This is a genomic window from Aquimarina latercula DSM 2041 (genome assembly GCF_000430645.1).
Lineage (GTDB): Bacteria > Bacteroidota > Bacteroidia > Flavobacteriales > Flavobacteriaceae > Aquimarina > Aquimarina latercula.
The window spans coordinates 1-57,671 of the sequence record NZ_AUMK01000017.1 but is presented as its reverse complement, the minus strand read 5'-3'; the positions used below and the strand labels follow the sequence as shown (position 1 = coordinate 57,671).

Below are 57,671 nucleotides of genomic sequence, written 5' to 3'. Positions count from 1 at the left end.
TTGAAATATTAAAAGGGGCTTCTGCTGCAGCAATTTATGGAACGAGAGCAAATGCTGGGGTAGTAATTATTACTACTAAAAAAGGAAAAGGCGGAAAAACTAAAATTAGATTTAGTCAGGATACAGGGATCAATGTTATACAAAACAGATTAGGATTGCGCCCTTGGACAGCTACAAGTGTATTTGATGCATTTTTTACACCTAATCCTGATGATCCAGAGGCTGAAGCAAGGTCAAGAGCTGCGGCTGAAGCAGAAGTTGCTGCTTTTAATAATGCTATTCAGAACGGTGGATTAATTGATTATGAAGATGAAATTTATGGAAATGTAGGTTTTATTTCTGAAACAAAATTAAGTGCCAGTGGAGGGAATGATAAAACTAGATTTTATATAGGTGGTTCTTACCGTGATGAAGAAGGGATTATCCAAAAGACAGGTTTTGATAGATTTTCTATTCGAAGTAATATAGATCATAAAATCTCGGACATTTTCGATGTTTCTTTATCCTCTAACTATGTAAGAAGTAATTCTAGTAGAAGTTTTACAGGAAATGAAAATGAAGGAGGATTAAGTTTTGGGTATACATTAGCATTTACAAGACCTTGGAATAATTTATTTCCAGATGCTGATGGGAACTATCCTAATAACCCAAACTATCCTGGGAATCCAATATTTGTAAGAGATCAAGCTAAGAACGAAGATTCTAATAATAGATTTATACAAGGTGTAAAATTTACTACTAAACTATTGAACAAAGAGAAAGATAAGGTAAGGTTTGTAGTAAATGGAGGTATCGACTATCTGGCAAATGAAACATATGTATATGTACCAGAGACCCATCAAGCTCAAGTAGGTAATCAAGAAGGTTTTGTCGCTGAGGGAAGAAACAATTTTACTCAATTTAATTTGTTAACTTTTGCCGTATGGGATCATACTGCACTCAATGGTGATTTGGGTCTTACTACACAAGGAGGAGTTAGTTATTTAGAACAACAAGCTAACTTAGTGAATAGTAGAGGTTCTAATTTATTTGGAGGGCAAACAAGTGTAGATCAATCGGTAAATCAGGTGATTGACCAGACTAGATCAAACCAAAAGGATTTTGGATATTTTGCTCAGATAGAAGGTAACTATAAAGATCAAATAATTGCTACTTTGGGGTATCGTTTAGATAAATCCACATTAAATGGAGATCAAAACAAGTTATATGGTTTTCCTAAAGCTTCTCTTGCTATTAATATAGCAAATTTCGAATTTTGGAATGTTGAAGGTATCAATCAATTAAAAGTAAGAAGTGCTTATGGAGAAACGGGCTCATCTGCAGCTTTTGGTTCTATATACACAAGATTGAACCCAAGTAATATTGGAGGCAATGGTGGTCTTAGTGTAGGAACAAGAGGAGATACGGATATTGAACCAGAAACTTCGGCAGAATTTGAAGTAGGTATGGATCTTGGAATATTAGATAGTAGAGTCTCTTTAGAAGCATCATATTATAATAGAAAAGTTAGTGATTTGATATTATCTAGAAATGTACCAGCCTCCTCTGGCTTCACTACAGAAACCACTAATCTTGCCGACTTAGTGAATCAAGGACTTGAATTGGCAGTACGAGGAGATGTTTGGAGAGGTAATAATTTCTATTGGAATACTGGAATTCAGTTTTATTTTAACAGATCCGAAGTGACTCGTTTAGATGTGCCTGCATTCGCGCAACCAGGAGCTGGATTTGGAACAGGTTTAGGTACGTTTTTTATAGAAGAAGGACAACCAGTTACACAGATTGTAGGAAATATAGATCCTGATGGAGATGGACCGATAGAAGGAAGTTTGCAGCAAGTAGGAAATGTAGAGCCTGATTTTCAAATGGCTTTTAACAATCAATTCACTTTATTCAAACAATTGGATATTTCCTTTTTATTACAATGGAAGCAAGGAGGAGAAAACCTAAACTTATCCAGGTTTCTTACTGATCTAGGACAAACTTCTCCAGATTTGGAAACTCCAGAAGGACAAGCTCGACTTGGAACGGCAGCCAATGCCGAACGTTTTATAGAAGATGCAGGATATGTGAGATTAAGAGAGGCAGCGATTTATTATAGATTTCCTACCAATATTGTAGAAGGACTTTTTGGAGAAGTAGTAGAGGGTGTAAAATTAGGAGTATCAGGAAGGAACATATTTACTATTACAGATTATAGTAGTTATGATCCAGAGGTATCTGTAAATGGAGGAGCAGGTTTATCCAGTGGTATAGAGGTAACACCGTTTCCTAGTTCTCAACAATTTTACTTTCACCTAAATGTTAATTTTTAAAATAAGCAATAATGAATAATAGAATAATAATGAAAACGAAATATCATCTGGTGCTTGTTTTACTTTTTATGGTAACAGTATCATGTTCTTTTGATGAAGACATTGACCCTAATGGACCAAGTCTTGAAGGGGTAGAATCTAATGCTTCCTTACGACAACTTAATGAATTAGCAATTGGAATTCAGGCTAGTTCTAGAGATGGTCATGGTATAGAAACGACGGCCAGTGGTACATTGGCAAGAGAATTATACTTATTTGACGCAGATCCTAGAAACACAGGAGATTTGTTGGGAAAAAATGGAATTCAATTAGATAATAATTCATTTTATAGTACCGCTCAATTTACTGGAAGCTATAGATGTATTAAAAATGCAAATGTACTATTAGCCGCTTTAGATAATACACAGGCTATAGAGGAAATGGATAAAAATGGATATCGAGGTTTTGCTAAAACTTATATTGCATATGAGCTTATTCAGGTTTTGAAATCCTATGGTACAGCAAGAATTGATGTAGCAGATCCGGATAATCTTGGTCCTTTTTTAGAATTTGATGCCGCACTTGTAGAAATTAGAAACTTGTTAGACGAAGCTGAAAATGATTTAAGTGGATTTACATCTTTAGATCAATTTTTATTTCCTATTTCAGGTTTTGGTAATTTAATAGATGCATCGGGTGAGATGGGAGATGATGTACGTGATGATAATAGTCAAATTACTATTGATGAATTCATTTTATTTAATAGAGCTGTTGCCGCCCTTGCTGCAGTATATGCAGGAGATGGAACTAGTGCTCTTTCAGAATTGTCAAACTCTTATTTTGATCTTATGGGAAGTTTAACCAATGGGCCTAAATATGTTTTTGGATTGGGAGCTGGAGATCTACCTAATGGTGTTTTTCGTTCACCTTCAACATCCGCTGAGGAACCAAATAATGCGGATCAGATTATTGTTCACGATAGTTGGATAAATGATGCTGAAGCAGGTGATACACGAGTAGCATCTAAAGCAGCGGTTAGACCAATGCCAAGTGCTCAGGATGGACTCAATGGAACACATGAAACGAGATTATATGCATCGAATGTAACACCAATTGACATTCTAAGAAATGAAGAATTAATTTTAATATATGCAGAAGCGAGTATATTAGCAAGTAATTTACAAGATGCAGAGGACGCATTGAATGTAATTCGTAATGCAGCCGGTTTAGTAGATTATGCTGGTGCTCAAACATCAGGAGATCTAACAACGGAACTTTTAAATCAAAGACGTTATTCTTTATGGGCAGAGAATCATAGAATGTTTGATTTAAAAAGATATGGATTGTCTAATACGTTACCTATTGATAGAGCAGGAGATCAAGTATTTAATGTTTTACCAATACCTTTGTCAGAAAATCAATAATCATTTTATATTATTTTGAAATTAGAAACGCCGCAAATCTGCGGCGTTTTTTGTATAATTAAGTTTCACTTATGTTGTAGATGGTATAGGAATTTCACCACCCTCATCATCTTCAAGATCTGGTTCTTCAGTGATTATTGTTTTAGCATCTCTTTTTTTACTAAACCAAACCTTTATCTTGTGTACCATAAAGAACAAACAGGGTACTATAATTAGAGTAAGGAAGGTAGCTATAATTAATCCATAAATAACAGCCCAAGCTAAAGGTCCCCAGAAAATCACATTATCACCACCGATATAAATCTTAGGGTCAAAATTGGCAAATAATGAGAAGAAATCAATATTAAATCCAACAGCTAAAGGAATCAGACCTAATACCGTTGTAATCGCAGTAAGAATTACAGGTCTAAGACGAGCTCTTCCTCCCTTTACGATCAGTTTCATTACCTCATCATTATCAAGATGCTCATTTTCTGGAATATTGAGTTCTACTTTCTTACGATCAATCAATAATTGGGTATAATCAAGAAGTACCACCCCATTATTTACTACAATCCCTGCCAGAGATATGATTCCCATCATGGTCATCATAATTACGAATGCTGCCCCAGTGATTAGAATTCCTCCAAATACTCCAATAAAGCTTAAGAAAATTGCAATCATAATAATTGTAGGTTTTGAAATAGAGCTAAATTGGAAAATAAGGATTAACATAATAAGTCCTAATCCCGCAAAAAAGGCACCCATTAAAAACTCCATTTGTTTATTCTGTTCTTCAATCTGACCCGTATAGTTAATTTTAACACTGTTTGGTTTACCTGTAAAACTTGCCATCTCAGTTTCTATTTGTGCTACGATAGCACCGGCATCAGTATAACCAGGTTGTAATCCAGAATATACAGTAACCACTCTCTTAGTATCACGATGTTTTATAGCACTAAAAGAAGAAGTATTCTTCTTAGAAGCTACTGCAGAAACAGGAATTTCTTTGAGTCTACCAGTTGCTTGATCTCTAAACGTAATATTTTGATTAAATAGAGCGCTGGTATTATAGCGATCATTTTTATCAAAGCGTACATAGATATCATAATCTTCTCCTTCTTTTTTGTAAACACCAGCTTTTTCACCAAAAATAGAACGACGCAATTGATTACCAACCTGACCAGCTGCTACACCTAATTCACCAGCTTTTTGTCTATCAACAGCTACTTGCATAGCTGGTTTCCCTTTATTAACATCTATTTTTAATTCTTCGATACCAGGAATATTTTTTTCATTGATAAAGTTTCTCATACGTTCTGCAACGTTAATCAACTCATCATAATTTTTTCCTTCGATTTCGATATTGATTGGATATCCAGCAGGGGGGCCTACTGCATCTTTTTCAACAGAAATAGCAATACCAGGATAAATTCCTTTTAATGCTTTTTGTACTTTAAATCGTAATTCTTCAGAATCTTTTCCTTTTCTGAATTTAAACTCTCTCATAGCGGCAATGATCTTACCACGATGCGGCATTTCTGCACTACTACCACCATCTGTTTGAGGATTTCCGGCACCTTCCCCTACTTGGGACACCGCAGCTTCTACCAAAAAGTTGTGATCTTCACCTTCGATATATTCTTGATCATTTATGATGGCATATACACGATTCTCAATTTCTTTAGTGATTTTATTTGTTTTTTCGATATCCGTTCCTTGTGGATATTCTATATATACAATGATTTGATTTGGGGTGTTATCAGGGAAGAATTCTACTTTAGTTCGTTGACTTCCAATCGAAGCACCAAATGCACCAAATACTACAAAAAGTAGTAAGAATGTTCCAATTATAAAAGCATAAGTTCTCCATCCTCTTAACGCAAATGAAAGAAAGCGTTGATAAGTGTTTTCTAACCAAGTTAAAATTTTGGTTTGGAAAAAAGTAGCCATTCTTTTTAAAAGGTACTTATAAATCCAGAACATGATCGCGGTAAATATCATTAAAGTACCAAGTCCTCTTGCTGGACCGCCAACAATCATTATAAATATTCCAAACCCACCAAGAATTAAACTTAGGCGTATCAATTGTTTTACTGTTAATTCTTTTTCACCAATGTCCATGAATCTAGAAACTAACATGGAGTTAAAAAAGATAGCTACAAATAATGACGAACCTAATACGACCGATAATGTAATTGGAAAATATATCATAAACTGTCCCATGACACCTGGCCACATACCTAGAGGAACAAAGGCAGCAACTGTTGTTAGTGTAGAAACAATAATAGGAAATGCAATCTCGCCAATTCCTTTTTTGGCTGCTTCGATACGAGACATGCCTTCTTCTTCCATTAAGCGGTATACATTTTCTACTACTACAATACCGTTATCTACGAGCATTCCTAATCCCATAATTAATGCAAAAAGAATCATGGTATTCATAGTATATCCTAATAATGATAAAATCATAAAGGATATAAACATTGACATGGGTATTGCAAATCCAACAAACAAGGCATTTCTAAACCCTAAGAAAAACATTAATACACCCACAACCAGAATAATTCCAAAGATGATATTGTTTACAAGATCATCCACTTGATTAATGGTTTTAGTAGATTGATCATTAGCTATACTAATATTTAGATCTGTAGGGAATACATTTTCTTCGGCGTCTGCTACGATTACTTTAATTTGGTCTGCAGCTTCTACCATATTCTTTCCAGAACGTTTTTTAACCTCTAGCATTACTACATTATCTCCAAATTCTCTAGCATAGGTAGTTTTGTCTTCTTCTTTAAAAGTAACTTTTGCAATATCTCTAAGATATACAGCTCCGTCTTGAGATTTTACTACAAAATTATCCAGTTCTGAAGGTTGATCTATCTCACCTAGAATTCTGATTGTTCTTCGTTGTCCGCTAGTGATCATATTTCCGGCAGACATAGTGACATTTCCGTTTCTAATGGTATTAATGACATCATCAAAACTTACTTTAGCAGCCATCATTTTATAAATATCAACAGCTACTTCTACTTCCTTTTCTTGGGCGCCTCTTATGTCAACACCTTTGATCTCTTTTAGATCTTCAATTTCATCCTCTAGATATTCTCCAAATTGTTTTAACTTATCTACTGGATAATCACCAGTTATATTGATATTCATGATTGGAGTTTCTTCTGAGATACTCAAATCAAAAACATTTGGTTCTACCTTGGCTCCATTAAAAGTTGGCCAGTCTTCGTTAGATTTTTCAGAGTCTACCTCATCTTTTACCTTTTGTTTTGCTTCTGCAACAGTAAATTTTTCTTCGAACTCTACTGTTATAATTCCATAATCCTCCTGAGATGTAGATACTATCTCTACAACTCCACCAAGGTTCTTTAATTTATCTTCTAAAGGATCAACGATAAGTCTTTCTATATCTTCAGAGGTATTTCCTGGGTATGGAACGCTAATGTAAATTTTGGTTTCATTAATTTCTGGGAAATTCTCTCTTGGCATAGAAAAATATGCCGATAATCCAAGAATGAAGAAAATCGCCATCATTACATAAATGGTAGTTGGGTTGTCTATGGCCCAAGACGATAATCTAAATTCTTTATCTACTTTTTTCTTATTTACTTCCATAAGATATTAGTTTATAATTTCTACTTTCTGACCATCTTTAACACTTCTAGCTCCTTCACTTATGATATCATCTCCATTAGTGATTCCTTCTAGGATTTCTATATAGTCTCCTTGAGTTTTCCCAGTTTTTACGATTGTACGTTTTGCTTCTGCTATATTTTTAGCATCTTTTCCGGAAGTTACATATGCATACTGATCACCTTCAGAATTTTCTGAAATAATACTTTGGGGTATCAAGATTGCCTTTTCGCTAGTATAATCATTGATTTTTACTTTAGCGGTAAGGTTGGGTTTAATAATCCCGTCCTTATTTGGTACTGATACTTCTACAGTAAATGAACGATTATTAGGATTTATATAATTACCTACTTGTCTGATTTTTGTATCTATAGTTGTTCCCAATATTGGAAAATGAACTTTTGCTTCTTTTCCTTTCACAATACTAGAAATATATGTTTCCGGAACTTCGATCTCAATATACATATCGTTTAAGTTAACGATACGAATTAATTCTGTTTGTCCAGGAGCAACAACACTTCCTTGTTCTGCGATAACATCATCAACGATTCCAGAAAATGGAGCGGTCACTACGGATCTAGCCAATTGTCGTTTCATCTGATCAACTCCGTTTTTAGAAGACTCATAAGTTGTTTTTGCTTGTAAGTATTGAATTTCGGAACCTATTTTTTGTTCCCATAATTTTTTCTGGCGCTCATAAGTAGTTTTAGCTAATTCTGCCTGCACTTCCATTTGAGCCACTTGTTGACTAAGACCACCATCATCAATTCTAGCCAACGTCTGACCTTTAGAAACACGTTGTCCTTCTTTCACAAATACTTTTAGAAGTGTTCCAGAAGTTTCTGGATATAGAACAATATTCTTTTTTGTTTCTACACTTCCTTGTAATTCTAAATAGTGATTAAATAAAGTATCTTTTGCTTGTATTGTAGTAACCAAAGGAAGTTTTTTGATACTGTCTAAGGACGCTATAGCTTCATCTAATTGCTTTAGCTTGTCAGCTATAGCTTGTTGTTCTGCTACGATTTCACTTCGTTTTGCTCTGATCGCGGTTAGATCGCCATTTTCTATTACTTTTTCAATAGATTTTCCATCTTTTTGACCACAAGAAGCAAAAAGAAGAAATACAGAGAATATGGTAAGTATTTTTTTCATGAGTATGTCTAGTTATTAGGTGTATTTTGAATTGATTCTAGTTTGGCTTTATTGTTTATAATAGTAAGCATTGCTTGTAACACTTCTTGTTGTACACTGTACAATTGTAATTGTGCTTGTCTTAACTCAAAACTGGATGCCAATCCTTCGGTATATTTGATTTGGTTTTTATTTTCTATTCTTTCTGCTAAGGCAAGATTTTGCTTAGAGGTTTCATATGTTTCTAGAGAAAGTTGATAATCACTTACTGTAGAATTGTATTGTAATTGAATTTGTTGTTGTACTTCTGTAAAAGATGTATTTGCTTGTTCAAAAGCGATTCTTGCTTGTTGTGTCCTTGCACTTCTTCCTAAAGAACTGAAAATTGGAATATTAAGACTTACTCCTAATATTGAGGATTGAAACCAGCGTTGTTCGTTCTCTAAGAATGTAAAAGAATTACTATTGGCTTGGGTTCCATAATTTACAAAAGCGGATAATGTAGGCAAGGCTTTACTTTTTTCTAATTTTAGTTCCAATCTTCTTTGCTCTGTTAATAAATATCCTAATCTATAATCAACATTATTTTCTATGACAAAAGGTTTTAATCCAACAGATGTATCTACATTTTTAATAGTTAAAGTATCAAGGTTGTCGGACAAAACAGTATTAGAATCAACATCTACTCCAATAGTGAGGTTGAACATTTGTAATGCTATTTTAGATAATCGTTGTGCATTATTTAGTTGATTAGTAATCTGTAGTAATGTGATTTGTAATTGTTCTACATCTTCTTCTTCTGCTAAACCATTTTCGAAAATCTTTTTTCGTTCTTCATAATTCTTTTCTAAAGCAGTTTTATTATTCTCAAGTATTTTTACACTTTCATTTGATACCAAAACACTACCGTAGGCATTAATAACACTTTCGCGAACATTAAGTTGCGTTTTTTCTTGAGAATCATTAGTGTACTGCAAGAAACTTTTAGCAGCCTCTAAACCAACAAGATAAGATCCGTCAAAAAGTAATTGAGATAATGTAGCACTTGCAGTTAGTTGTTGTTTAGTTCCAAAAACTACTGGTATAAAACCTTCAAGTGGGTCGGGAGAACCATTAGCGGTTAAGTCAAAGAATTCTTCAACGGTATTAATAGTACTTTCTCTACTGTCAAAAGCTGATGCTGGTAACAAAGAAACTGGTTGCTTTAATTGATTTTGATAATCAATCGCAGCATTAATTTGTGGTAAACCGGTTGCTGTGGTTTCCCATTTTTGCTTTAAAGCTTTAGCTACATCTCGTCTAGCATTGATAGACTGATAACTATTTTCTAATGCAAATTCAATTGCTTCATCCAATGTAAATGAATATTGTGAAGAAACGGGTGTTTCTTGTGCAAAAGAAATTGTTGTAAATAAGCTAAAGAAACATATCGACCAAAGGTTGTTTCTCATAATTTATGGTTGTTTTAATAGGTTGTCTAAAATTTTTAATCCTTTTTCTGTGGCGATACCACGTACATGATATTCTAAATAATCTGTCATTAATTTTGATACTGGAAATCGTTGGATAGGAAACATTTCTTGATCCTTTATTCCTGTCATTCCCATAAAGTATAATCTTGAAATAGTTTCAGTATCGATATTTTCTCTAAAAACTCCTGTTTTTATACCTCTTTCCAAATTTTCTATAACGCATTCTTGCATTGTGTCAAATTGTCTAATTTTTAGACTACTGTGAATTTTTGGATAATATTTTTGAAGCTGATATTGAGGGGATGTCTTTTCACCTTTAAGGTGATGCATTACAAATGCCTTAATGGCGTATAATTCTTCTATGGGTTCTTTGTTTTCTTCTAAAATAGCGTCGATTCCATCGCTAACATTACAGAATAAATGATCTGTAGTAGCCTCGACTAGCTTTGTTTTATTCTGAAAATGTGCGTAAATCGTTTTCTTAGAAATTCCCATTTCCGAAGCAAGGTCATCCATTGTAACACTCTTAAAGCCAAGGTTTAAGAACATGTCATTTGCTTTTTCAATTATTTTTTCCTTCATCTAGGGTTTAAAATGTACATGAGGAAACTTTAAAAACATTAAAAGTTTCCTAAGTTTCACAATTTTTTAACAATGAAATAACTTGAACCGTCACAATGCAGGGTTGAACTGTTTTAATTATGCTTTTCTTTTTTGAATAAAACGAAAAAGGCTGTCTAATTTGGACAGTCTATCTTATAAATTACAAAATCTTAATTTATTACTTTAGATTTAGTTGATGTATAGTAGTGTTTATTTTATAGTTTTTAGGGGGATCTTTCATATGCTCCGAAGCTATTATTAGGTTTTGTGCTTTTACAAGTATTAGATATTGTTAATATTATGGTGTAGACAAAGGTTTTAGAATTATTTTTTTTATGATTAAGACTGTTTTAGGTTAATTTTAAAGAATTACTATCATGGATTTTATAGGTGTCCGAAGACTTTTAGTTTCAATAAAATAGCATATGTTTATTTTGACTAGAGATAAGGTTTTTAACTAAACAGATTTTTAATTTTTATTTTACCTTAGCGCAAAAAAATAGTGGTGAATAGCATTTCAGATTATCAAGAATATTTTTTAGATTATTTATCAAAGAATACTATAGACAAGGAACCCAAAAATCTATATGAGCCTATTTCCTATATCCTTACACTTGGAGGGAAAAGATTAAGACCAGTTTTGGTGTTGATGACATCTGAAATTTTTGGTGGATCCTACGAAAAAGCCCTTGATGCGGCACTAGCCATTGAAGTTTTTCATAATTTTTCTTTAGTCCATGATGATATTATGGATGATGCCCCGCTAAGAAGAGGGAAAGAGACTGTTCATGAAAAATGGGATATTAATACAGGGATTCTTTCGGGAGATGCTATGTTGATTAATGCCTATCAACTTTTTGAAAATTATGAAGGAGATACTTTTAAGCAATTAGCACAATTGTTTACTAAAACTGCAATTGAAGTTTGTGAAGGGCAGCAGTACGACATTGATTTTGAAACAAGAGATGATGTTACAATTCCAGAATATCTAAAAATGATTGAGTATAAAACTGCGGTACTGGTTGCTGCAGCGATGCAAATGGGTGCAATTATAGCAGATGCCTCAGGTGCTTGTAAATCTGCTATTTATGATTTTGGGAGGTTGCTTGGTTTGGCTTTTCAGTTGCAAGATGATTATTTAGACGCTTTTGGTGATCCTGCTACTTTTGGAAAGCAAGTAGGTGGAGATATTATCGAGAATAAAAAAACCTTTTTGTTACTTAAAGCAATGGAGAATGCAGATGATAATGTGAAAAAGCAATTAGAAGGACTTTTTTCTTTAAACCCAGAAGATCCATCGGAGAAAATACAAACTGTTAAGAGTATTTTTGAAACTACTGGAGCAAAAGAAAAAACAAGAATAGAAATAGAGAAGTATACAGAAAAAGCTTTTGAAGTTTTAAATAATTTATCGATTTCGCAGGATAAAAAGAAAATTTTACAAATTTTTGGAGAACAATTGATGAATAGAAATGTATAAAAAAAACCTGATTTATAATTAAATCAGGTTACGCTTAGTTGAGGCAAAAAAACTGCGTATTAATATTAATAAAAGTAGTTGTAGGTTACTACGATATTAACTTCTTTTGTTTTTTATAATTTTTACTGAGTTAAAATTAAAATCAGTATTAGCGATAAAGTTTTCTCCTGTTTTCACATTCATGAATTTCCATTGATATCCTTGTTCGGTCTCTTTTACATCTGACCTAGCTATAGAAGAAATTGGTACGCCTAAATAATTCTGAATTATACTATTAATTTTACGGTTAATTTCTTTGGATGCATAATTTATGCTAGCTTCGTTTTTACGAGCTTTTTCTGGTGCGGATGTTACGGTATTTGTTTCTTTTAATGTTTCTTTAGAACTAGAGCAACTAATAATGGAAAACCCTAAAAGAGCAATGAGTAATTTTGTTTTCATAATGAGTTTGTTTAATAATTCAAAATTACTGGTTAAACATAGTAAAATTGTGTTTTAAGCATAAAATTAAAATGTAATATTGGTTGATTTGTTGATTTTTTCGATTAAAAACAGTTATTAAGAAAAAAAGCTAATCTGTTGTAACCTAATTGTAAGTAGTTGTTGTTATGAAAATATTTCCACTTGTATTATTATTGTTTTTCCTAAGTGTTTCAAATGGACAGGAAAGTTTTGATGATGTTAATGATTCCTATGAAACCTTTTTAAAAAGAATTACAGCAAAGGATACTTTAATAAAAAATAGAACAAAATATTATAAATGTTCGGAGGATTTATCAGGAAGAATAGAGCTTTATTATTTGAATGATAAATTGAGATTGATGACTCATGTTTATAAGCAAGGTTTTGGTAATGATACGTTTTTAGAAAATTATTTTATAGATGAAGATAAATTAAAGTTGAAGACTTCAATTTCTGAAATCATGTATATGAATACACTTTATAAAGAAAGTAGTCAGGGAGTGTCCTCTACAACTGCAGAAAAAGTAATTGAAGTTACAGAACAAAGGATGTACTTTGAAAATAAAGAGAATTCAGGCTGTTTCGAAAGAAAGCATAGCGAAAAACTTGTTGATTGGGATCATGAATACTTTAATACCCTTGTATTTAAAAAAGGTATTTGTATTGAAGATACCGCTGAAGTAAGCTATAAATATAAACTTTTAAGAAAAGCAGAACAGAAACTACAGAGTTATTCAAACAGAAAACGACAATGTATTTTTCATATCTGGTAGAATACAATAATATCTTTTAAAAATCAGATACTTGAGTATTAGGTTTCTTCTTGTTCTTTGTTATTTTAACAGACTCAAATTTAAGATCAGTAGATCCTATAAAACTTTTACCGTTTCTTACATTCATAAATTTCCAGTGATATCCAGAATTAGTAAGAGTAATTGGTGATATGGCAATAGAAGATATTGAAATCCCGAGATGTTTCTCGATAATTGTATTAATTTTTCCTTGTATTTTAGGATCGTTTACTTCGGTTACTCCTTTTTTTTCTTTTTTTACGTAATAAGGATTGTTGTTAGGATCGAATTTTGTCGTTACCGTTTTTTTGTTGCTAGAACACGAAGATACTGCTATCGCAATGGATAGCATTAGTAAGTAGTTTTTCATTTTATTTTGGGGTTTTAATCGTAATTGATATTAAAAGTAGAAAAAATACAAGAAAACTATGGCGCTTCCGCTATATATTAGATAACCGGTATTTTTTTCTAGATAAAAAACGTATTTTTTTCTGTAGTATTGTGGTTTTTAGAAAAATACTCTCACGAAAGGAGCATAAGCGCTGGCATAAATACTTTTGTTGTCATCGTATAAAACATCATATCGTAAACCAACACTAACAAATCCTACTCTATAGCCTGCACCTATAAATAAAGCGGGATACCAATAATTATCATTTATATTGGGTCCTTCAATTTCAAAACTTCTACTTACTCCCATTTGTTCAAACTCAGCAGATAATTGTAATGAAGGAAAAGGATTGTAAAGAGTAATAATGCTAGCACCATAATTTGTTGCCGTAAAATTACGAGAATCAGTATATCCAAAATTAAGACCAAAACCCATACTGAATTGATTATTAAAATCATAGACAGCAGAAGGAGCTAGGATTCCGTTAAAAGTATCGTTTGTAAACCCAATACCTATGTTACCTCCAATCCTCACTCGAGACCAAAAATTGTCTTCCTGAGAATAACATTGTTGTAAGGAAAATAACATTGCGGATACTAAGAGTATGATTTTGATTTTATGAATAAGAAACACTTTCATTGTTAAAATGGTAAAAAAATGTTACAATAAATATATATAATTCCATACTCAATATACTGTAATTATTGTATTTTTGTGATGTTTTATAATAAAAAGACGGTTGAATACTTACATATGGATAAATATTCATTTTTGAATGCGGCTAATACCGCATTTTTTGCAGATTTATACGATCAATATTTGCAAAGCCCAGATAGTGTAGAACCTAGTTGGAGAGCATTTTTTCAAGGATTTGATTTTGGATTAGAAAGTGCAGATGGCTCTGGGGAAACAATTTATATAGAAAAAGATTCGGGAGATACTGCTGTAGCTGTTCCCGAAAATCTTCAAAAAGAATTTCAGGTTGTGCGTCTTATCGATGCCTACAGAACCAGAGGTCATTTGTTTACCAAAACAAATCCAGTAAGAGAAAGAAGAAAGTATCATCCTTCTCTTGCTCTAGAGAATTTTGGTTTAAGTCAAGGGGATCTTAATACAGTGTTCAATGCCGGAGAGATTATTGGAGTTGGACCTAATACATTAAGTAATATAATTGTTCATTTAGAGCAAATATATTGTGATGCTATAGGTATCGAATACGTGTATATTAGAAATCCTGAAGAGAGGCAGTGGATACAAGATCGTGTAAATTTTAATACCAATAGGACTAAATTTTCTACTGATCAGAAAAAACATATTCTTAAGAAACTAAATCAAGCAGTATCTTTTGAGAGCTTTTTACATACTAAATATGTAGGTCAAAAGCGTTTTTCTCTAGAAGGAGGAGAGTCTTTAATACCTGCATTAGATGCTTTAGTAGAAAAAGCGGCTGGTATGGGAGTAAAAGAGTTTGTTATGGGGATGGCACATCGTGGTCGTCTTAGTACATTGACCAATATTTTTGGAAAAAGCCCAAAAGATATATTTAGCGAGTTTGATGGTAAAGATTATGAAGAGGCTGTTTTTGATGGAGATGTAAAGTATCATTTAGGATGGACTTCTAAACGAAAAACAGATTCGGGTAAGGCAATTAACATGAATATTGCCCCTAATCCATCTCACTTAGAAACTGTAGGAGCGGTAGTAGAAGGAATTACTAGAGCTAAACAGGATAAGTATTATAAAGATAATATATCACAGGTTTTACCAATTGTTGTTCATGGAGATGCAGCTATTGCTGGACAAGGTTTGGTGTATGAAATTGTCCAAATGGCACAATTAGATGGTTATAAGACAGGTGGAACTATTCATATTGTCGTAAACAACCAAATAGGTTTTACTACGAATTACTTAGATGCACGTTCATCTACGTATTGTACAGATGTTGGTAAAGTAACCTTGTCTCCTGTACTTCACGTAAATGCTGATGATGCCGAGGCTGTTGTGCATGCAACAAATTTTGCGCTTGATTTTAGAATGAATTTCGGACGTGATGTATTTATAGATTTGCTAGGCTATAGAAAATACGGTCATAACGAGGGTGATGAGCCTCGTTTTACACAACCTAAGTTATATAAGGCAATAGCTAAACATAAAAATCCTAGAGATATTTATGCAGCGAAATTAATTTCTGAAGGAATTATAAATCAGGATCATGTTTCGGATCTTGAAAAAGAATATAAAGCATCTCTAGAAGAAGAGCTAGAAGATTCTCGAAAACAAGAAAAGACAGTAATCACTCCTTTTATGCAAGATGAGTGGGCTGGATTTACAAGAGTTCAAGAGGATGAGATGATGGAAGTTGTGGATACCACATATTCTAAAGAAGCACTAACTGAGATTGCAGAGATTATTACTAAATTACCGTCGGATAAGAAATTCCTTCGTAAAATAGAGCGTTTAATTGATCAACGACATAAAATGTTTTTTGAGAAAGATCAGTTGGATTGGGCTATGGGAGAATTACTAGCATATGGATCACTGCTCAAAGAAGGGTATGATGTTAGAATGAGTGGACAAGATGTCGAGAGAGGAACTTTTTCTCACAGACATGCTGTTGTAAAGGTTGAGGATAGTGAAGAGGAAGTATTGCTATTGAATAACCTAAAAGGAGAACAAGGAGATTTTTATATCTATAATTCTTTGCTTTCAGAATATGGCGTTGTTGGGTTTGATTACGGATACGCTATGGCTAGTCCAAAATCCTTGGCAATTTGGGAAGCTCAATTTGGAGATTTTAGTAATGGAGCGCAGATTATGATTGATCAGTATATTTCTTCTGCAGAGGATAAATGGAAGCTTCAGAATGGATTAGTAATGTTATTACCACATGGATATGAAGGACAAGGAGCAGAACATTCTTCTGCGAGAATGGAACGTTACCTTCAATTATGTGCTAAAGATAATATGTTTGTAGCAGATGTTACTACACCAGCCAATATGTTTCATTTGTTAAGAAGACAAATGAAAGCTACATATCGAAAACCTTTAATCATTTTTACTCCAAAAAGTTTATTACGTCATCCTAAAGTAGTTTCTTCTGTAGAAGAATTTGCTAATGGAAGTTTTCAAACTGTAATAGATGATCCAGTAGCTAAGGCAAAAGATACTAAAACATTGGTTTTCTGTACAGGTAAGTTTTATTATGACTTATTAGAAGAAAAAGAAAAATTGGATAGGAATGATGTTGCTTTGGTGAGATTAGAGCAGTTATTTCCACTTCCAGCAAAGGAAATGGATACATTAATTAAAAAATACAAGGCTACCGATGTTGTTTGGGCTCAAGAAGAACCACGTAATATGGGTGCGCTAAGTCATATTTTAATGCATTATGATGATGCCAGTTCATTTAGATTTGCAAGTAGAAGGCCTTACGGGGCACCTGCGGCGGGTAGTGCTACTAGATCTAAAAGAAGACATCAAGAAGTAATCGATTTTGTTTTTGATAAAACAAAGGATAATCAAAGAAGAAAAAGAAAATAGTAAAGTAACTATAAATAGAAATATTTTCGCGAAAGCGATATAAAGTATAAATTTAGAATTATGGCTTTAGAAATGAAAGTCCCTTCTCCGGGAGAATCCATTACAGAAGTAGAAATAGCTCAATGGCTTGTAGAAGATGGTGATTATGTGGAAAAAGATCAAGCAATAGCAGAGGTAGATAGTGATAAAGCAACGTTAGAGCTTCCTGCAGAAGCTAGTGGTATTATTACACTAAAAGCAGAAGAAGGAGACGCTGTAGCTGTTGGTGAAGTTGTGTGTCTTATTGACACAGATGCAGCTAAACCAGAAGGAGGTTCTTCTGCATCTAAAGAAACTTCAAAAACGGAAGAAAAAAAGGAAGAGGCACCAGTACCTGCGAAAACAGAAGCTCCAGCTAAAACAGAAACATATGCAACTGGAACTGCTTCGCCAGCTGCTAAAAAGGTGTTAGCTGAAAAAGGAATTGATGCTTCTCAAGTAAAAGGAACTGGGCGCGATGGACGTATTACCAAAGCAGATGCAGTTGATGCAAAACCATCAATGGGTACTCCAGGACCTGGAAGTAGAGGAGAATCACGTAAAAAATTATCTATGCTACGTCGTAAGGTAGCGGAGAGATTAGTTTCTGTGAAGAATGAAACTGCGATGTTGACTACTTTTAACGAAGTGGATATGCAGCCGATATTTGATTTAAGAAAACAATATAAAGAAACATTCAAAAGCAAGCATGGAGTTAGTCTTGGGTTTATGTCATTTTTTACATTAGCTTGTGTAAGAGCTCTAAAAATGTATCCAGCCGTTAATTCGATGATTGAAGGTAAAGAGATGATTTCTTATGATTTTCAAGATATCAGTATTGCCGTTTCTGGACCAAAAGGATTGATGGTTCCGGTAATTAGAAATGCTGAAAACTTAAGCTTTAGAGGAGTTGAGTCTGAGGTTAAAAGGTTGGCAATTAGAGCTCGTGAAGGTCAGATAACGGTAGATGAGATGACAGGAGGAACTTTTACAATTACTAATGGAGGAGTTTTTGGTAGTATGTTATCTACTCCGATCATAAACCCACCGCAGAGTGCTATTTTAGGAATGCACAATATTGTAGAAAGACCAATTGTAAGAGACGGACAAATAGTTGTAGCACCGATTATGTATGTGGCATTGTCTTACGATCATAGAATTATTGATGGTAAAGAATCTGTTGGGTTTTTGGTAGCTGTTAAGGAGGCATTAGAAAATCCTGAAGAATTATTAATGGATAATAATATAAATAAAGCCCTTGAACTTTAGTCGAAGGTTTTCTTACTAAAAAGATAAAATCACCCTATTTAATTATTAAAATTAAATAGGGTGATTTTTTAGTTAGAGTTTGTATTAAAATTGTTTTACTTCTTTGCAATTTTAGTTGTATAACTTTGGTTTTTAGTAGTTACTTTAACTAAATAGAGTCCTGTAGTAAGGTTACTTATATCTATGCTGGAAGAAGTAGTGTTTATTTTTTTTGACAAGACTTTTTTACCTCGAAGCGAGTAGATTTCGATATTCGAGGATGCTATGTCTGTTGGGAATTTTATATTTAAAATGCTACTTGAAGGATTTGGGAAAATCTTGACAGAACTTATGTTCTCTTCTAGCTCATTTATAGATAATGTAGCTGATTCTTTTTGATAGAAATCTAAAGCGTGCATTGCATAGACTAGAGGGGCGTTCCAATTAATAGTAATTTCATTGGTAGAATATGAACACCAGTGGTCTACATATTTTGAAGCTGGCAAATTAGAAGGGAAATTAATTCCAGAACCTGTGCAATCACCTGTGTCTGGGTTGTTTTCATTTTGCGGTCCTCCTACAATCATCCCAGGAATAGGAGCAGAAATACCGTCAGCATCAGATATTCTGTGGTGAGGTTCGAATACTTGTGTATCTCCAAATCCAGTTACATAAGAGTATCCAGTTCCGTTTCTACCAAAAATATAGTCCATCGCTGTATAAGCAGCGTCTAAATAAGACTCATCTTGAGTCAACTCATATGCTCTGATCAGTAAGATTAATTGATTTCCTACTGCTCCATTACTACCCCAAGAATAGTCGTTAGTAGACATTGTAGTTTTCATTGGAGAAGTATTAACCTGATTCTTTAACTGATCAGCTGTGCTTATTAAAGTGCTATTGGCTGCAGTAACGTTAATTGAACTTGCTAAACTGGTAGTGTATTGAGCGATTGAAATTAGTGCAAGAGGATCACTATATGGCCAGCTTGGAGTTCCCCCTCCAATAGAACTTACATCAATGTCATCTCGATAGGTATTTTCTCTAGTTGTAATAAATAGTTCTACTGCTGCCCATTGAAATTCATCGGTAACATTCGTATCTCCGTATTCTCCGGTAGAAATATCGGAAACAGGTGTTCCGTTCCCTTGGCTATAATAAATAGCAGGATTAGCTTTTGCCCAAGAATAGGCATCTTTTGCTGCTTGTTCTAATTGTGCACTAAATCCAGGTCTTACGCTTTCGTAATCAGAAAATATTCTTGATGCCATTGCGGTTACAGCAGCAAAATTTAAAGCTGCTGCAGTTGATTTTTGTACAACAAATCTTTCTAAATTATATGCGGCAGGCATAACTCTTCCAGAGAAGTTTTTAGCAGTTAATTTATGGTATACTCCACCATCATTCGGGTCTTGCATGTCTAACATCCAATCTAAATTCCATAAAACTTCATCTAAGATATCAGGTAAATCTCCGCCTTGTTCAGGAATATTATATTGTAAGCTTTGCCATTCCGTTTTATAATGTTCATATGCAGCTAATAAGGTATATGTACTAATTCCACTATTTACTATGTATTTGTTGTAATCTCCTGCGTCATACCATCCTTTTGGCGCAGATATTACAGTCCCCTCTGGTCGTGCAGACGTTGCTGCTGATGAATGCACACGAACGACATCATCTGGAGTTCCTGCTGGTCTTGCATAAATACCTGCGTGGGTTGACTCTAATGCCGTAGAAGAACGGTTGTAATAATAGTACTTAAAAGCTTCTTCTCTAAGTTCCGCATATCCATCTATACTTACATTAAAGGTAATTTCTTCAGTATCTATTAGAAAACGATATGTTCCTTCGGTGTCCACTTCAGAAATATCTACATTCACAATATGTTCTCCAGAATCACTCCATAAAGATGATGCTCCTGTCGTTCCAGATAATACTGTATTATTTGAGCTATCTAGTATGGTGTATGCTTGATTGCTAAAACTACTTTGAGCTACAACACTAATGGTTTTATTTCTGCCTGCTATATAAGATACTTGATTGTAGCGAACTTCATATGCAGATGGTGGAGGGGGTGTTTCTAAAGGTTCTCCAAAAGAAATCCAATCAATTTCAATAGTTCCTGAGTATCCTCCTTCTGCAGCATTTACAAAAAATTGAACAAAAGCTATTTTAGATGGATCTACGGGACAAGGAGCTGTAGCTTGTGTGCAATCAGAACCTCCATAACCTCCATCCTGTAAATTAGAAGAATAGTCTAGTTCGTAAATAGTGAACTCATTAGCTATTCTGACGGACAATGGGCTTAAATTAGATACAAAACCATCTTCATCTTGGATATCAATTCTTAAATCCGGATTCGAACTACCCATTACTTTAATATATAGTTTGGTTTGGTTTGATATATTTATTGATATATCAGAACCATTGTTGTGTAGTATATATTTAAATGGGCTAAAAGCTCCTGCTGTACCATTAGCATTGATTGATAAATTATCATTAGATAATGATACGGCATATGCAGAAGTAGGCTCTACACTTAATATGTTTTCGTCAAAATTATCACTATAGATAATTTGACTATTGCCTACAAAAGCAATTAAGAATGAAAGGGCGATGGTAAACAGAATTCTTTGTTTCATTGGGACAATTTTTTTGAATTTTAAGGGTTATTTTTCATGTTTTGACTTGAGAAATTAATGAGATATTGTATTTAAAAGAAGTTAAGTTATTGTGGAGTTGTTTAAAAGATAAAATTTAAAAAGTCACGAAAACTTTGTGCTCAATTTTAAGTAACTTTTTCTTTCTATAGATTTTGTGATATGTGTTACCAACCTATTTAAAGCTTCATTTAATTATTTAATTCATTAATTTCTCAAGTCAATTATTAAAGATAACGCAGAATAGTGGTATTGTATTTATATCGCAATCTTTACATTTTATGAACACGATGTTTTGAATGATGATGAAGATGTAAAAACTCTTCTAAACACCTAGCTTATAGGTGATGTTTTGAAAAATATTAAAGGTGTAAAAAACCTGTATTATAGATATTTTATATAGAGGAACGAATGTCATTTACTAGTAAAAAAATGCAAATCATCCATTTTTCAAAAAAAACATTACAGTACCATTTTAGAATAAGGTATAATAGTTTTATAACCTTTATTAGAAAAATAATTCATATCAGAAATAGTTCCAGTAGCTAGGACAAAATCTCCACCCCATCCACCAAGGCTTTTTATACTTCCCGAATAATCCGAAAATAAGGTAGATTTTACGGTAGGCGTTTTAATAATTTTAGATATTGTTTGTTCGTGTAAATCAATAAGGTCACAAAATTCTTCTAACGAGGAGCAATCAATTAGTGAATTGGTAATTTCTTTAATTTTTTCCGAAGCTACATCAAAATCCTTAAGCGGCAAAGACTGATAGTGTTTGATGGATTGTTTGCTATCTTGTTTTTGATTAAGATAAACAAAAAACAAATGATCTTTAAAAATAGGATCAAATTCTGCAATGCTAATTACAGGAGTATCTTCTTTTCGGATATATAAGATTGGTGTAGTGTGTTGTGCGCTAGCAATATCATAACCGCTTCCTCCAAAGCTTTTTTTTAATAATGTAAAAGCATTGACATCTGCCCATTGAGCAATATTATTTATAAGTGTTGAAGAAGAGCCTAATCCCCACTTGCGATTAAACTCTAAATGGGTTTTTACGTAATACCCTTTTTCGCCAGAAAGAAAATCAGGATTTAGTTCCTGAGCTACTTTCAGTATTTCTAAAAGTGTTTCGGAAATGCCTAAACCTTCTTCGTCTGTTAAAAAACTGGTGTTAGATGAATTAGCTTCAGAAATTGCTAAAGGGAGTTTAATAATCGTTTCGAACCAGCAATCATCATCTTTATCAAAGCTTTTCCAAGAAATATGATCAGAATCATTTTCTTCAACTTTTAACCATTGTCCAAGTTTTGTTGGTAATGCTAGTGCTTTGATGCCATCAAGAACAAGGTATTCTGAAGTTAGGAGAAGTTTGCCGTGACTATAAAATGATTTTTTCAACATATAATTTTGTCTTAACCAGAAACAAATTTACTTTATTACTGCATTTAATAAATAAGAATACTCTAAATATATTAGTTATTAACTTATGTTGAATACAGCTTTTCGTAATTGAAGAGAAAACCTAAAAACTACTTAAGTAACCATAGCCAACCAGTTCGGTAGGATTTTTAATAAGTGTAGAAGTGCTATTAGTTAATAGATATATATCATCTGATATGTCAAGAATATGACGATACATATGATCTGTTAGGATGATAATTTTATTTTTCTTTTCTTTCTTAATAAGTCTTATAAAAATCTCTATATATAGAGGCGCAATATTTGAAAAAGGTTCATCTAATAATGCTATTTCTCCTGGACTCATTAACATAAGATATGTTTCTATAACTCTTTTTTCACCTCCCGAAAGATCATATATTTTTGGGTTTTGATACTTTTGAAATGGTTCGAATATGATCGTAAAAGATTCCCAGCTGAGGTTAAATAAACTAAAAACTTTTTCGAGAGAAATATTTTTTGGAATTGTATCTTTTTGGGATAAATATTTTACTTTTCCTGAAAGATAGAGAGGTCTGGCTTTGTTCTTTTTGTTAATACGAATCAATTTGTTTTGAGGTTTTAGATGCCCAAATATTATCTTTAGCAAGCTACTCTTTCCTGAGCCATTTCTTCCAAGTATTCCTGTAACTCTTCCTTTTTCAGCTTTAACATATACTCCATTTAGAATGAATTTATTGTTATATGATAATTCTACGTTGTCAATTTCTAGGATCATCTTATGAAATATTGAAATGAGTAAAAAGTCATAACAGAAGCTATACTATCAAATAAAAATCCAAACAAAAAAAGATGTAAATTATGTAGTCCTAGGTTTTCATAAAAGAAGAAACGATCAGTAAACGAAACCTCCATATTTGTATAAGAGACTAATTTATGCCAAATTTTTAGTCCTAAGAAATACACAAACTTTATTAAAATTATAAAAGCGAGCGTTGTGTTTTTTTCTTTAAATAAAAGTAAAAGTGTAACAAAGGTGAGGACGTAAAAATGCTTTTTATAGAATGAGAAAAGTAGATATAGTTTTGTCTGCATAGTTAAAATCAGAAACGCAATTTAGATGAATGACTTTAGTTGTTGACCAAACCAAAATCCAAATACGAGTTTTAATAATAAACGGTATAATTACCCTAGTATGACAAACTATTCCAAAATAAGAAAAGTAGAAGTAGGTTTAATTTCGTAGTTTTTCGATTTGTAGTACTACCTCACTATGTGTTACGGTATTAGTTTTAAAATGCTCAACTAATTTTTCTTTTTCATCATTAGTGGCTTGAAACTGATTGAGGATATTCATTAAATGCATTTTCATATGGCCTTGTTGGATCCCGGTAGTAATAAGGGAATTGATGGCAGCAAAATTTTGAGCAAGTCCTGCTACTGCGGTAATTTCCATAAGTTTTTTTGCATTGGGACTTCCAAGTAAACTTAAGGCGAGTTTTACTAGTGGATGCAATGTAGTTAAACCTCCAACTGTACCAAGAGCTAAAGGGATTTGTATTGAAAAATGAAATACATTATTTTCAATTTTAGCCGCTGTTAGACTAGAATATTTACCATCTTTAGAAGCATATGCATGAGCTCCCGCTTCAATAGCTCTAAAATCATTTCCTGTTGCTAATACAACCGCATCAATACCATTCATGATCCCTTTATTATGAGTAACAGCCCTGTATGGTTCTATTTTTGCAATTTGTACAGCTCTTACAAATTTCTGAGCATACTGTAAAGAGGTTAAGTTGTTTATACTTGGTAAATCATCAATGGAGCAAGAAACAGAAGCTTTAACTATGCATTCTGGGACATAATTAGAAAGTATGCTCATGATAATTTCTATCTTTTTTTCAGCTTCAGAAAATTCGTTATAGGTAGTGGCTGCATTGGTTAGGAAATCAGCAAACTGCTCTAAACAAGAGTTTATAAAATTTGCTCCCATGGCATCAACAGTACTAAAAGTACAATGAAGTTGATAGTAGTTTTCTAGTTTTGATGATTTATCTCTAAGCTCAATATCTATAATTCCGCCACCTCGTTTTTCCATGTTTTTAGTAATATGGGAAGCTGAGGAAATAAGATCAGACTTGATATTTTTAAAGAATCTTCTTAGCTTTTCATTGTCTCCAGAAAATGTAAAATGTACCTGTCCGACTTTTGTAGTAGATAATACTTCGGCATTAAAACCACCTCTACTTTGCCAAAATTTAGCTGCTTTGCTTGCTGCAGCAACTACAGAACTTTCTTCTATAGCCATTGGAATAGTAAAACGTTCATTATTAATTAAAAAATTTGGAGCTACAGAAAAAGGTAAATAATAATTGGATATAGTATTCTCCGTAAACTCATCGTGCAACTGCTGAAGTTTTTCATCAGAATTCCAATAAGTTTTAATAATATCGATGGTGTTTGTGTCATTATTAAAATGATGTTTAACCAACCAATTTATTTTTTCGTCTTTAGAAAGCTTAGAAAAGCCAGAAACTACTGGAGCCATATTGTTTTTTTACTATAAGGGGTCAAAGATACTATTCTGTTTTGTTTCAAACGATTTTTATGAATTCATAAATACAATATCCCGTTATTTTAAAAGTATATTATTCTATCTATTCACAAGGTTTTATTAATGATATGCTAATAAATATTCGTTTCTCGCATTCCATTTTATGGTATTTAACGTCAATTGTTGTATTTTTCACGGATTTTTTAGTATTCTTGGCGCTAACATTTTTTTATTGAAATTAAGATATGAAGATTACCCGATTGTTTTTTGGAATAGCATTTTTTATAAGTTTTGTTACTATAGCGCAAGACAAAGCATTTATATTAGAAGAAATATGGGGAGGAGCATTTACAACTGAAAGGTTACAATCCTTGCATTCCATGAATAATGGTACGCAATATTCGGTTTTAGAAAGAGATAATACTTCTGGTGAAACTTCTATCGAAGTTTATGACTATGCCACTGGAGAAAAGGCAAATACATTAATCAAATCCTCTTTTATAGACGACCTGAAGTTTTTTCAAGGGTATGAATTTAGTAAAGATGAGAAGAGAGTTTTACTTGCAAGTGAGTTAGAACAAATCTATCGTCGTTCGTCAAGAGGAATTTATCATTTGTTTGATGTGGCTTCCAATAGTAGTTTTAAGATTAGTGACAGTAAAATACAATCACCTGCGTTATCGCCTGATGGAAATAAGATAGCATATGTATTAGATAATAATATATATGTCCTAAATTTTGTTACCGGAGAAGAGATTCAGTTAACAGATGATGGAAAAAAGAATGAAGTTATCAATGGTATTACCGATTGGGTATATGAAGAGGAATTTGCATTTGTAAGAGCATTTGATTGGAGTTCTGATAGTAATAAGGTAGCATTTATAAGATTTGACGAAAAAGAGGTTCCAGAATTTTCAATGGATGTATACGGTGCAGAATTATATCAAAAACAAGATGTATTTAAATACCCTAAAGCTGGAGAAAAAAATGCTAAAGTTTCATTACACATAGCCGATTTAGGAAGTATGTCTTTAGATAAAGTGAAATTAGGAGAGTATAAAGATTTTTATATACCAAGAATTAAATGGTCTACAAATCCAGATATTTTGAGTGTACAAGTATTAAACAGGCATCAAAATAATCTGGATTTAATTTTTGTAGATGCGAAAACGAAAACTCCAAAAATTGTGCTTAACGAGAAGGATGAAGCGTATATTGATGTTACCGATAATCTTACCTTTTTAGAAGATAATAGTTTCATTTGGACTAGCGAAAAGGATGGGTACAATCATATTTACCATTATAAAGAATCAGGAGAATTGATTAATCAAATTACTAGTGGTTCTTGGGAAGTAACAGATTATTATGGATACGATGCAAAAAATAAAAGTATTTTTTATCAAAGTGTAGAAAACAAGAATATCAATAGAGATATCTATTCAATTGGTTTAGATGGAAAAAACAAGAAGAGATTAAGTACTAAAGAAGGGACTAATGAAGCAGATTTTAGCGCAGATTTTAGTCAATACATCAATTATTTCTCAAATACATCTACTCCTTTTGAATTTACTTTAAATAATGCTGCGGATGGAGCAGTAATTCGTGAGATTAAAAACAATCAAGCATTAAAAGATAAACTTGCAGAATATGATGTAAGACCAAAAGAATTTTCTACGATAGATATTAACGGCGAAACATTAAATATGTGGACAATCAAGCCAAAGGATTTTGATCCTGCTAAGAAGTATCCACTGTTTATGTATCAATACTCTGGACCAGGATCTCAATCAGTTAGTAATTCTTGGAATAGGAGTAATGATTATTGGTATATGATGTTAGCACAGCAAGGATATATTGTTGTTTGTGTAGATGGAAGAGGAACAGGGTTTAAAGGAGCTAAATTTAAGAAAGTTACACAAAATGATTTAGGTAATCTAGAAGTTCAGGATCAGATCGCAGCAGCAAAACAACTAGGAGCTTTAGATTATATTGATGCATCCAGAATTGGTATTTGGGGGTGGAGTTATGGTGGTTTCATGTCTAGTAATTGTTTGTTTAAAGCGCCTGATACTTTTAAGATGGGTATTGCAGTTGCTCCTGTTACAAGTTGGAGATTTTATGATACAATCTATACGGAACGATATTTGATGACCCCACAGGAGAATGCGAAAGGGTATGACGATAATTCTCCAATCAATTTTGTTGATGGATTAAAAGGAAAATTTTTACTAGTGCACGGTAGTGCAGATGATAATGTACACGTTCAAAACACAATGCGTTTGATCGAAGCGTTGGTACAAAAAAATAAAGATTTTGATTGGGCAATATACCCGGATAAGAATCATGCAATTTATGGAGGTAATACACGATTACATCTGTATAATAAGATGACTAATTTTATTAAAGCGAACTTATAATCATTAAACAACTTATAAATTTTACTAACTTAATAATTGAATATGGAATTTAAATTTGGAGGTTCAGAGATAAACCAAAGAACCGTTTTAGGACATCCTTCAGGGCTTTTTGTACTCTTCTTTACAGAGATGTGGGAACGTTTTTCGTACTATGGAATGCGTGCTTTACTAGTTTTATTTCTTGTAGCTTCGATCGTAGATGGTGGCTGGGGCTGGGAAAGAGATAGTGCACTATTGCTTTATGGATGGTATACGGGATTGGTTTATATTACTCCAATTTTAGGAGGTTTGATAGCTGATAAAATTATGGGGTATCGAAATGCCGTTGTTTTAGGGGCCTTATTAATGACATTGGGGCATGCATCAATGGCTTTAGAAGTTACTGCTGATTTATTCTTTTATGCTGGATTAGGACTTTTGATTATTGGTAATGGACTTTTTAAACCGAATATTTCTTCAATGGTTGGTCAGTTATACAAAACTCAAGGGAAAGAAAAAGATGCAGGGTATACCATTTTTTATATGGGAATTAATGCAGGTGCTTTTCTTGGAATTCTTCTTTGTGGTTATATTGGGGAGAAAGTAGGATGGCATTATGGTTTTGGTTTAGCTGGAATCTTTATGTTTATAGGAATGTTACAATTTTATTTTGCACAGGGAATTTTTGCCAATATTGGTCTTTCTCCAAAAAAGATGGAAGATTTAGATGATGTAATTGAAGATTCTATAGAAAATACACAAGATGCAATCGAAGATATTATTGATGAATCTAAAAAATCTAAAGTTACTAGTGATAGATTAATCGTAATTGGTGTTTTCTCTTTCTTTGTTATCTTTTTCTGGTGGGCTTTTGAACAGGCTGGAGGTTCTATGACAATATTTGCTTCTGATTATACAGATAGGGTTCTTGAAGGGAACGGAGCTATGATCTTTAAAATATCAAATACTGTATTGACAGTAGTACCTATGTTAATAATAACTTGGGTGCTAATGTTATTATTTAAACAAACCTTTGGAAAATATTCTTTATCTAATATTTTACTAGGAGCAGGTTTTGCAATTATATGGGGTATAGTGATCTGGATGTTACAGAGAGAGTTCGTTGCTGACTCGGCAGATGTTCCTGCTTCTTGGTTTGGTATTCTAAATTCATTCTTTATTATTGCCTTTGCACCACTTTTTTCTAAAATATGGCAAAGTAAGTATAACCCAACAGGACCTGTTAAATTTGCAATCGGATTAATATTATTAGGTTTAGGTTTTGGAATATTAGCGTTTGGATCTATGGGAATACCTTTAGGGGCTAAAACAGCTTCTGTTAGTATGATTTTCTTAATATTGGCATATTTATTTCATACCCTTGGAGAGCTTTGTATCTCACCAGTTGGACTATCATATGTTAGTAAATTAGCTCCTGTAAAGTACGTAGGGTTAATGTTTGGAATCTGGTTTGTAGCGAACTTTATTGCTAATACAATGGCTGGTGTAACAGGTAGTTTTATTGATCCAATAGTAGAAGAGTACGGAATGAGTGTGTTCTTCTTAATGTTTACTATAATACCTGCAGGTGCAGGAGTTGTTATGCTTGTTCTAAATAAGACCTTATTGAGAATGATGCACGGAATTCGTTAATACTAAAACACTACTTTACCCGTTACCCAAAACGGGTGAAGTTTTTAATAAGGAACAGTTTTTGTTTCGACTAATATGTAAATACAAATTTTGAACAGATGAAAAACCTACTTTTACTATTTGGATTTCTACTTGTTTTGCAATCCCAGGCGCAAGAGATCAATTGGATGTCGATGAATGAAGCATTGGAGGCGCAAAAGAAAAAGCCAAAGAAGATTTTTATGGATGTATATACCGATTGGTGTGGGCCGTGTAAATTGTTAGACAAAAAAACTTTTCATAATAAAGACGTAGTAGAATACGTTAATTCTAATTATTATGCTGTAAAATTTAATGGAGAAGGTACTGAAGAGATAAAGTATAACGATTTTACCTATACCAATCCTAATCACAATCCTGATAGAAAAGGTAGAAATAGTCAACATTTTTTTGCTAATGCCTTAAAAATAAGTGGATATCCTAGTATTGTTTTTTTTGATGAATCAGGCAATTTGATTGCTCCAGTGGTGGGGTATAAAACACCACAGCAATTGGAAATTTACTTAAAGATGATTCATACTAATGATTATAAGAAATTAACAAGTGCAGAGGCTTGGCAGCAGTATGAACAATCATTTGTAAGTACATTTAGTAATTAAAGAATATATTTTAATTATAGAAAACCCTCTTGTCTATCTGATAAGAGGGTTTTTTGATTATAGTTGTTTGGCTTTGTGAATGATATGGATTTGTTTGAAGTTTATATGATAACAGAGGTAACATTTTATTGTTTTTAGACACTTATAAGGACGAATAAAACTAAACATCATAAAATGAAGAAAATTATATGGAGTCTTGTACTCTTTTGTACATTGTTTACTAGTGGAACAGCACAGGAATTAAATTTAATTGGTAGGTTAAATGGAAGTATCGGATTTAATTATGAATCGATTGATTATAATGGAGGAAGTTTGGCTTATAGTCCAGGAGGTGGAATGGGACTTGAAGTTGGTGCAGAATATAGGTTTTTTAACGGGTTATCAGGTTACGGAACATTAGGATATCAGTATAATTTAGCCCTTCAATTGCAGAGTGGTACAAACGGATCTAATAAAAGCTCTGTTACTTTTGGCAGAGCCTTTTTTACTTTGGGAATAAATAAGTTTTTCAAATTTTCGGAAAATACGTTACACGGGATTGTAATAGGTGTTGGGGGTAATTATAGTATTCCTGGAAAATTAAGAATTACTGAAAATGATTTTTCTGCAGATCCGATTGAATATGAGACGAATTTAGGTTTTCATATAGATGCCAAACTAAGATTGAAATTGTCAGATGTGATTTTTCTAGAGCCAGGTATTAGATATAGGCAATTAGAGTTAGAAGCAAAATCATTTGGACCGAATACCATAGACGCGTTACCTTCTCATTTACGAACATTAAATACTTCTGGGGTTGAAATTTCTGTTTCCATTATCAAAACAATATAACAGATAGTATCTTACCGGTTATTAATTTTAAATTCTCTTTTGTCTTATTGATGAGAGGGAATTTTTTTAGTTATATACTGAAAATAATACGTTAAATAAACTAGGAATAATTCCTAATTTTGTATCTTTGTTTTGGAATAATTCCTATTTATAGATTCGTTAAACTTCATTAAAAGAATCTTAAAAAAGCAATCTTGGAGTGTGTTTTGTTATTGTATAACAAAATATACTATATGCGTAACACCAATACCTAATTGAAGAAATTTACCTTATGAGTGGTATTAAGTATGAAATACAGAACAGGAAGCTTAGATCATATAAGCACACATTTGATTATAACTTTTGTAAGCAAAAGTATAATGAGTACGCTATGATGGAGTTAAAAGAGTTTAAAAAATGTCTAAAAAGACCTGATAAGCTAGGTGAGATAGGGCATTTGTGTAGTTTTATTCTTTGGGTGAAGAATAAAGAGCAAGATGAGTATAGAGATTGTCTAGGCGATTACGGTTTGATTCATTTATTATTTCATTGTTTAGAGAGTAAGCACAATGCAGATATCCATGCAGAGTATATACATATGCTTTTTAAAGAAGATATTAAGCTGTCTTAATATTATAATTCTTTTTTCGAAAGTTTTTTCCTTCATATGAAACCCTTATAAATCCACATAGCGGTTAAAAAGTGTTAAAATTTATAATAAAATGTATTTCAACGATGATATTTGCATATAATCGTTATATTTGGTCAGAATTGAAATAATTAATAAACCAAATCGTTACATAAAAGTATTAAGAGTCTCCCCATTTTTTTGACTTTAATATTTTACTAGAGCTTAACCTGATATGAAAAAACGTTTCATCATTGCCCCTTCAATGTTGCTGTTAATTGCATTGCTTTTCCCTCTTATCTCTGCTAATAAAATAGAGAAGACCAAAACGACTAAAGAATTAAAACCAGTAAAAGTACAAGCTTCGGTAGATTTTTTTAAAAATCCAATATCTGATAGACAGAAAGAGCTGTTAGTTGAAGCCGTAGAGAAATATTTTGATAAAGCATTAAAACAACACAAAATTGTAGGAGCAGGAGTTAGTATTGTAAAATGTGATTCTGTTATTTATTTAGGTGGTTTTGGAAAAAGAAATGCTTCACGAAAAGAAACGATAGACGAAGAAACCATTTTTAGAATAGGTTCTGTTTCTAAAGGTTTTGCTGGAGTACTATCTGGAATATATGTAGAAGAAGGTTTGCTTAGTTGGGAGGATAAGGTACATGATTATGTTTCTAATTTTGAGTTGGCTAATAAGAAATGGACAGACAGTGTAACCTTATCACATATTTTATCTCATTCTTCTGGCTTACCATATCATAGCTTTACAAATTTGGTAGAAGATGGGATTGATTTAAATACCATAGCGGGTCAGTTTAAAAGTATCAGAACTATAGCTAAACCAGGCAATATTTATAGTTATCAAAATGCAGTATTTGCTCTGAGTGGAGCAATGATAGAGCAGGTGAGTGGGAAGTCCTATGGAGAAGCGATTGCAGAAAAGATTTTTGAACCACTAAACATGTATAATGCATCTACAGATCATAATTCTTTAAAAACCGCTTCTAATGTAGCAATGCCACATAGAAAATATGGTAGACGCTGGAAATCTCTAAAACTTAATCAAAAATACTACAACGCAATTCCGGCTGGAGGCGTAAATGCCAGTGTAGCTGATATGGCGAAATGGATGCGATTTTTATTAGGACATAATCCTAGTGTAATGAATTCGGATGGATTAAATAAAGTTTTTAATCCAATAATTAATCTACCAGGAAAAAGTAAATATTACCAGAAATGGGCGGGTCATAAAGAATCTCAATATGCACATGGATGGCGTATTCATGATTTTAAAAATAGAAAAACAGGGGAATCAAGCAGAATGATTCATCACGGTGGTCATGTAAATAGTTTTAGAAGTGAAATAGCTATTTTTCCACAAGAGGATCTCGGAATAACTATTCTTTTTAATAGTCCAACAAAATTAGCAAGGACTGTTGTCCCAGATATCCATAAAATTGTAAAAGAAGTAATGGATATTCCAGTAGAAGAATTACTTGCAGAGGTATCCGATTTCTAGAATAATTTATAAAATTTTAGTTCAATATAAAAGCTCCCTTTTTGTCTGTGCGATGAAAAGGGATGTTTTGTTTTAAACAACTCTTTTCCCACTGATCGAGATAACTTTTATAATTACTACCATCTGCAACGATTAGTGTTGGTTGTAAGGTTTGAATCATTCTCTCAATATGAAGTTTTGGAGAATTAGTTAGAACAATTATATCAGGGTGTAATTTTTCGAGTTTATAGATTCCAGAGTTATCAATTACTAATATTATTTTAGTCTTATAATAATAGATGTTATTTAGCTTTTCGGTACTGAGAAGTTTGGAATCATTTTCAATTAGATAGTTTTTTAATAAGTACGTTTTAGTGCTAATGGAAATAGAATCTTTAGAGAATAATCTTAGATATTGATTTTGTAAAACGCCTAATGTAGAGTTCCGATAATTATGGAAGATAATGAGTTCTTCTTTACCTAGATTTAGATGTCTTTCATAAATTACAGTTGATAAAAAAAGAAGACTACTTATTAATACAGTCAAAACTCTTATGGCACATCTTTTCTTGAGTAAGAATATTAAAGAAATAATACAACCATATGCTGTAATCAGCATTTTGGATGAAAAATAAATATTTGTTATTATAAACTTTTCTTGTTCAGAAACTTTATGAACAATAAAATTCATTAGGTTAATAAAGTTTCCAAATGTAAGGGCTATCCAATCTGTTAACAAATGCATTTCTGCTAAGAATATTACTATTATTCCTAATCCGAGAATAATTCCTAAAAAAGGGATGATTATAAGGTTAGAAATAAAAAATAGTAAAGGAAATTGATGAAAATAGAATAGTAATAGCGGTAATAAACCAAGTTGTGCTGCTATTGTAACTGTAAGAGTTTCCCATAGTTTTTTATCAATAAAGAATCTAGGAGTATATAATTTAACCAATGATGGTTGTATCCAAACTATTGAAAATACTGCTAAATAACTTAATTGAAATCCAATTGAGAATAATAATAACGGACGCAAGCATAATAGAATAAACATGGAAACAATTAAAGAATTGTAAATGCTTGTTTTTGATCTAATATGCATTCCTATAGCTACAAAAGAGAACATGGTTACTGCTCTAAGTACTGAGGGAGATAAACCTGCGATAATAGCAAAACACCATAAAAGTAAAATAATGAATATGGTTTTAACCACTTTACCATTTTTAGTAAAGTAATCAAGAGGTTTTAGTATCGAACTTAGAATAATTAATAAGATTCCAATATGTAATCCAGAAATAGCTAATATATGAATGGCTCCGGCATCACGATAATCTTTAAAAGTGGCAGAATCTATATCTTGTCTTTGACCTAAAAGGAGTGCGTTAAGAATAGATAATTGTTTATTACTAAAATTATACAATGCGAGTTTTTGATATATATCCGTTCTAATGCTATGTGCAATTCGGTAAATTGAAAATACAGGAGAGTTTGTGGGGATTAATTCTTTGTGCTCTAAACTTATTTTATGAAAAATATATTGTTGCTTTAAATAGTTAGCATAATCAAATTGATTCGGATTTAAAGAAGTAGGTATTGACTCCAAAGTGTTAAATGTAATATAGGAGTCACCTGTTATCAATTTATGATTTACACTATCTTTTACTATTTGTAATAGAAATTCTCCATTAACGTTCTCTTTATTTATTGATGAAAGACTTACAATATATTTTTCATAATATGTACTTGGTTTTAGTCTTTCCTTTATGTGAAAATTTAGTACCGTCGGATTGTTGTCTTGTTCAATTAGATGGGTGTAATGTTCAGAGTTATTTTTTGGATTATTAATTTTAACCATAGTAATCCCAAACATTGTAAAAGTAATAACTACCAAAAAACTGAAACTAATAGAGCTTCTGAATATTTTTTTTGCATACCACCAGGAACTTAGTAGTCCTAGTATTGCAATTATTTGACATATAAGAATAAATCTCAATCCAATAGTAGTGTATTGACCGATAATAATTCCTGTAATCAAGGAAAGGGTTAAGAATAAAAATGGAATGTTACGTAATTTATACACCTATTGATAATTAATAGGCTTTTAGGACCTATAACTAATCGTGTCGTATAAACTAAATATGTTACCTGTAGATTTTTGTTTTCTTGGTATTTTAAGCTAACCTAAAACATGATTCCCTTAAGAATTGATAGGTTTTGTAAAGAAATTGCTAAAGGTAAAATTGAAAAGAATTATTTTCTTATTCGGTTTCTTCTTCTAATGGCTCCGGAAAGTTCTCTCTTCTTGTCTTTTATAGTAACTTTACCAGTGTCTATTTTTACTGTGTAATCGGGATGTGGTCCATGTGGATCTACATCAAGGAGAATATGTAATTTTGAATTATTTGTAGGTCCAAAATTATATGTTTCCTGATATCCTTCGTGTGTTAGTGCATCTATTCGTTTTCCGTCATGACGAATAATCATTTCAAATTCACCTCCAATACCAGTCTCTTTATCTGGGCGCAAAAATTTTCGACTATATGGTTTCATACCGACTAAGCTTCCAAAATAATTAGATTTAGGTGTGTGATACCAGTTCTTAAACCTAGGAGCTTCTTCCCATATATATCCTTTATTATCTCGAAACTTATTACCCATATAATGAGTTAATGTAGTAACCTCTTTTTTTACATTAAAAAGATTTCTATTAAGATGATAATAGATGAACTGATTCTCATCAAATTCTTGCCCATTTACTTTAGCATCAATAACTTTTTTTACTTCTAAGGGATCTAATGAGTATTCCATGATAAATGAATGATTTTTAATACACTAATTTAAAATAATTATGGGGAATTTAAGGTCAATAAAGTAAAAAAGTAAGAAAACAGAAAATAATTTTATAAGATTCTCCTAATTCCGGCAAAACAATTGTTCCAATATCTTTCATCTAAACTTGATATAGTAACTCCCTTAGATGTAGAGGCATGAATAAACTCTATTCGTTTTCCAGTTTTTACTACTAGGCCAACATGATTTATTGCGTTTTTATTTTTGTTTGTTCTAAAAAACAAAAGATCTCCAACAGTAACATTTTTTAGAGATATTTTTTTTCCTTGAACAGACATAGCTCTAGAGGTTCTCGGTAAGACAACCTCTTCCTTTTTAAAAGATGTGTAAATTAACCCAGAGCAATCCATTCCTTTTTTGGTAGTGCCACCATATTTATATCGAGTACCCTCAAATGTCTTGGCATAATCAATAATACTATTGATCTTTTTGTTTTTGGGTGTTACTCTTTTAGTTTTAGATGTGTTTTCGGTTTTTCTTGAAACAGTACTTCTCTTTTTAGCACCTCCACAAGAGGTGAGTGTAATAGATGCTACAAGTAAAAAATAAAATAACTTATTATTCATTTTGGGGCTTTTTATTTTATAGTTTCTACAATTAAATTGGCAGTTTTATCACTAGCTCCTTTACCACCAAGTTTCTTTTCTAAATCATAGTATTCTAAGAACATTACGGCTCTCTTATAATCATCTAATATTTTCGTAAGCTCTTCTTTTAATTGTTTTTTATTAAAATCACCTTGAATTAACTCTTTAACCACAGGTTTGTCCATTATTAAGTTTACCAAAGAAATATATTCTAGATTGATAATTCTTTTGGCAATATGGTATGATATTGTATTTCCTTTATAGCATACCACCTGTGGAACTTTAAATAAAGCTGTTTCTAATGTTGCTGTTCCAGAAGTTACTAAAGCAGCATTGCTCAAACTTAAAACATCATAGGTGCGATTCATAATTAAATGTACCCCTTCCTTTTTTATAAATGGCTCATAAAATTTTTCGTCTTGACTAGGAGCTCCAGCAATAACAAATTGGTAAGAAGGAAAATCATCCACCACACTGAGCATTACTTCAAGCATTTTTCTGATTTCTTGCTTTCTACTTCCTGGTAATATTGCAATTATCGGGCGCTCATCTAAATGATATTGTTTTTTGAAATTATCTGGCATTACTTGAGTATGATCCGCAATAGCATCGATAAGTGGGTGTCCAACAAAATTAACCTCGTAATCATATTTTTTATAAAAATCTGAGACAAAAGGTAATATTACATACATATGATCAACATTGGCTTTAATGGTCTTGACTCTTCCAGCTCTTGATGCCCATACTTGGGGGCTTATGTAATAATGTGTTAGATAGCCTTTTGGTTTTGCCCATTCGGCAATACGAAGATTAAAACCTGAATTGTCGATTAGAATTAATGCATCTGGATTATATTGCTCAATGTCTTTTTTACATTGTTTTATAAAACCTAAAATCTTAAATAGATTTAGAATAACTTCAAAAAATCCCATAAAGGCTCTTTCTTTATAATGCAGAACCATGGTACCTCCCACTGATTGCATTAAATCTCCTCCCCAAAACCTAAATTCTGCTTCGGGATCTTCTTTAAGAATAGATTTCATAAGGTTTGCACCGTGTAAATCACCAGATGCTTCTCCTACAATAAGATAATATTTCATCTCTATATACTTTCGTCGTGTGTTAACTAAACTTACTAATCGCAATACTTACTGCAGCAATTAAAGTAGCAAGAAGTACGCCACGCGCTCTATATGGTTTGTTTTGTTTTAAAAATAGGAAGAAAATAATAAGATTTAGAATGGCTCCTAAAGCAATCAAATTTCCTAAAAAATTATTTTGCTGGGCTGCTTTTAAAGTTTCTTTAATACTTAATTCAGAAAATAACAATATGTATAAAATTATTCCAATTGCATTGGCAAGTATTCCAGTAACAAAACCGAATAGAATTTCTTTTTTAATCATGTAACGACCAGTTGTTTAATTCTTGTATAAAATGATGTGCGGTAAGATCAAATTTTGTGGGAACAATAGAGATGTAACCATTGTGCAGAGCCCACTCATCAGTATCTTCTCCTTTATCTTCATTAATAAATTTCCCAGAAAGCCAATAGTAGTCTCTACCCATAGGATTTGTTCTTTTGTCAAACTCTTCTACCCAATGCGCATTAGCTTGTCGACATATTTTAATGCCTTTAATGTTTTCTTCTTCTAATTTTGGGATATTAACGTTGAGGACAATACCTTTTGGCAATCCATTCTTAAGCACATTATTTACAATATTTTTTATAAATTTTTTAGAAGGTTCGAAATTAGCATTCATACTATAATCAAGTAATGAAAATCCAATAGCAGGAATTCCTTCAATTCCAGCTTCTACGGCAGCACTCATTGTACCAGAATAGATAACATTGATAGCAGAGTTAGAACCGTGATTAATTCCACTTACACATAAGTCCGGTTTTCTATCTAGAATTTGTCTTGTTGCCATTTTGACACAGTCCACAGGTGTTCCAGAACAACTATATTCCCTCTGCGGTCCGTCTTTGTCAATAGTAATAGGATCACAGTACAAGGTGTTGTTTATTGTAATAGCATGACCCATAGCACTCTGTGGACTGTCAGGAGCAACAACAAATACATCGCCAATTTCATTCATTATGCTAATTAAAGTCCGAATTCCAGGAGCTGTTATGCCATCATCATTGGTGACTAAAATCAAGGGTTTTCTTTGCGGCATAGGATTATTTTTTTCACTGGTAAAAATACATTTTTTTTATTCTAAATATATTATTAGTAATCAGTAGTGTACATTATTAGTTCTTTTAAGAAAAATTTAGTAATATTACCTATTATTGGCACGATTTTTAATGTATTTTGCCGGAACACCCCTAAATTAAAAATGAGCGTATGAAAAAGAGTTTTTTGGTATTGATGCTTACCGTAATTGTATCAGCTGCGTCTTGTAGCTTTACAACAAAAATTGATAATGACCCTGATAAGGATCGAATACTAATCGACCTTATTAGTTATGTGCTAAGTAAGGGGCATTACGATGCAAAGGATATTAATGATGATTTCTCAAAGAATGTTTTTGTTGATTATATTGATGCTTTAGATCCATTGAAGCGATATTTTTATGAGAGCGATATTGAAGAATTTAGAAAATTTGAAACCTTAATCGACGATCAGATAAGAGATAAGGAGATTGATTTTTTCAATTTAACGTACGAAAGATTGCAGCATAGAATGACTGAAGCAAGATCTTTGTATAAAGAAATCTTAGAACATCCTTTTAACTTTGAAAAAGAAGAGTCGATTAATACAGATTATGAAAAACTTTCTTATGCTCGTGATAAAGATGAAATGAGAGATCGTTGGAGGCTACAACTTAAGTTTAATGCTTTATCTAGTTACTATGATAAAGTAGATGAACAAATAGATTCCATTACAAAAAACAAAGAGTTTAAGAGAAAGTCTGCGGTTGTTTTAGAAGAGGAATCTCGTGATATAACTACAACATCATTAAAAGAATATTTCGAATTTGCTGATGACTTAGAAAGAAAAGATTGGTTTTCTATTTATATAAACTCAATTGTAGAAGAATTTGATCCTCATACATACTATTTTGCTCCTCAAGATAAAGATCGTTTTGATATTGCTATGTCTGGTAAGTTAGAAGGAATAGGAGCAAGACTACAAAAGAAAAATGATAATGTAAAAATCATTGAAATTATTTCTGGAGGTCCAGCTTGGAGAGGAAATAAAGTAGAAGTTGGAGATTTCATTATGAAGGTAAAACAAGAAGACGAAGTTGAGCCTGTTAGTATCGTAGGAATGAGGTTAGATGATGCGGTAAGTCTTATTAAAGGACCTAAAGGAACTAAGGTAGTTCTTACCGTAAAGAAAGTAGATGGAACTATAGAAAATGTTGAAATCGTTAGAGATGTTGTTGAATTAGAAGAAACCTATGCTAAATCTTCTGTGGTTAAGAAAAACGGAAAGAATTTTGGAATAATAAATTTACCGAAATTCTATTTTAATATGCAGGACTATAATCAACGTAATGCTGCAAAAGATGTAAAACAAGAAATTATACGTCTTAAACAAGAAGAGATGGAAGGTCTTGTAATTGATTTAAGAGATAATGGAGGAGGATCTTTGCAGACTGTGGTTGATATTGCTGGATTATTTATTGATAAAGGACCAATTGTTCAGGTAAGAACAAAAGGGGAATCTCCTGAAGTTTTAAGTGATAAAGACAGAAATGTTTTATGGGATGGTCCATTGGTTATTTTAGTAAACGAACTTTCTGCTTCTGCGTCCGAGATTTTAGCGGCTGCTATGCAGGATTATAAAAGGGCAATTATTATCGGGAGTAAACAAACCTATGGAAAAGGAACTGTACAGAATGTGATGGATCTAAATCGATGGATGAGAAGTAATGACTTTGGAGATTTAGGTGCGTTAAAACTAACTACACAAAAATTCTATAGAGTAAATGGTGGATCTACTCAATTAGAAGGTGTAAAAAGTGATGTTGTTGTTCCAGATCGTTACAGCTATATTGATATAGGAGAAAAAGATCAAGAAAACCCATTGCCTTGGGATAAGATTCCAGCAGCTGATTATACTTTATGGGATGGATATATAGATTTTGATCAAACTATCAATAAGAGTAAAGCTCGTATGGCAACTAATGATCAATTAAAATTGATAGAAGAAAATGCAAAATGGGTGCGTGAGAAGAGAGATGTAAATGAGTACTCTTTAAATTATAGTAAGTACAAAGCGAATATAGAATTGAACGAAAAACAAGCAGAACGTTTTGATCGTCTTAATGATTATAAGACGAACTTGACTTTTGAATCTTTACCATACGAAAAGGATTTAATGAAGAAAGATTCAATTCTTGAAGAAAAAAGAAACAGATGGCACAAAAGCTTAAGTAAAGATGTATATGTAGAAGAAGCGTTGAGTGTTTTAGAGGATATGAAAATTAATAATATTCGTAGATCTAAAAATCCACTTACGTTGAAGAACTAATTTGCTTTAATGCAACAGACTACATCAAATTCACTGACAAAGTTAGCGCTCCAAAGATTTAAGAAAAATTTTTGGGGCGTTTTGAGTTTTTGGTTTATTTTGATTTGTGCACTTATCGCAATTTTAGCGTATGTGCTAGCGCCTGATAGTTCTAAGAATGCAAATCAAATGCATTTATCCATTCATTCAAAAAGCCCAGGCTTTTCTGTAAAAATGTTAACCATACCGTCTGGCAGTGTATCTGATCAATCTTATTTTAGTGAGATGTTTTTTGGTACAAAAAATATGGATACAGAGATTCCTATAGAATCTTTTAGTTTTGATAAAGATATTATTAAAGTTATTCCTTACACAGAAGGAGAACTTATCGGAATTTCTAAAAGTATTGAACTTAAAAGCTTTCCTGAGGAACATAACAATAAAGAAATAGAGCAAAATTTTATTAGTGATCGCACTTTTATTTTAGGTACTGATAAATATGGTAGAGATATGCTTAGTAGGATGCTAATTGGTATTCGTATTTCTTTTTCAATAGGTTTTGTTGCTGTGCTTATATCTTTAATATTAGGAATATCTTTAGGAGCTATTGCTGGGTATTTTGGTGGGAAAGTTGATGTGCTCATTATGTGGTTGATTAATGTAACCTGGTCGATACCAACTTTACTTCTTGTTATTGCTATCACATTAGCCTTAGGGAAAGGTTTTTGGCAGGTTTTTATTGCTGTTGGTCTTACAATGTGGGTAGAGGTAGCAAGAGTCGTTAGAGGGCAAGTTTTAAGTATAAAACAAATGCAATATGTTACTGCGGCAAAGGCTTTAGGTTTTAATGATTTTAGAATAATTACAAAACATGTTTTACCAAATAGCTTAGCGCCAGTAATAGTGATTTCTGCGGCTAACTTTGCTGCAGCAATTTTAATAGAAAGTGGGTTAAGCTTTTTAGGGATTGGAGCACAACCTCCAATGGCTAGTTGGGGAGCAATGATTAAAGATCATTATTCATATATTATTTTAGGCAAAGCATATTTGGCTATTATTCCTGGCTTGGGAATAATGAGCCTTGTAATGGCATTTATGTTAATTGGTAATGCATTGCGAGATGCTTTAGATGTAAAAGGATAATTTTTACATCGCAAACTTCGGGTAAAAAAATATTGATTAACAAGTGATTAACTTTTTTTTTGATTGATTATATTTATATTTACTAATGTAGAGAAAAGTATATATTGTAGGGCTGTCATTCTTGCTTTTTGATATGTCTTTTGTAACAAATTACTTTAAGTTTTTAATAGGATAGACTTGTTTGAATATAATAAATATTTAAAAGTTTTAGATGAAAAAGATTCAATATTAAAGTAGGGGATATGAAAAAAATAATTTTGGTTTTTATAATGATGTATTCGGGGATACTTTGCAGTCAGACTAAAGTAGAACTAAGTTCATTAATTTTTGATAGAGTTTTGCGAACACCTATAGCATATGCTAATGTTGGTTTTATAGATAGGGGAGTAGGTACAGTAACAGATAAAGAGGGGTATTTTGAGTTTTCATTTATGGAAAGCCATGTTACTAATAAAGATACCTTGCAGATTTCCGCTCAAGGGTATTATCCTTTGCGTATAGCTTTCTCTAGATTACAATCTGTTTTGGATAAGACTAAAGTACTTTACTTATCGAAACTGTCTGATGAAAATAAAAATTTGAGACATCTTTCTGAAAATAGTTTGGTTAAAGATTATGTTGGATCAGTAGCTGATTCAGAAGTTACCATTGGTTGGTCGGAAAAAGATAAGAAAGGAGCAGAGCTGGCTAGTTTGATAGATCTTTCATCTAATGTTACTAGTTTAGAACAATTAAAGTTTAGAATTGCAGAGCATAAAGCTGACAGTACTTTAGTAAGAATTAATATATATGATGTTGGACCAGATAATATCCCCGGTAAAAAAATAGTAAAATCGATATATCATATTATTAAAAGAAAAGAAGGTGAAGAATTAGTAGCTATTAATGCAAAAGAAGTAATATCCAGTCCGAAGGTGATTGTTGGCATAGAACGATTAGAAAGCTTTGGAGTTAAAGGAAATCAGTTGCAATTCATAATGTCTACTGATATAGGGACATCTTTTGTAAAGTCCACAAGTCAAGATAGTTGGGAGATACTACCCTTTAATTCGATAGGTTTTTTATTAGATGTATTGAATATGGGGGATGCTGGAGATGTAAAAAAGCGAGTTGTTGAAGAGTCTAAGGTAACAGGGGTTGTAACCTTATTAGGTAGACCTTTTCAGGGTTGTGAGGTAAGAATAAAAGATAAATTAAGTTATGTACAAACAAATAGAGATGGATCTTTTAACATAGCCGCTATAACTGGAGATGTACTAGAATTTAGGTCCTTGTTTACCGAGTCAAAAAATATAAAGGTTGAGAATCCACAAAAAATAAATGTATTTTTAAAATTAAAGTATGATTCATTATCGGAAGTAGTTGTTAATTCTTATAGCAAAGAAGATCAGGAAATTGTGTCAGGGTTAGGGGTTGGTCCCCAGAAAAAGAGAAGCTTGGGATATTCAGCTCGGTCTTTGGGTATTGATGAATTTAATAAGTTTGCATTAACTTTTGAGGATTTAATTAGAGGAAAGTTTCCGGGTCTTTCTGTAGGCACTGGTATAGGTAGAGGTCATTCTAGTTTTACTCTTTCTAACAAAATAGCTGTTGTTTTGGATGGAGCTGTATTCGTTGGTGATACAAACCTAATTAGTCCTAGTATTGTGGCAAACATTTCTTATGTTCCTGGTCTTGCGGGTAATACAGTTTATGGAAGTAATGGAAGAAATGGAGTGTTGTATATTACAACCAAATCAGCCATGCAAAATCGAAAACTTTTAGAGGAAAAAGAAATAGTAAATTCTTTATTGGTAGAAGGGAATGACTATGATGGTTTAGCAAAACGATATGAGGCACCTGTTTATTTTAAGACAGTTGCATCAAATTTGGAAAACTCGTCATCTTTTGAGGAAGCTAAAGCTGTTTACTTAAAAGAATTAGAGTTAAATTTATTAAACGTAAATTTTTACAAGGAGGCATTTATTTATTTTAAAAAATGGGATGAGGAATATGCCTATGATATTTTGAATATTGCAATATCTATTGCAAATCATAATTCAAAAGCGTTAAGAAGTATTGCTTTTATTTTTGAAGAGAATGGGAGATTCGGAATAGCACATGAAATTTATAAAAGAATAGGAGAATTGGAACCAAGAAGATCGCAATCTTATATGGACCTTGCTCAAAGTTATACCTCTATTGGTGAATATGAGAAAGCATTCTCTTTATATAAGTTGATTTTAGATAACAAAATTCCCGGAGTAGTCTTTGGGGATACTGTTTTAGAAATTGCTGTTACGGAAGTAAAATATTTAGTGACAAAACATAAAATAGATTTAGATTATAGGGATTTACATCCTTCGTTTTATAGTAAAGCGCAGGATTTAGATGGAAGAATTGTTTTTGAATGGAATGACCCCCTTAGTGAATTTGAAATTCAATTTGTAAATCCAAATAAAAAATACTTTACATGGCAGCATACTTTAAATTCTCAGCCTAAAGAATTATTAAAAGAACGTGTTCAGGGATATAATACTAAAGAGTTTGTTCTAGAAGAAAGTGATCCTGGAATTTGGTTGATAAATATTAAAGGTTATGAGGTTGAAGAAAAAAATAATCAAATCCCACGTTTTGTTAAATGTACCTTATATAAAGATTACGGAATGCCTGAAGAGATTAAGCAGATAAAGGTCATAGAGCTACGAGATATATTTGATAACAATTTCTCAATAGCGCGTTTGGAGTTAAACTAAAAAAGTTTCCTGCGTATTATAAAAAGGCTACTTGATTAAGTAGCCTTTTGGGTTTATTTGAATAAGTTTAAATAAATTTTAGAAACAAGGAGGTCCTTGTACCCAAGTATATCCATTGTGATAACAGCAACTTAGTGCCGGATCACAACGTCTTCTTCTGTTACTTTGGTTAGTTAATACATAAATACCTCCATTAACATCTTGTTGTTGTTTTTTAGAAAGAGTTTTTGCTCCTTTTAATTTTTTAATTTGTTTCATAATATTTAGGTTTTAAGAGTTAAAAAAATATTCCCCGAAAGTTTAAAGACATTCGGGGAATGTCTGAGTGAGTGTGTGAAGAAAAAGAGTTTTTAATACGTCTTTTTACTATTAAATAACTTTTCTATTTAGAAAAGGTTGTCTTGATTCTATTTTAAAAGAATCTTTATGTGATTGATTAAGCCTCAACTGGTTTTTGTTCCACGTTATAATCAGGTTCTTGCTGGTTTTCAATCATCATACTAGTGAAATGGAAGAACTCATCATAGCTATACTTTTTAGGGTAAATAGATGTGTTCATTAAGGAAGCAGGAGTATAAAACAAATTATTGCTTTCCGCCCATTTAGATTGTGTTTTTAAGGTTTCTACATGTTGCATATTGTTTTTCGGTGCGCCATATTTTTTTATCCAATTACTGTGTGTTCTATCATTAAACCATTCGCTGTAAGCTTCTATAAACTTACTCGATCCATCGGTATGGTATATTTCCATTAAGCGCAAACTAATCTGTGTAGCTTGATTATTAAGATCGTCTAAGGAAACTTTTAATCGTATGATTATCTGAAGTTGATCACTCATTGTTCTTAATACTCTTGCATACGCTTCAAAAGCACCTTTGCAATAACCACACATAGGATTGGTTAAGCTGATGATTTTAAATTTTGAATTCGGATTACCTAATATAATTTCATTGGTAATTGTACTATTGTCAGTTACTTTTTCTGATAAGCTTAATAAATGTTCAAATATTTGTCGATCTCTTTTAAATTGATTGAGTTTTATGTTTTCATTTTTATAATCTTTATTTTCTACCATGCTTTGTTTTACGTGCATATAAGCAAGTGTTCCTAGAGCAGAAATCATAATAAAAGAGGCTATGGATACTAGGGAAAAGCTAAAAGGCAAACTGTATAAGGCTATAGCGATTAAACCAGAGGATATAGCGCTTATAGCAATGCATATAGCACACCATTTTTTGATTACAAAAGCTTGTGAATAGATAGAGTAAATAATAAAAGGAATTCCTATAAGTGTCGGTAGCAATAGCGTGCTATTATATCCGTAAAATAGCTGATATATTATAAGAATCCCAAAAAAAGCAATACTAGCATCTGCTAAGGAGAAATCTTTAAATAATTTACCAGTGTTGTTATTTATTACATCACCACAGTTGGAATTTCCAACAGTAGTGCAAAATTGATGCATTGTGTTGGATTGAATACCAAGACTTTCTCTAACTGCAAATAAGCTGAAAATTATACCCGAAATAGATAATAACAAAAATAGGATTTGGTAAAGATCAAAAGGTCTAAAAACAAGAGTTGTCAAAGCACCTAGTAGAAGACCTCCAAAAAGAATATTTTGTACAAGTGTTTCTTTTGAAAAAAGAGCACTGTTTCCGGTATTATGTTCTACTGCGATTACTTTAGGAACCCATATTTTTTTAAATTCTTCATGCGTAAACTTCTTAGTGTCGAGATCCGTGTGTTTAAGTTCAATATTCCCATTCTTATTAATTATCGAAACAATTTCTTCAGAATTTTCTTTTTTTACTAGAGAAACAAAGCTTTTTGGTAATTGATCTAAAGCGTCAATTGGAACTTCTACTGCTATGTTATCTATATCAAAATAATCTAGAGTATCAGTAATTGATTGAAAACTTGGATAGTTGGGATGTATTTGTAATTGTAGTTCTAAATCTTTTTTATCATAATTATTAATCCTGTTTTGGATTAGAACTGTTTCAACTATTTTTTCAATACTATTTTTCATGAATCCTTTAAGATGTTTGTTTTGCGTGCTTTCTTCTGATAAAGATAATATAAGTTGATTCCCCTATATCTACTTAAATCTATAATTTTTCATTAATAATAAAAAAAATGAAATTTCAATTCAGAATTAAAAGCTTCCTAAATTAGATATTTTAAAACATTTTCCGGACGAGGATATTACATAAAATAGAAGTGGAATAACCGTAATTTTATAATTTATTTATGTTAATTTAAAGAGTTAAAGTATTAATTTTTAATTGTTTAGGTGTTTTCGGGGTATTCAAAAGAGGTGTTCATTAATTTATGTTAAAGTTTAATTTGTCATATTAAATAGCGGGTTCGAAGCAATGAATGATCTATTTTTTATCAATTTCTGTTCTTTGTACTATATGATATTTTATAGTTATTCGAATTTGATACTTTTGCAATCAATCTGTGAATAATTAAAAAAGATAAATTTGAAAAGAAAGTATATATATCCGTTGATGGTTTTGATTGTTACGGTTAGTTTCTATTATACTGAAAAATACCTAGACGAAACGAAAGGTGATTATACTAATGGAAAGATTGAAGATAAAGAATTGGGTTTTTTCTATCTTCCAACATCTACAACGAATGCAATAATCTCTCACGATAATTATATATTGTCCTATTCTGAAAAACACGAACAACCAGAGTGGGTGGCTTATGAGTTAAAAAAAGAGCATCTCTCTAAAAATGAATTTAAAAGACCTTTTTTTGAAGTTGATGATAAGGTTAGGTCTTCATCTGCAGATTGGAGAAATTATAAAAATACTGGATATGATAAAGGTCACCTTTGCCCTGCATCGGATAGAAGATTTACCTATGATGCATTTGAAGAAACTTTTCTAACATCAAACATTTCTCCTCAAAATCATGAGTTTAATGCTGGGATTTGGAACCAATTAGAACAAAAAACGAGGTATTGGGCAAAAATATATAATGGGGTTTATGTAATAACCGGAGGGATTTTGACAGATGATCTTAAGACAATTGGATATGAAGCAGTTTCTGTACCGAAATATTTCTACAAGGTAATTTTGGATTACAGTTCTAAAAAACCAAAAATGGTTGCATTTTTAATTCCTAATAAAGATACGAATAAGCGATTATCTAGTTTTGTTGTTACCACCGATAGTATTGAGAAATTGTCGGGAATTGATTTTTTCCCAGAATTATCTGATGATTTGGAGAATAAGCTAGAGGCATCTTCTGCTGCAAATGGTTGGAGGTTTTAATGGTTTAATTAGAACTATTGATTTATGCTGGTTTTACCATTCATTTACTCTGTTAGAGTCAAGCTTAATGAAAATAAAAAGTAACAACGTAAAGCCCCATAATCCCGATCCACCATAACTAAAGAACGGTAATGGGATTCCAACGGTAGGCAGTAAGCCTGTTACCATTCCTACATTAACAACAAAATGGATGAATAATATTCCTGCAACACTATATCCATAAACTCTGCTAAATTGTGATTTCTGTCTTTCTGCTAGATATAAAAGTCTTATAAGAAGTCCAATAAAAAGTATAATTACTGCAGTGGCACCAAGAAAACCCCATTCTTCTCCAACGGTTGTAAATATATAATCCGTATGTTGTTCTGGCACAAAACCACCTTTGGTTTGGGTTCCTTCTTTCCAGCCCTTTCCTGTCCAGCCTCCACTACCTATAGCTATTTGACTCTGATTGGTATTATATCCAATACCTTTAGCATCTACTTCCTTTCCTAAAACGATATTAAAACGGTCACGATGTCTTTGTTCAAAAACATTATTAAAAATATAGTTTACAGAGAAACAAAATCCAGTAATTACAATAATTGTTAATAGGTATCTAGCGTATTTTGGTTTGTGTTTTCTATTTCTAATAAGAATTAGCAGCATTATAGTTGCGATACCGAGAACAACCCATAAAGGAGTAAACAACAAAGTGAGAATAAACAAAGCTGCGGCAGAAGCTCCAATAATTAGATATGTTGCTGCTAGTCCTTCTCTGTATAAAGGAAAGAAAAAAGCTGCATAAACTAATGCGCTCCCAGGATCGGGTTGAGGTATGATTATTAATGCAGGTAATGTTATAATTAAAAATGCTCTTAGTTGGTGATTAACTAAATTAATATTGGTTTGCATATCACTTAAGAATTTGGCAAGTGCTAATGCAGTTGCGGCTTTTGCAAATTCTGATGGCTGCAATCCTACGGGGCCAAATGCGTACCAAGAAGTGGCTCCATTTACATTTTTTCCAAATAAAAAAAGTCCTAATAAAGATACTAACGATATTACATAGATCAAGCCAGCAAATCGTTCATAAAATTTAGTTTCTATTGCTTGTGTTATAACTATGATAACAATGCTTAGTACAATCCAATACAATTGTTTGATATAGGGTTGGGTAAAATCAGTTATAGAGAAAACTTCATCACCATAAGAAGCAGAGTATATATTAACCCAACCAAAACCTATCAATAATAAAAATAAAAGTACAGTTAGCCAATCTATTGCTCCTACCGCCGATCTAGCCATTATTGATTGATTTTAAAAGGTTCCCCACTATATGGTTTTGCATATTCTTCTTCAAGACTGTGTGTTAACACCCAATCTTCAAGATCGGTTCTAGAGATAGATTGGTTAATATATTTTTCTATCATTAAACTAGCAATTTTACCAGCATATCTAGCTCCCCAATAACCATTTTCAATGAATACAGTTAGCGCAATTTTCGGATTATCTTTTGGAGCGAATGCGACAAAAACTGAATGGTCAGTTAATTGCATGCGTTCTCCATCAATTACAGTGTAGTTCTCTGCAGTACCTGTTTTACCGCAAATTTCTATATCTTTTACTTGTAATGATGCTGCAGTACCTTGTACATATACTTGGTGCATTCCTTCGATTACCGGCTCAAAATGTTCCTTATCAATTGTAGTGTATTTTGGTTTGGTAAAGTTTTCAATCTCTATAGGTTGTCCGTCAATAGCTTTGATAATATGAGGTGTATAGAAATAACCTCTATTAGCTATAGCGGCGGTCATATTAGCTAATTGTATGGGCGTAGCCAACACTTCTCCTTGTCCAATAGCATTAGATATTGTTGCGGTTGGATACCACTTATATTTAGGGTAATTATATTGTCTGTTGTAGAATTTAGAATTTGGAATTAAACCTTTACTTCCGCTTGACAAATCATTACCTAGATAGTTTCCTAGTCCAAAACTTTCTACGTGTTTTTCCCAATTGTCGATACCTTCTTGTGGAGTGTCATACTTATTAATACTTCTTAGGTATACGTTGGCAAAATATGCGTTGCAAGATTGAGCAATTCCAGGAATCATACTCAAGGGACTTCGATGGGAGTGACAACCAAGTTTAGCCTTTTTGCCATATCGAAATCCATGATTACAAGAAAAACTTTCTTTTGTGTCAACAACTCCTTCTTGCAATCCAATCAATGCAGTAATTGCTTTAAAAGGAGACCCAGGAGGATATTCACCTTTTACACCACGATCAAATAAGGGTCTAGAAATAGAATCATAATGCAATCTAGTGTAATTGGGAGATCTTTTTCTTCCGACTAATAATTCTGGCTTATAACTTGGGGCGGTAATTAAAGTTAGAATTTCTCCTGTAGCTGGGTCTAATGCTACGATACCACCTCGTTTATTTTCCATTAACTTTTGACCGTATGCCTGTAATTCTTCGTCAATAGTTATCGTAAGATCTTTACCATTAACAGGAAGTGTATCATATTTACCATTTTTATACGGACCAATATCACGATTAAACCTATCTTTCTGGATTCTTTTTATTCCTTTTATTCCGCGAAGTTGATTTTCATACTGTTTTTCTACTCCTTGCATTCCAATTAAATCACCAGAAAGGTAGTATGGATCTTTCCTTATTAATCCGTCATTTACTTCGGCAATATATCCAAGTACATTCGATGCGTTTACCGTATGATAATCTCTTAGAGAACGCTTTTGTATGTAAAACCCATCAAATTTCCGCATTTTTTCCTGTAGGTATGCATATTCATCTTTAGTTAATTGCGGTATGACTACAGAAGGGACACGCGGAGAATACACTCTCGCTTTTTTTAATTGCTTTACGAGTTTTTCTTTCGTTATTTTAAGTATCGAACAAAACTCTAAAGTATCAAATGGCTTTAGTTCTCTTGGTATTACCATAACATCATAAGAGGGTTGGTTAGTAACCAAAAGTTTACCATTTCGGTCGTAGATCGCTCCTCGTTGCGGGTAATCATACAATACTTTAATGGCATTATCTTCTGATAATGCGGCAAAGGATGTATTGTAAATTTGTAGATAAAAGAGTCTTGCTGTAAATATAACACCAGTGCTTATGATAATAAGATATAGTAATAATTTTCTCATGAATCTTTCCTTCTAAACAATACTAAAACAATCATAATTACTACAATTGAAAATAGACTAGAAAATAACGTTTTTTTAGCAATTAATAGTGTATGAGAAAAGTTAAATATTTCTAATGAAAAAAGTATAATATGATGTATGAAAACTATTAAAGTTACGTATGCTAAACGTTGCCCAAAACCTACTTTACTTAATTTTACTGTTTGGAACTCATAACTCAACCCAAAAACAGATCTTAAAATTACAGGACGTAAATATGCAATACATATACAGGCTGTAGCGTGAATACCGCCAGAATCACCAAATAAATCTAGGGTTAACCCTAAAACAAAACTTAAAAAAAGAAATAAACTTTTATTTATATTTATCGGAGCAAGTAGAATGAAAATAATGTATATATATGGGTTTAGGTATCCTAAAAAATTTATATGATTAAGAATAAAAACCTGAACCAGAATCAGACTTAAGAATCTACCTATGTATAAAAGAACATTGTTATTCATCTATTTTAGGGTTTTCTAATAACTTAATTTCTGTGGCGTCATTACTTTTTATTGCATAAACAAAGCCTATATCAGTCATATCATTAAATAATTGTATATCAATTAAAAAATAACTTTGATTTTGATCTAATTCATAATTTAGGATAGTTCCAATTCCTATTCCACGCGGAAATATAGTAGAACGTCCATTAGTGATAATAGTGTCTCCTTTTTTTAAGATGGCTTGCCTCGGAACTGTTTCAAGTTGTACTATATTCGGGTCTTTTCCATTCCAAACTAAGGATCCATATTGGTTAGATTTTTTTAATCCTGCATTAATTCTAGAATTAGTATTTAGTATAGAAATCACCCTGCTATAGTTTTTAGAGGTGTTTTCTACAATACCAACAATTCCCCTGTCTGTAATAATACCCATATCAGCTTTAATACCATCTTTCTCTCCTTTATTAATCAAAATATAATTATCAGCTTTGCTATAATCATTTTTGTAAACATTCCCTTTTATAAAGGTATAGGGTTTACCAAAAGAAGTAGTGTCGGTAAATGTTGTTGCTATTGTATCCTTAGTTAATAAGCTAAGTTGATTTCTAAGTGATTCATTTTCTTCAAGTAAACGTTCATTTTTGTTTTTTAGGCCAAAATAATTAGTTATGGAATATCTCCATCCGTATACACCTCCGGAAAGAAAGTTAGTAGAACTTATAAATTTGCTTTTGTGATAGCTATGAGATTGAATGGTAAGGATTAATGAGAAAAATAAAAGCAGCAAGAATAATAGGAAGTTTTTGTTCCGTATTAAAAAATTAATAATCTGCTGCATGTCTTATGGGGGTACTAAATTCTAATAATATTATGTTTTTATAGTGTGTTTTTCACTTGTTTAAAAACAATTAAAGCACAATAACGTTAAAAATTAATTTTAGGTATATTCTGCTTACAATTTTTCTGAAAAACTATTATTTAATCAATACACTTTTGTATCTATTAATATTTTTAAGAGTAATTCCTGTTCCTCTTACAACAGCTCTTAAAGGATCTTCTGCTATGTAAACTGGTAAATCAGTTTTTTGAGAAAGTCTTTTATCAAGACCTCTTAGCATAGAACCTCCACCAGCAAGGTAAATACCTGTATTGTAAATATCTGCTGCTAGTTCTGGTGGTGTTTGAGACAATGTTTCCATTACAGCATCTTCAATTCTAAGAATAGATTTATCTAAAGCTTTTGCAATTTCGCGGAATGATATCTGAACCTGTTTAGGTTTTCCGGTAAGAAGATCACGTCCCTGTACATTCATTTCTTCTGGTGGCAACTCTAGATCTTCGGTAGCGGCTCCAATTTGGATCTTTATTTTTTCTGCAGTTCGTTCACCGACATATAAGTTATGCTGCGTACGCATATAATATATGATATCGTTAGTAAAAACATCACCCGCAATTTTTACAGATTTGTCACATACAATTCCTCCTAAGGCAATTACAGCAATTTCTGTGGTACCTCCACCGATATCTACTATCATATTTCCTTTAGGTTGCATAATATCTACTCCGATACCAATAGCTGCGGCCATTGGTTCGTGAATAAGATATACTTCTTTTCCGTTAACGCGTTCTGCACTTTCTTTTACCGCACGCATTTCTACCTCTGTGATTCCAGAAGGAATACAAATAACCATACGTAATGCCGGAGTAAAAATTTTTTTCTTTAAAGCAGGAATATCTTTGATAAACATGCTTATCATTTTTTCACTAGCATCAAAATCTGCAATTACTCCATCCTTTAATGGTCTAATGGTTTTTATATTTTCGTGTGTTTTTCCTTGCATCATTGCAGCTTCTTTACCAGCTGCAATTATTTTTCCAGACATAATATCTCTGGCAACAATGGATGGACTGTCCACCACCACTTTGTCATTATGAATAACTAAGGTATTTGCCGTACCTAAATCTATAGCAATTTCTTCAGTAAAGAAGTCGAAAAATCCCATATAAAACGATAAAAAGGGTTAGAATTGAGTAAATGTACTAAAATTAATGTTTAAAATGACGTGTTCCGGTCATTACCATAGCAATTCCGTTTGCATCACAGTAATCGATACTTAATTGATCCTTTATAGAACCTCCAGGTTGTATAACTGCTTTGATACCCGCGTTGTCCGCAAGTTCGACACAATCAGGGAATGGGAAGAATGCATCACTTGCCATAACGGCTCCATTAAGATCAAAATTAAATGACTTTGCTTTTTCTACAGATTGTTTTAAAGCATCTACTCTAGATGTTTGTCCAGTCCCGCTAGCTAATAATTGTTTTCCTTTGGTAAATACTATGGTATTAGATTTAGTGTGCTTACAGATTTTTGAAGCAAATAGTAGATCTTCAATCTGTTCTTCTGTTGGACCAATTTTGGTGGCAATATTTAAATCAGATTCAGTATCCGTTTTTAAATCCTTATCCTGTACTAAAGAACCATTAAGACAAGAACGAACTTGCGTTTTTGGTAACGCTATATTTTTTTGAATTAAAATAATTCTATTTTTCTTCCCTTTTAAAATTTCTAATGCTTCATCACTATATGAAGGAGCGATTACTACCTCACAGAATAATTTATGAATTTCTTCTGCAGTAGCAGCATCTATTTCAGAGTTGCTGATTAATATGCCTCCAAAAGCAGAAACAGGATCACCAGCTAATGCGTCTACATATGCTTGATGAACCGTAGAACGTTGCGCTAAACCACACGCATTATTATGTTTAAGAATAGCAAAAGTAGGAGCTTCTTTTTTAAATTCACTCATTAAATTTACCGCAGCATCTACATCAAGAAGATTGTTATATGATAATTCTTTACCGTGTAATTTATCAAACATAGCATCAAAATCTCCAAAGAAAAACCCTTTTTGATGAGGATTTTCTCCATAGCGTAATACTTTTCCTTTGGTTTCACTAATCTTAAGTGACGCAATCTCTTGATCAGTATTGAAATAATTAAAAATTGCACTATCGTAGTGAGAAGAAACATTAAAAGCTTTTGCAGCAAAACGCTTACGATCTTTTAAAGATATGTTACCATTGCCTTCTGAAATAATTTCCAAAAATTCAGCATAATCTTCTACAGATGCTACACAAGTTACATCTGCAAAATTTTTAGCAGCAGCTCTAATTAACGAAATTCCTCCGATATCAATTTTTTCAATAATATCTTGTTCAGGCGCACCTGATGCAACTGTTTTTTCAAATGGATATAAATCAACAATCACGATGTCAATTTGTGGAATTTCATATTGTTCAAGTTCTGCGACATCGCTATCGTTATTTTGGCGATTTAGGATTCCACCAAATACTTTTGGGTGTAATGTTTTAACTCTTCCGCCAAGAATAGAAGGGTAAGAAGTAACATCTTCTACTGGAATAACATCCACTCCCTGATCTTTTATAAATTTTTCAGTACCACCAGTAGAATAAATAGTAATACCAAGTTCATCTAATTTTTTAACGATAGGTGCTAACCCGTCTTTACTGAATACAGAAATTAAGGCAGATTTAGCGGTTTTTGTGTTGCTCATGACAATTTTTAGTTAGTAAAACGCAAAAGTAGCAATTTAGTTATCAATTAGACAACCCATTGCGCGTAATTGTTTTGGATATTTTGTAACAAAATTGCAAGGAAAACGTCCTATCTTTATATTGTCCAAAAAATAGCACATGCTTATATATCTTAGAGTACTAAAAGAGAGTTTTAATTTTGCAGTTAACGCTCTTAGAAACAATAAATTAAGAACCTTTCTTTCTTTGTTAGGAGTTACTATTGGTATATTCTCCATTATTGGGGTTCTTGCCGCTGTAGATTCTTTAGAGAAAGAAATAAAAGGAAGTATAAGTTCTTTAGATAATAGTACTATATATCTTACTAGGATTTCTTTTGGTCCTACTCAAGTTCCTGATTGGAAAAGAGAACAGTTTCCGGATGTAACTTTTGAAGAGTATCAGCATGTGAAAAGAACTATGCCTGATTTAAAAGCAGCAAGTTTTTTATTAAATGTTGGACAAGAGACTCTAAAATATAATGATAAGAGTATTAGTAATGTCGATATGGTACCCGTTACTAATGATTATTATGATATCGAGGAGTTACAAGTAGTCCAAGGAAGATTTTATAATGAACAAGAATCGGTAGGAGGAGCTCCAGTAATTGTAATTGGTGATGAAATAGCCAATAGTCTTTTTGGGTCGAGTGATCCAATTGGAAAAAAGATTCGTGTTTATGGTAGAAAATTTACGGTAATTGGTGTTTTAAAGAAAGAGGGGAGTGGTCTTTTTGGCGGTTCTAAAGATACTGCTGCAATATTACCTGTTAATATAGTGAGAAGACTTTATGGAGATAATAATAAGTTTACATTTCCAATGATTATAATCAAGCCAGAATCAGGTAGCGATGTACCTGAATTTGTAGCTTCTTTGACTCAAAAGGTTCGTTCTTATCGAGGTTTAAAGCCAGATGAAATAGATGATTTTTTCGTAAATCAATTACAAGGTTTTACCGATTTTATTGATAACATAACAGGGACGATGTCTCAAATAGGTGGTTTTATAGGTATGTTTTCTCTGTTAGTAGGAGGTTTTGGTATTGCTAATATTATGTTTGTTAGTGTAAAAGAACGAACGAACCTTATAGGAATTCAGAAAGCTCTGGGAGCTAAAAGAAAATTTATATTACTTCAGTTTTTATTCGAGGCAGTTATTTTGGCTGTATTTGGAGGATTAATTGGTTTGATATTAGTGTGGTTGATTTCTAAAGGTGCCTCTAGCATGACGGGTGATTTCGAGTTTATACTTTCTACCTCCAATATGTTTTGGGGAATGTTTTGGTCGACTTTAATAGGTCTTGTTGCAGGTATTTTTCCTGCTTGGATGGCTGCTAGATTAGATCCAGTAGAAGCAATTAGAACTGGCATGTAGAAAGTGAATATATTTTTGCACTACACAAACCGAAGCAATAGATAAATATTCATTACTAGGGCAATTAATATAATTACCAATACGGCAACAGGAATTAGCTTCATAATAATATTTCTTTTTTTCTTTGGGGTCATTATAACTGTTATCATAGGGTAAAAGTACTATGAATAAGGAGGTTGTGAAATAGGTAGAAATACTTGTTTGTATTAATCAATAAATTTTATCTAAATTTTCAAAAAATATAAAACAAAAAAGCCGAAGTCTTACTTCGGCTTTTTTTATTAAAGTGAAATAGTTTTATTTTTTCATTACCCTTTTCATTGTGGAACTTGTTTTTGAATATATTCTCATTAAATACAAGCCAGAAGGTATTGAAGAGATGTCTATAGTGTTTATAATACTACTAGGATCTAACTTTTGCGAAAGAATTAATTTTCCACGAATATCAAAAATTTCAGTACGCTCTATATCTAAATCAATTGCTCCTGTGATATTTATAATATTATTGGAAGGAGTAGGATATACAGTAAGACCATTTACTAGAGTTTCGTCGTTAACATCTAGTAAATTATCATATACGATACTGAATTGAGTCGCAGCGATATTTCCATTTCCTGAAAGATCATTTACACTGTTTGCGTTAATATCTACGGTTATTGTTCCTGGTGTAGTTGCTGTTATTGTAGCTGTATAGGATAATCCTCCTCCAGAAAGATTAGCAGCTGTACCATTTCCAACAATGATATCGCTAATATCAAAACCTGTGATATCTTCATTAAAATTTATAGTAATTTCAAATGAGGAGTTGTTTGTAGGATTAGGTTCTGAAGAAGTAATGCTTACCATAGGAGGTGTAATATCTGAAACTGTAATTGTAAATTGTTGTGTTGCAAAAGTATCATCACCACCATTTGCAGTTCCTCCATTGTCAGATAGTATTACATCTACTATTGCTGCTCCAGTTGCGCTAGCAGCAGGTGTATATGTTAAGTTACCAGATACATCAATAGCCGGTTGAATGCTGAATAGTGCATTATTATCATTGGTTACTGTAAAAGTAAGCGTCTGCATGGCTTCAGAATCTCCATCATCAATGGCGGTTGCCCATCCGTTTACAGTTTGTGCACCCGCATCTTCGTTAACAGTTTCATTTGCTCCAGGAGTAAAACTTGGTTCATCGTTTACGGCATTTATAGTAATAGTGAATTGTTGTGTTGCAAAGGTATCATCGCCACCATTCGCAGTTCCACCATCAT

The 57,671-nt window shown here is 32.4% G+C and carries 43 protein-coding genes (1 of these 43 running past the window's edge); 17 read left to right on the top strand and 26 right to left on the bottom strand.

Annotated features, from left to right (window positions below; genetic code table 11):
* Nucleotides 1–2,315 carry the 3' portion of a SusC/RagA family TonB-linked outer membrane protein gene (locus tag H526_RS0115935; RefSeq protein ID WP_027393932.1) on the top strand. It extends 688 nt beyond the left edge of the window, so the window shows 2,315 of its 3,003 coding nt (coding positions 689–3,003); its start codon lies off the left edge, out of view; its stop codon occupies nucleotides 2,313–2,315.
* A gap of 11 nt (nucleotides 2,316–2,326) precedes the next feature.
* Nucleotides 2,327–3,718 (top strand): RagB/SusD family nutrient uptake outer membrane protein, encoded by a 1,392-nt coding sequence (locus H526_RS0115930; protein WP_245591214.1) that lies wholly within the window; start codon nucleotides 2,327–2,329, stop codon nucleotides 3,716–3,718.
* 69 nt (nucleotides 3,719–3,787) lie between these two features.
* Here H526_RS0115930 and H526_RS29320 read toward each other — a convergent pair whose 3' ends face one another.
* The 4 genes from H526_RS29320 to H526_RS0115910 are packed head-to-tail and all read right to left on the bottom strand — an operon-like array spanning nucleotide 3,788 to nucleotide 10,536.
* Nucleotides 3,788–7,330, bottom strand: coding sequence for an efflux RND transporter permease subunit (locus tag H526_RS29320; RefSeq protein WP_035085787.1), 3,543 nt, complete (start codon nucleotides 7,328–7,330; stop codon nucleotides 3,788–3,790).
* Between the two features lie 6 nt (nucleotides 7,331–7,336).
* A complete protein-coding gene (locus H526_RS0115920; protein ID WP_027393930.1) occupies nucleotides 7,337–8,503 on the bottom strand; it encodes an efflux RND transporter periplasmic adaptor subunit in 1,167 nt (388 codons plus the stop codon).
* 8 nt (nucleotides 8,504–8,511) lie between these two features.
* Nucleotides 8,512–9,933, bottom strand: coding sequence for a TolC family protein (locus H526_RS0115915; RefSeq protein WP_027393929.1), 1,422 nt, complete (start codon nucleotides 9,931–9,933; stop codon nucleotides 8,512–8,514).
* Nucleotides 9,934–9,936: 3 nt separating this feature from the next.
* On the bottom strand, nucleotides 9,937–10,536 hold the full coding sequence (locus H526_RS0115910) for a TetR/AcrR family transcriptional regulator (RefSeq protein WP_027393928.1): 600 nt from the start codon (nucleotides 10,534–10,536) through the stop codon (nucleotides 9,937–9,939).
* 526 nt (nucleotides 10,537–11,062) lie between these two features.
* Here H526_RS0115910 and H526_RS0115905 point away from each other — a divergent pair.
* Entirely contained in the window at nucleotides 11,063–12,037 is a 975-nt protein-coding gene (locus H526_RS0115905) for a polyprenyl synthetase family protein (RefSeq protein ID WP_027393927.1), read from the top strand.
* A gap of 96 nt (nucleotides 12,038–12,133) precedes the next feature.
* Here H526_RS0115905 and H526_RS0115900 read toward each other — a convergent pair whose 3' ends face one another.
* The gene (locus H526_RS0115900; protein WP_027393926.1) at nucleotides 12,134–12,478 is read right to left on the bottom strand and encodes a hypothetical protein; all 345 of its coding nucleotides are present in this window, start codon (nucleotides 12,476–12,478) and stop codon (nucleotides 12,134–12,136) included.
* Between the two features lie 167 nt (nucleotides 12,479–12,645).
* On the opposite strand from H526_RS0115900, the gene H526_RS0115895 reads away from it, so the two are divergent.
* A complete protein-coding gene (locus H526_RS0115895; protein WP_027393925.1) occupies nucleotides 12,646–13,272 on the top strand; it encodes a hypothetical protein in 627 nt (208 codons plus the stop codon).
* 16 nt (nucleotides 13,273–13,288) lie between these two features.
* Here H526_RS0115895 and H526_RS0115890 read toward each other — a convergent pair whose 3' ends face one another.
* Both H526_RS0115890 and H526_RS0115885 read right to left on the bottom strand, forming a co-directional pair.
* Nucleotides 13,289–13,660 carry a hypothetical protein gene (locus H526_RS0115890; protein WP_027393924.1) on the bottom strand — a complete coding sequence of 124 codons (372 nt, stop codon included), beginning with the start codon at nucleotides 13,658–13,660 and terminating at the stop codon, nucleotides 13,289–13,291.
* 138 nt (nucleotides 13,661–13,798) lie between these two features.
* Complete coding sequence (locus H526_RS0115885; protein WP_035085784.1) at nucleotides 13,799–14,320, bottom strand: hypothetical protein; 522 nt, start codon at nucleotides 14,318–14,320, stop codon at nucleotides 13,799–13,801.
* 114 nt (nucleotides 14,321–14,434) lie between these two features.
* Between H526_RS0115885 and H526_RS0115880 the strand changes: the two genes are divergently transcribed.
* The gene (locus tag H526_RS0115880) at nucleotides 14,435–17,221 is read left to right on the top strand and encodes a 2-oxoglutarate dehydrogenase E1 component (RefSeq protein WP_027393922.1); all 2,787 of its coding nucleotides are present in this window, start codon (nucleotides 14,435–14,437) and stop codon (nucleotides 17,219–17,221) included.
* A gap of 60 nt (nucleotides 17,222–17,281) precedes the next feature.
* On the top strand, nucleotides 17,282–18,508 hold the full coding sequence (odhB, locus tag H526_RS0115875; RefSeq protein WP_027393921.1) for a 2-oxoglutarate dehydrogenase complex dihydrolipoyllysine-residue succinyltransferase: 1,227 nt from the start codon (nucleotides 17,282–17,284) through the stop codon (nucleotides 18,506–18,508).
* 95 nt (nucleotides 18,509–18,603) lie between these two features.
* Here the strand turns inward: odhB and H526_RS30960 are convergent, their stop codons facing one another.
* From H526_RS30960 to H526_RS0115850, 4 genes are all read right to left on the bottom strand, one after another.
* A complete protein-coding gene (locus tag H526_RS30960) occupies nucleotides 18,604–21,132 on the bottom strand; it encodes a glycoside hydrolase family 9 protein (protein WP_051336186.1) in 2,529 nt (842 codons plus the stop codon).
* 480 nt (nucleotides 21,133–21,612) lie between these two features.
* Nucleotides 21,613–22,557: a GYDIA family GHMP kinase gene (locus tag H526_RS0115865; RefSeq protein WP_027393920.1), complete on the bottom strand. Its 945-nt coding sequence runs from the start codon at nucleotides 22,555–22,557 to the stop codon at nucleotides 21,613–21,615.
* Nucleotides 22,558–22,678: 121 nt separating this feature from the next.
* A complete protein-coding gene (locus tag H526_RS0115860; RefSeq protein ID WP_035085782.1) occupies nucleotides 22,679–23,332 on the bottom strand; it encodes an ATP-binding cassette domain-containing protein in 654 nt (217 codons plus the stop codon).
* 456 nt (nucleotides 23,333–23,788) lie between these two features.
* Complete coding sequence (locus tag H526_RS0115850; RefSeq protein WP_027393917.1) at nucleotides 23,789–25,105, bottom strand: hydroxymethylglutaryl-CoA reductase, degradative; 1,317 nt, start codon at nucleotides 25,103–25,105, stop codon at nucleotides 23,789–23,791.
* Nucleotides 25,106–25,356: 251 nt separating this feature from the next.
* On the opposite strand from H526_RS0115850, the gene H526_RS0115845 reads away from it, so the two are divergent.
* The 6 genes from H526_RS0115845 to H526_RS0115820 all read left to right on the top strand — a co-directional run bounded on the left by H526_RS0115845 (nucleotide 25,357) and on the right by H526_RS0115820 (nucleotide 32,755).
* A complete protein-coding gene (locus tag H526_RS0115845; protein ID WP_027393916.1) occupies nucleotides 25,357–27,528 on the top strand; it encodes a S9 family peptidase in 2,172 nt (723 codons plus the stop codon).
* 42 nt (nucleotides 27,529–27,570) lie between these two features.
* Nucleotides 27,571–29,160 (top strand): peptide MFS transporter, encoded by a 1,590-nt coding sequence (locus tag H526_RS0115840; RefSeq protein WP_027393915.1) that lies wholly within the window; start codon nucleotides 27,571–27,573, stop codon nucleotides 29,158–29,160.
* 98 nt (nucleotides 29,161–29,258) lie between these two features.
* Entirely contained in the window at nucleotides 29,259–29,798 is a 540-nt protein-coding gene (locus H526_RS0115835) for a thioredoxin family protein (protein WP_027393914.1), read from the top strand.
* Between the two features lie 174 nt (nucleotides 29,799–29,972).
* Entirely contained in the window at nucleotides 29,973–30,629 is a 657-nt protein-coding gene (locus tag H526_RS0115830; protein WP_035085780.1) for a hypothetical protein, read from the top strand.
* 271 nt (nucleotides 30,630–30,900) lie between these two features.
* On the top strand, nucleotides 30,901–31,239 hold the full coding sequence (locus tag H526_RS0115825) for a hypothetical protein (RefSeq protein WP_027393912.1): 339 nt from the start codon (nucleotides 30,901–30,903) through the stop codon (nucleotides 31,237–31,239).
* 232 nt (nucleotides 31,240–31,471) lie between these two features.
* Nucleotides 31,472–32,755, top strand: coding sequence for a serine hydrolase domain-containing protein (locus H526_RS0115820; RefSeq protein WP_081415638.1), 1,284 nt, complete (start codon nucleotides 31,472–31,474; stop codon nucleotides 32,753–32,755).
* Nucleotides 32,756–32,771: 16 nt separating this feature from the next.
* On the opposite strand, the gene H526_RS0115815 is transcribed toward H526_RS0115820, so the two are convergent.
* The 6 genes from H526_RS0115815 to surE form a co-directional block, all read right to left on the bottom strand.
* Nucleotides 32,772–34,814: a ComEC/Rec2 family competence protein gene (locus tag H526_RS0115815; protein ID WP_027393910.1), complete on the bottom strand. Its 2,043-nt coding sequence runs from the start codon at nucleotides 34,812–34,814 to the stop codon at nucleotides 32,772–32,774.
* A gap of 170 nt (nucleotides 34,815–34,984) precedes the next feature.
* Nucleotides 34,985–35,542 (bottom strand): hypothetical protein, encoded by a 558-nt coding sequence (locus tag H526_RS0115810; protein ID WP_027393909.1) that lies wholly within the window; start codon nucleotides 35,540–35,542, stop codon nucleotides 34,985–34,987.
* Between the two features lie 92 nt (nucleotides 35,543–35,634).
* On the bottom strand, nucleotides 35,635–36,150 hold the full coding sequence (locus tag H526_RS0115805) for a C40 family peptidase (protein WP_027393908.1): 516 nt from the start codon (nucleotides 36,148–36,150) through the stop codon (nucleotides 35,635–35,637).
* 11 nt (nucleotides 36,151–36,161) lie between these two features.
* Entirely contained in the window at nucleotides 36,162–37,271 is a 1,110-nt protein-coding gene (lpxB, locus tag H526_RS0115800; protein ID WP_027393907.1) for a lipid-A-disaccharide synthase, read from the bottom strand.
* Between the two features lie 22 nt (nucleotides 37,272–37,293).
* Entirely contained in the window at nucleotides 37,294–37,575 is a 282-nt protein-coding gene (locus tag H526_RS0115795) for a hypothetical protein (protein WP_027393906.1), read from the bottom strand.
* Nucleotides 37,568–38,350, bottom strand: coding sequence for a 5'/3'-nucleotidase SurE (gene surE, locus H526_RS0115790; RefSeq protein ID WP_027393905.1), 783 nt, complete (start codon nucleotides 38,348–38,350; stop codon nucleotides 37,568–37,570). The genes H526_RS0115795 and surE overlap by 8 nt, the downstream gene beginning before the upstream one ends.
* A gap of 170 nt (nucleotides 38,351–38,520) precedes the next feature.
* Between surE and H526_RS0115785 the strand changes: the two genes are divergently transcribed.
* The 3 genes from H526_RS0115785 (at nucleotide 38,521) to H526_RS0115775 (ending at nucleotide 44,513) form a co-directional block, all read left to right on the top strand.
* Nucleotides 38,521–40,656 (top strand): carboxy terminal-processing peptidase, encoded by a 2,136-nt coding sequence (locus H526_RS0115785; protein ID WP_027393904.1) that lies wholly within the window; start codon nucleotides 38,521–38,523, stop codon nucleotides 40,654–40,656.
* 9 nt (nucleotides 40,657–40,665) lie between these two features.
* The gene (locus H526_RS0115780; protein WP_027393903.1) at nucleotides 40,666–41,778 is read left to right on the top strand and encodes an ABC transporter permease; all 1,113 of its coding nucleotides are present in this window, start codon (nucleotides 40,666–40,668) and stop codon (nucleotides 41,776–41,778) included.
* 242 nt (nucleotides 41,779–42,020) lie between these two features.
* On the top strand, nucleotides 42,021–44,513 hold the full coding sequence (locus H526_RS0115775; RefSeq protein ID WP_027393902.1) for a hypothetical protein: 2,493 nt from the start codon (nucleotides 42,021–42,023) through the stop codon (nucleotides 44,511–44,513).
* A 78-nt stretch (nucleotides 44,514–44,591) separates the two neighbouring features.
* Here H526_RS0115775 and H526_RS0115770 read toward each other — a convergent pair whose 3' ends face one another.
* The gene (locus H526_RS0115770; RefSeq protein ID WP_027393901.1) at nucleotides 44,592–44,771 is read right to left on the bottom strand and encodes a hypothetical protein; all 180 of its coding nucleotides are present in this window, start codon (nucleotides 44,769–44,771) and stop codon (nucleotides 44,592–44,594) included.
* Between the two features lie 178 nt (nucleotides 44,772–44,949).
* On the bottom strand, nucleotides 44,950–46,545 hold the full coding sequence (locus tag H526_RS0115765; protein WP_027393900.1) for a vitamin K epoxide reductase family protein: 1,596 nt from the start codon (nucleotides 46,543–46,545) through the stop codon (nucleotides 44,950–44,952).
* Between the two features lie 457 nt (nucleotides 46,546–47,002).
* Between H526_RS0115765 and H526_RS0115760 the strand changes: the two genes are divergently transcribed.
* Nucleotides 47,003–47,803, top strand: a complete 801-nt coding sequence (locus H526_RS0115760) for a DNA/RNA non-specific endonuclease (RefSeq protein WP_027393899.1) — start codon at nucleotides 47,003–47,005, stop codon at nucleotides 47,801–47,803.
* Between the two features lie 33 nt (nucleotides 47,804–47,836).
* Here H526_RS0115760 and rodA read toward each other — a convergent pair whose 3' ends face one another.
* From rodA to purH, 6 genes are all read right to left on the bottom strand, one after another.
* Nucleotides 47,837–49,090, bottom strand: coding sequence for a rod shape-determining protein RodA (gene rodA, locus H526_RS0115755; protein ID WP_027393898.1), 1,254 nt, complete (start codon nucleotides 49,088–49,090; stop codon nucleotides 47,837–47,839).
* A complete protein-coding gene (mrdA, locus tag H526_RS0115750) occupies nucleotides 49,090–50,958 on the bottom strand; it encodes a penicillin-binding protein 2 (protein WP_027393897.1) in 1,869 nt (622 codons plus the stop codon). The genes rodA and mrdA overlap by 1 nt, the downstream gene beginning before the upstream one ends.
* Nucleotides 50,955–51,461, bottom strand: coding sequence for a hypothetical protein (locus H526_RS0115745; RefSeq protein WP_027393896.1), 507 nt, complete (start codon nucleotides 51,459–51,461; stop codon nucleotides 50,955–50,957). The genes mrdA and H526_RS0115745 overlap by 4 nt, the downstream gene beginning before the upstream one ends.
* Nucleotides 51,454–52,281, bottom strand: a complete 828-nt coding sequence (gene mreC, locus H526_RS0115740) for a rod shape-determining protein MreC (RefSeq protein ID WP_027393895.1) — start codon at nucleotides 52,279–52,281, stop codon at nucleotides 51,454–51,456. Before mreC ends, H526_RS0115745 begins: the two co-directional genes overlap by 8 nt.
* Before the next feature lie 136 nt (nucleotides 52,282–52,417).
* The gene (locus tag H526_RS0115735) at nucleotides 52,418–53,446 is read right to left on the bottom strand and encodes a rod shape-determining protein (RefSeq protein ID WP_027393894.1); all 1,029 of its coding nucleotides are present in this window, start codon (nucleotides 53,444–53,446) and stop codon (nucleotides 52,418–52,420) included.
* Nucleotides 53,447–53,489: 43 nt separating this feature from the next.
* Nucleotides 53,490–55,022, bottom strand: coding sequence for a bifunctional phosphoribosylaminoimidazolecarboxamide formyltransferase/IMP cyclohydrolase (gene purH / locus H526_RS0115730; protein ID WP_027393893.1), 1,533 nt, complete (start codon nucleotides 55,020–55,022; stop codon nucleotides 53,490–53,492).
* A gap of 139 nt (nucleotides 55,023–55,161) precedes the next feature.
* Between purH and H526_RS0115725 the strand changes: the two genes are divergently transcribed.
* The gene (locus H526_RS0115725) at nucleotides 55,162–56,415 is read left to right on the top strand and encodes an ABC transporter permease (RefSeq protein ID WP_027393892.1); all 1,254 of its coding nucleotides are present in this window, start codon (nucleotides 55,162–55,164) and stop codon (nucleotides 56,413–56,415) included.
* Nucleotides 56,416–56,712: 297 nt separating this feature from the next.
* Here H526_RS0115725 and H526_RS29310 read toward each other — a convergent pair.
* Nucleotides 56,713–57,671 (bottom strand): T9SS type A sorting domain-containing protein (locus H526_RS29310; protein WP_035085769.1); only part of this gene is annotated, 959 nt, incomplete at its 5' end.

Bases quoted from the DNA above. Each gene is read 5' to 3' on its own strand.
- H526_RS0115930 (WP_245591214.1), top strand. From the start codon at position 2,327: ATGAATAATAGAATAATAATGAAAACGAAATATCATCTGGTGCTTGTT.
- H526_RS29320 (WP_035085787.1), bottom strand. From the start codon at position 7,330: ATGGAAGTAAATAAGAAAAAAGTAGATAAAGAATTTAGATTATCGTCT.
- H526_RS0115920 (WP_027393930.1), bottom strand. From the start codon at position 8,503: ATGAAAAAAATACTTACCATATTCTCTGTATTTCTTCTTTTTGCTTCT.
- H526_RS0115915 (WP_027393929.1), bottom strand. From the start codon at position 9,933: ATGAGAAACAACCTTTGGTCGATATGTTTCTTTAGCTTATTTACAACA.
- H526_RS0115910 (WP_027393928.1), bottom strand. From the start codon at position 10,536: ATGAAGGAAAAAATAATTGAAAAAGCAAATGACATGTTCTTAAACCTT.
- H526_RS0115900 (WP_027393926.1), bottom strand. From the start codon at position 12,478: ATGAAAACAAAATTACTCATTGCTCTTTTAGGGTTTTCCATTATTAGT.
- H526_RS0115895 (WP_027393925.1), top strand. From the start codon at position 12,646: ATGAAAATATTTCCACTTGTATTATTATTGTTTTTCCTAAGTGTTTCA.
- H526_RS0115890 (WP_027393924.1), bottom strand. From the start codon at position 13,660: ATGAAAAACTACTTACTAATGCTATCCATTGCGATAGCAGTATCTTCG.
- H526_RS0115885 (WP_035085784.1), bottom strand. From the start codon at position 14,320: ATGAAAGTGTTTCTTATTCATAAAATCAAAATCATACTCTTAGTATCC.
- H526_RS0115880 (WP_027393922.1), top strand. From the start codon at position 14,435: ATGGATAAATATTCATTTTTGAATGCGGCTAATACCGCATTTTTTGCA.
- odhB (WP_027393921.1), top strand. From the start codon at position 17,282: ATGGCTTTAGAAATGAAAGTCCCTTCTCCGGGAGAATCCATTACAGAA.
- H526_RS30960 (WP_051336186.1), bottom strand. From the start codon at position 21,132: ATGAAACAAAGAATTCTGTTTACCATCGCCCTTTCATTCTTAATTGCT.
- H526_RS0115865 (WP_027393920.1), bottom strand. From the start codon at position 22,557: ATGTTGAAAAAATCATTTTATAGTCACGGCAAACTTCTCCTAACTTCA.
- H526_RS0115860 (WP_035085782.1), bottom strand. From the start codon at position 23,332: ATGATCCTAGAAATTGACAACGTAGAATTATCATATAACAATAAATTC.
- H526_RS0115850 (WP_027393917.1), bottom strand. From the start codon at position 25,105: ATGGCTCCAGTAGTTTCTGGCTTTTCTAAGCTTTCTAAAGACGAAAAA.
- H526_RS0115845 (WP_027393916.1), top strand. From the start codon at position 25,357: ATGAAGATTACCCGATTGTTTTTTGGAATAGCATTTTTTATAAGTTTT.
- H526_RS0115840 (WP_027393915.1), top strand. From the start codon at position 27,571: ATGGAATTTAAATTTGGAGGTTCAGAGATAAACCAAAGAACCGTTTTA.
- H526_RS0115835 (WP_027393914.1), top strand. From the start codon at position 29,259: ATGAAAAACCTACTTTTACTATTTGGATTTCTACTTGTTTTGCAATCC.
- H526_RS0115830 (WP_035085780.1), top strand. From the start codon at position 29,973: ATGAAGAAAATTATATGGAGTCTTGTACTCTTTTGTACATTGTTTACT.
- H526_RS0115825 (WP_027393912.1), top strand. From the start codon at position 30,901: ATGAGTGGTATTAAGTATGAAATACAGAACAGGAAGCTTAGATCATAT.
- H526_RS0115820 (WP_081415638.1), top strand. From the start codon at position 31,472: ATGAAAAAACGTTTCATCATTGCCCCTTCAATGTTGCTGTTAATTGCA.
- H526_RS0115810 (WP_027393909.1), bottom strand. From the start codon at position 35,542: ATGGAATACTCATTAGATCCCTTAGAAGTAAAAAAAGTTATTGATGCT.
- H526_RS0115805 (WP_027393908.1), bottom strand. From the start codon at position 36,150: ATGAATAATAAGTTATTTTATTTTTTACTTGTAGCATCTATTACACTC.
- lpxB (WP_027393907.1), bottom strand. From the start codon at position 37,271: ATGAAATATTATCTTATTGTAGGAGAAGCATCTGGTGATTTACACGGT.
- H526_RS0115795 (WP_027393906.1), bottom strand. From the start codon at position 37,575: ATGATTAAAAAAGAAATTCTATTCGGTTTTGTTACTGGAATACTTGCC.
- surE (WP_027393905.1), bottom strand. From the start codon at position 38,350: ATGCCGCAAAGAAAACCCTTGATTTTAGTCACCAATGATGATGGCATA.
- H526_RS0115785 (WP_027393904.1), top strand. From the start codon at position 38,521: ATGAAAAAGAGTTTTTTGGTATTGATGCTTACCGTAATTGTATCAGCT.
- H526_RS0115780 (WP_027393903.1), top strand. From the start codon at position 40,666: ATGCAACAGACTACATCAAATTCACTGACAAAGTTAGCGCTCCAAAGA.
- H526_RS0115775 (WP_027393902.1), top strand. From the start codon at position 42,021: ATGAAAAAAATAATTTTGGTTTTTATAATGATGTATTCGGGGATACTT.
- H526_RS0115770 (WP_027393901.1), bottom strand. From the start codon at position 44,771: ATGAAACAAATTAAAAAATTAAAAGGAGCAAAAACTCTTTCTAAAAAA.
- H526_RS0115765 (WP_027393900.1), bottom strand. From the start codon at position 46,545: ATGAAAAATAGTATTGAAAAAATAGTTGAAACAGTTCTAATCCAAAAC.
- rodA (WP_027393898.1), bottom strand. From the start codon at position 49,090: ATGGCTAGATCGGCGGTAGGAGCAATAGATTGGCTAACTGTACTTTTA.
- mrdA (WP_027393897.1), bottom strand. From the start codon at position 50,958: ATGAGAAAATTATTACTATATCTTATTATCATAAGCACTGGTGTTATA.
- H526_RS0115745 (WP_027393896.1), bottom strand. From the start codon at position 51,461: ATGAATAACAATGTTCTTTTATACATAGGTAGATTCTTAAGTCTGATT.
- mreC (WP_027393895.1), bottom strand. From the start codon at position 52,281: ATGCAGCAGATTATTAATTTTTTAATACGGAACAAAAACTTCCTATTA.
- H526_RS0115735 (WP_027393894.1), bottom strand. From the start codon at position 53,446: ATGGGATTTTTCGACTTCTTTACTGAAGAAATTGCTATAGATTTAGGT.
- purH (WP_027393893.1), bottom strand. From the start codon at position 55,022: ATGAGCAACACAAAAACCGCTAAATCTGCCTTAATTTCTGTATTCAGT.
- H526_RS0115725 (WP_027393892.1), top strand. From the start codon at position 55,162: ATGCTTATATATCTTAGAGTACTAAAAGAGAGTTTTAATTTTGCAGTT.